Genomic DNA, 41,175 nt, shown 5'->3' with positions numbered 1-41,175 from the left:
CCTCGCAGTAGCGTTTCGGCGCGGGTCCGGTGCCGCGGACCGTTCCAGGGGCGCACTTTGAATCAACTCTCACGCAGCGAGCGCGTCACGCTCGCCATCGTCGCTATCGCCGTACTCGCGGGCGGCATCGCGCCATCGGCGGCGCCGCGCTCGCTCGGCACTGCGCTGATGTACGACGCGGCGGTGCTGGCCTCCGCGACGTTCGCGCTGGCCGGTGCGCTGCGCCTCCCGGCCGAGCGCCGGCGCGACTGGTGGTTCATGCCGGTGGCCGTGACGCTGCTCTTCGGGGGCGACGTGATCCGCGACATCTACATCCACGCGCTGCACCGCTCGGCGCCGCTGCCCTCGGTCGCCGACGCCTTCTCCCTCGCCGCCTATCCCCTGCTGCTGGTCGGCCTCCTCCACCTCGTGCGGACGCGCACCGCCGCGGACCGGGTCGGTGCCGCCCTCGACGTCGGGACCCTGGCGATGGCCATGGCGCTGCTGGTGTGGGAACCGCTGCTCGTGGGGTCGGGCCGCAGCCTCGCCGGGTCGCTCGTGGCAGGCGCCTACCCGGTCTTCGACGTCGTGCTCGTCGGCTTCGCCGCCATCCTGGTCGGGGCGCGGCGCACGGCGCAGTCGACGATGCTGCTGCTCGGCGGCGGCGGCGCGCTGTTCATCGCCGACCTGACGCACCTCGTGTTGTCGAGCACCGGCGACCTCGCCACCGACGGCTTCAGCCGTGCCCTGCTCGTCGCCGGCGTCTTCCTGCTCGCCGCCAGTCCGTGGCTCGACACCGCGGCCGACGCCCAGCCCGCGCCGCGCCGGCGACCGCGCGCTATCGCCGCGACCGTCCTCGTGATGGCCGCTCTCGTCGCGCTGCCGATCGACTTCGGTCTCGACGACCCGTCGGCGTCGGGGTCGTACGAACCCGTGGTGCGGCTGTTGCTGCGCATCCTCCTGCTGGCGTTCGTGGCGGCCCGCCTGTTGCGCCAGGCACTGCGCAACGAGCAGCTCGTCACCGAACTCGAGAACACGAGCACGCGTCTGCAGGAACTCGACGACGTGCGCGACGGCTTCTTCGCCCAAGTGGGCCACGAGGTGCGCTCGCCCCTCGGCGCGATCGGCACCGCGGCCGCGGTGCTGCGCGACCACGGCACCACCATGGACCCCGACGAGGCGCGCGAGCTGGCGGCGGGAATCGCCCAGGACGCGCGCCGCCTCGGGCGCCTCACCAGCGACCTCGTCGACGCCAGCCGCGGCGGTCACGGCACGTTCCCGTGCGAGATGCGTCGGATCAGCGACGTGGGTGCCGTCGTCGCGTCGGCGGCCGGTGCCGCCGCCGGCGCGCAGTGCGAGCGGGTGTGCATCGCGGTGGAGCCGGGCGTCGACCTGCGCGGCGACGCCGACCGTATCGGGCAGGTCGTCACCAACCTTGTGACCAACGCGTTGAAGTACTCGGCCGGTCCCGTGGAGGTGTGTCTCACTCGTGAGGGCACGAACGCACTCCTGAAGGTGAGCGATCACGGCCCCGGCATCCCCGCCGACCAGACGCACCGGCTCTTCGAGCGCTTCGTCCGCATCGCGCCGACGGGCGACGGGCCGCGCCCGCAGGGCACCGGCCTCGGCCTGTTCATCACGCGGCAAGTCGTGCACGCCCACGACGGCACCGTCGATCACCTCCCGACGCCCGGCGGGGGCGCCACGTTCGTAGTGCGGTTGCCGTGCTGCGCGTAATCGTCGCCGACGACCATCCGCTGATGCTGACGGGCGTCGTGGCGCGCCTGTCGGTCGAAGGCGACATCGAAGTGGTCGGACGCGCCGCGTCCTGCCAAGAGTTGCTCGCCGTCGCCGCCACACTCGCGCCCGACGTCATCGTCGCCGACGTGACCATGGGTGACGGCTCGGTCCTCGACGCGCTGACCGAACTCCGCGCCGTCGCGCCGGCGGCGCACGTGCTGTTGCTGTCCGCCACGGACGACCCCGCGGCGGTGACGACGGCGCTCGAACGCGGCGCGGCGGGGTTCCTGTCGAAAGAGACCGACGCCGACGACCTCGCCACGCACGTGCGGGACGCGGCCGCCGGCAAGGTGGTACTCGACGCGCGGTCGGCGGCGGCGGTGGCGGCACGTTTGCGCGACCCGTCTCCGGTCGACGCGCTCTCGGCGCGCGAGCTGGAGGTGCTGCGCCTGGTCGCGCAGGGCAAGTCCAACCCCGACATCGGCGCGGCGCTGTTCGTGGCGACGAGCACGGTCAAGACCCACCTCGACCGCGTGTACGCCAAACTCGGCGTCAGCGATCGCGCCGCCGCGGTCGCCCGCGCCAAGGACTTGCGGCTCCTCTAGCTGTCCCCCATTCGGGGGACAGGCGAAACCCCCGATCGAGGGATAGTGCCGTGCGCGCGGGTCGCGCAGACTGGCGGGTAGCACCTCGTCGACGGCATTCGGCGAGGCAACCCCAAGCAAGTACTTCAAGAAGGGACGCTTACCTCTGGGCGTCCCTTCTTGCTTTTCACCGGCGGGCCGGCTCCGTGCCTAACGGCGAACTTGGCCGAAGTCTTCGGGGACGTATGACTGGCCGTCGCGCTGGTCGACCCAGATCTTCCACGGGTAGTGGTCGCCCTCGCCGCCGGCGTCGGGCGTCTGCATGTGCTGGGTGAGCGCCTTGCGGTAGCTCGTACCGGTGTTGGCCGTCGTCATGTGCGGTGTGGCGCTGTGATGGAACGTGACGTCGCCGCGACGGATCGGGCACGCCACCGCCCGCGCCGCGTCGACCTGGTGCTGGCACGTGAGCAGGTCGCTCTGCACCCCTTCGACGAGCGTGTGCTCGAGCACGCCGTCGCGGTGGCCGCCGTCGACGAAGTGCATGCAGCCGTTGCGCTCGTCGACGTCCTGGAGCGGGAACCAGCAGGTGATCCCCTTGTCGTCGAGGTTGCGGCCCCAGTAGCCCTCGTCCTGATGCCAGTACGTCGGCACGCTGCGCCCCGGCGGCTTGGCGAGGAACTGGCCGTACCAGAACTCAACACGCTTGCCGAGCAATGCGGAGCCGAACTCGACGGCCCAGGCGCGAAATCGCGCCCGGTCGATCTCGGGCCACGCGCGTTCGGGGATGGCCTGGATGATCTTGAACGATCGGTCCTCCCGTGACTCGTCCGCGCTCCACGCCCAGTCGAATGCCTTCATCTTCGTCGGATCCTCGACGATGGTGTCCATGCGGGCTTCGAGTTCGTCGAGGTCGGCCTGCGGGACGGCGTCGCGCACGACGAGATAGCCGTGCTGCTGAAAGAACGCGATGGCGTCGGCGTCGGGCTCGGGGTACGACATCGATACCGACGGTATCTAACATTGCCGGATGGCGCGCAAGCGGCTGACCCGCGAAGAGAGCAAGGCCAAGACGCGCCAGGAGTTGCTGCGCGCCGCCAATCGGCTGTTCCTGCGCAACGGCTACACGCAGACGTCGCTGGCCAACATCGCCGAAGAGGCCGCCCTCACCAAGGGCGCGGTGTATTCGAACTTCGAGAGCAAGGAAGAGCTGTTTCTGGCGCTGCTCCAGGAGCCCGACCCCGAGTGGACCGGCCCCCACGAGGTCGAGGGCCTCGAGGGCGACACGCGCGCTGAGCGGGCGCGGGCCTTTGGTCGCTACGCCGTGTCGCAGATCCCGAGCCGGCGCCACTTGGCGCTCTTCCTCGAGATGAACGCCGTCGCCCTGCGCAGCGACCGCACCCGCAAGTGGGTGGCGAACCACAACGACGAGTTCTTCGAGCAACTCGGCGAGCGCCTGCGCCGCGAGCTCGACCTGCCCGACGTCGACGCTCGTGAACTCGGCTTCATCGCCCAGTCGCTCTACGTCGGGCTGCTGATGCACAGCGGCTTCAACGAGGCGACGGACGCCGACCTTTTCGAACGCGCCTACGAACTGCTCGCCGCGCTCAAGGTGTAGAGCCTCACCGGCTCGGCTTTCCCCTTCAACTCGAACAGACCGCGCTGCAACAAGCCCTCAGCGCGCGTCAAGCGCGCACGTGTGGCGTCGGACAGCAGGACGGCGTCACCGGTTTCGCGGGTGACGGCTTCCACGCGCGACGCCGTATTCACCGCGTCACCGATCACCGTGAAGTCGAGGCGTCCGCCACCGCCGACGGCGCCGACAATCACGAGACCGGTGTTGAGCCCGATGCCGAAGGACAACGAGCTCTCGCCTGTCGCCAGCAGCTGCACCAACTCCCGCGCCGCGGCGACTCCGTCATCGGCGTGGTTGCGTGCCGGGTCGTCGAGACCGAACACCGCGAGCAGTCCGTCGCCCACGAACTTGTTCGCCCTTCCGTGGTGGTTGGTGATCACTGGGACGACGCGGTCCCATAGCGCGTTCAGGCGCGCCACCACCTCACCGGGGTCGCGCCCGTCCGAATACGCGGTGAAGCCGCGCACGTCGAGGAACAGCAGCGTCACGTCGGCCTCGGCGCTGTCGGCCGCGTGGCGCCCTTCCGCGATCTCGTCGGCCAGCGACGGATCGACATACGACGCGAACGCGTGGCGCAGCTCGCGCACCTGGCGCGCCAACTCGGCGTCTCCCGTGCGCAGGCGTTCGCCGAACAACGCGGCAAGGGCATTCCGCGCCGCATCGAGCAACGCCCGCTGGTCGAGCAGCGCCGCGTCGTGATTCATCCGGGCGACCACTCGTCCGTCGACCTCGACGTTGGTCACGGCCCGCCCGCTCGTCGCCGGCAGTGACTGCGCCGGGTCGAGGTCGAGCGTCAGTGTCGGATCGCCGATGGCGTCGCCGACGAGACCGCCAAGATCCGACTCGGCCGCGAGGAACAGGTCCGGCATAATCGCGCCCACCCGGCGCGCCCCGCGGTTGGCTCGTTGCATACCGACGAGAAAGCTCAACGCCGCCAGCGTCATCGCCGTCATGAATACAACCGTCATGAGGTCTTCGATCCAGTGCCGTGGCGTGAACCGAAGCGTTGGAACGTAGTTGTCGTACACGAACAACCCGCTCAACCCGAAGACCAACGCTGCCAGACCAGAGGCGATGGCCACCGGACCGAGCAGTCGACGTCCAGCCGTCGTAGCGCGACGAAATCGGGCGAACTGGTAGACGGCGATACCCGTGCCGTACGTGAGTGGAAGGACGAAAGCGCTCGGGTACACGAGACCGCGCAGCAGGGGCGAGTCGACGTGCAGCACGAACTGCACAGTGCAGTCGGCGCACGGCGGAGCAAGCAGGATCTGCAGCGGCGCGATCACGAACGAACCGGCGTACGCTGCCCTGACCAGCCACTTGGCGTTGCGCGTGCGCAACCGGCCACCGGGCACCGCGACGACGAGGTGCGCGAGAAAGGCGTAGGGCACGTCCTGGGCCATGAGCAGGATGTCGCGCAGCAGCGGATGACGGTTCTGGAGGCCAAGCGCACCCATGAGCCAGCTGAAGCTCGCGGCAGCGAAGAGCGCCGCGACGTTGCGATCGCGGTAGCGGTCGTAGAACACCACGGCCACGAACCCCATGACGACACCCGGGATTTGGAGGACCGCCGCGGCGCGCCAGCCGTACTGGGTTGCCTGCATCGCTGCGAGCACGACCGCGACGACGGCGATACCAGTGAACATCACCGCCCGGCGCCACAGCACACGGGCATCATCGTCCAGATTCCGTTAGTATCTGGATACCGATGGACACCATTACCACCCGCGTCGTCTCCGACGAGCAGCTGGCGCAGTATCGCCGCGACGGCTTCATCGTCATCCCCGACCTCCTGACGCCCGACGAGGTCGAGCGCTTCGGCGCGGCGGTGACCGCCGGCGTGAAATGGCGCACGAAGGACCACACCGTCCCGCTCGAGGAGCGCAGCAACTACCAGCAGTCGTTCTTGCAGTGCATGAACCTGTGGGAGGACCGCCCCGACGTCGCGCCGCTCACGTTCCACCCGCGGGTGTGCCAGACCGCCGCGGAGCTGATGGAGGTCGACGCCTGCCGCGTGTGGCACGACCAGGCGCTGTTCAAGGAGGCGCACGGCCGCGAGACCGACGCCCACCAGGACCATCCGTACTGGCCGATCAAGGAGACGAACTCGATCACGGCGTGGATCCCGTTCGTGCAGTCGACCCTCGCCAACGGCGCCCTCGGCTATCTCCCGGGCAGCCACGCCATCGGCAAGCGCAAGTTCGTCAACATCTTCTTCGGCGAGCCGGAAAAGATCCTCGAGGAACCCGAGTTCCGCGCCATCGAGCCCGTGTTCGTCGAAGTGGCGCCGGGATCAGTTGCGTTTCACCATGGCCTGACGGTCCACCTCGCCGGCGCCAACACGACCGACGTCGACCGCGCCGTGCACACGATCATCTTCTTCCCCGACGGCTCGACGCGCGGCTACCCGTTCCCGCACTTCTCCGTCGACCGCGGCGGCATCGAAGTCGGCCACAAGATCGACAGCGACGCCACGCCGATCGCCTGGCCCCGTCCCGCCGACGCGCCAATCCCGCCGCGGCCGGCGGTCGGCTTCGAAGTCACGTCGGTGGTCGCCAACTCCGGGGCGGTGCCGCTTGCATCTGACTGACGACGAGCGCGCCGGCTGGGAGCGCGACGGCTTCATCGTGCGCGAGCAGCTGTTCCCGCCCGACGTGATCGAAGAGCTGCGCGTCGCGACCGAAGAGCTGTGCGCCTCGGTGTCGGCCAATGCGCAGGGCCACAAGTTCGTCGTGTCGACCGACTACGTGTTCCAACCCGACGCGCTCACCGGCATCTTCGTCAAGTGGGAGCCGGGGGACGAGCCCGTCGTGCAGGGGCTCGAACCCTTCGCCGATCTGCACCCGACGTTCATGAAGTACGAGCTCGACGACCGCTTCACCATCCCCTGCGCCGAGTTGCTCGGCCACGCGCCCGACGACGTCAACCTGTTCACCGAGAAGCTCAACTACAAGCGGGCACGCAGGGGCGGCAAGTACGCGCTGCACCAGGACTACCCGTACTGGCTCGACCAGCCGAACCCGGACGACAAGGTCACGGTGTGGCTCGCCCTCGACGACGCCGACCGCGAGAACGCCTGCCTCGAAGTCATCCCAGGCTCGCACAAGCTCGGCCACGTGCCCGGCAAGGTCGGTGGCACCGACTTCGAACGCAACGAGATCGACCCGGAAACCTTCGACACCAGCGGCATGATCCACGTGGAGGTGCGGGCCGGCGACGCCATCTTCTTCGGCCCATATCTCGTGCACCGCTCGGCGGCCAACACGTCGGACCGCGACCGGCGCGCCCTGCTCTACACCTACCAGCAGGCGGGCCAACCGCAGTCACGCACGACGACGCGGGCGTTCGTCGAGAAGCTCTCGAACCGCTAGAGCAGCTTCGCCGCCACCGTCGTGATGGCGGCGGCGACGTACTCGCAGTCTTCGGCGTCGAACGCCGGCCCGATGCCCACGGTGATCGAACGCGCCGCCAGGTCTTCGGTCTGCGGACACAGGCCGAGGGCGTAGGTGACGTCGGTCGGGTGCTCGGTGCAGTTCCACGGCCCGCCCTTGCCGCTGGCGGTTCGGCGCTCGAGGATCGCCGGCGCGGTGTACACCGGCTGGCCGTCGTACATCTGGGCGCTCGGCACACCTTCGGACTGCAGGGCACGCACGAACTCGCGCGCCAGGTCGCACGTCGGCGCGAACCACGACAGGCTCGAGCCGACCGCGCCGGCCGGATCGGGACGGCGCCGCGGCGCCAACCCGTCGATCGTGCCGACGGCGTTCTCGATGGCGGCGGCGTTGGCCCGCAGGCGTGTGACGATCCCGTCGAGCTTGGCCAGCTGCACCCCGGCGACGGCGCCAGCGATCTCGGTCATGCGCAGGTTCTCGCCGACGAACGCGGCGCCGAGTTCGCCGCCGCGCGTGTTGCCGTACTGCGTGACGAACTGGCCGCCCTGGTCCTGGTAGCGGGCGGCGCGCACACCGATGGTGGCGTCGTCCGTGACGACGGCGCCGCCCTCGCCCGAGGTGATGTTCTTCTGCACCTGGAGCGAGAACGCGCCGACCGTGCCGAGCGAGCCGACCGGTCGGCCGTGATAGGTGGCACCGAGGGCCTGCGCGGCATCTTCGAGCACCGGGATGCCGCCGGTGACCGCCAGGATCGCGTCCATGTCCGCCGCGACGTTCTCGAGGTGCACGGGCACGATCGCGGTGGTGCGCGGCGTGATCTTGGTCGCCAGGTCGCGCGCGTCCATGGTGAGCGTGTCGTCGATCTCGCAGAACACGGGCACCGCCCCCATCGTCACCACCGCGTTCACCGTCGCGATGAACGTGAAGGCGGGCACGATCACTTCGTCGCCGCAGCCGACACCGAGCGCCGCCAGGGCGGTGCGCAGCGCGGCGGTGCCGCTCGACACCGCGACGGCGTGGCGCACGCCGAGACGCGCCGCCAGCGCGTCCTCGAAGGCGGCGACGGTACTGGCGTCGCGGCCGACGTCGTAGCGGAACAGCTTGCGGCCCGTGAGGACGGCGGTGACCGCCGCCAGCTCAGCGTCGTCGAGGACGCCGACGCCGCGGCCGAGCCGTAAGCGCTTCACGCGCGCATCGCAGCACGCCGCAGAGCGGCGCGCAAGCCCCACGCCGCCGCCGACTTGAAGCCGGCCGGCGCGGCGCTGGGTTCGACGAGGCGCCAGGGATCGACGGCCGCGGCGACGGCGTCGATCACCGCGGGGTAGCGGCGCGCCAAGCCGCCCCCGACCACGACGAGGTCGGGCGTCGCCAGCGGCTCGCGCTCGACCGCGTCGGCCACCGCGCGGCCGATGATCGCCACTTCGTGATCGCCGAGCCTCTCGGGCAGCGCCCACCCGCCGGCGATCGTTTCGAGGCATCCGACGCGGCCGCACACGCACGCCATGTCGCTGTAGCCCGTCGCGTGACCGAACAGGTTCGAGGCCACGACGGCGCCGTCGACGACGACGGCACCGCCCACGCCGGTACCGAGGCACACGAACACGGCGTCGTCGGTGTCGTCGCGCAGGGCGACTTCGCCGAGCGCGGCGGCCTCGGCGTCGTTGAGCACGATGTCGGCGTTGACGCCGACGCCGAGTTCCACCGCCGGATCGACGTCGTACCACCCGATGTTCGACGCCGCGATGACGCGGCTGGCGCCGACGATTCCCGGCGTCGCGATGGCGAGCGTCGCCCCGAGGTGGTGACGCGCCCCCGGCGCGCGCACGGTCGTGCCGTCGAGCGCGAACGTCACCGTCTCGACGCTGCTGCCGCCGACCTCGATGCAGTCGAGCAGGGTCATGCGACCACGCGGAACGTCTCGGCGAGCACCAGCGCTCCGGCACCCAGCAACGACACTTCGTCGCCCAGCGTCGAGTTCGCGATCGACAGCCGGGACAGTGAGCGCCGGCGGGCGTAGCGCTCGAGGCGCGCCCGGAAGGCTTCGCCGCCGCCGAGGGCGTCACCGTGGACGACGAACACTTCCAGGCTCAGCGTCTGGTTGAGGTTGGCGATGCCGATGGCGAGGTTGGCGGCGTAGGTGTCGAGCAACGCCGCGGCGTCGTCGTCGGTTTCCGCCAGTGCCGCTAGCCGCGCGCAGGTCACGTGGTTGGCGCCGCGCAGGCCACGCGCGCGGGCCTCGCGCCGCAGCCACCGCAGCGCCGCGATCGTCTCCCAGCACCCGCGCAGGCCACACGTGCAGCGTTCGCCGTCGGGCACGACGGCGGTGTGACCGATCTCGCCGGCGATGCCCATGCGCCCGCGCACGATCTCGCCGTTGAGCACGATGCCGGCACCCAAGCCCTCACCGGTTTGCAGCGCGGCGTAGGTGTCAAGGCCCCGACCGGCGCCGAACCACTTTTCGGCAAGGGCGTGCGCTCGCGAGTCGTTGTCGATGTGCACCGGCAGCGACGTGCGCGCCGCGACGCGCTCGGCGATGGTGCGGCCGCGGGCGCCGGGGATCTGGCCGGAGCCGAGGACCTCGCCGTGCTCGGTGTCACACGTGGCGGGCACGGCCACGCCCACGCCAACGACTTCGTTGGTGCGCATGCGCACGCGCGACACCGCGTCGGCCACCGCTCGGGCGACGGTCGTGGTGCTGTCGCGGTCTTTCAACGCCTCCGTGTGGCGCTCGCGCACGGTGCCGCTGAAGTCGACGAGGCAGGCATCGACGCCGTGCATCGTGATCGACGCCGCCACCGCCGTGGCCGCGCCCCGGGCAAACCACACCGGACGCGCCGGCTTGCCGATGGCGCCGAGGGCCAGCGGAGCACGCTCCTCGAGGATGCCGCCGTCGATCAAGGTCTGGACGATCGTGCCCATGGTCGCTCGCGTCACGCCCGCTTCCTTGGCCAGGTCGGCGCGCGACAGCGGGCCGTGGGCGCTGAGGGCGCGCAGCACGCGCGAGCGGTTCAGGTCGCCAATGCGCCGCGGCGATAGCAGCCCTGAGTTCGGTCCCATCGTTTGAGACCGCGGCATAGGTCGAATGTAGCGACTTCGTGCAAATACCGATAGTGGCAATTGTCACAGTCGGGCGGCGCAAATCAGCGCCGGGTGAGCAACTCCATCATCGCCGTGAGCTGTTTGTGCGGGTCACGCTGGTTGCCGAGCCCCGGACCGACGTCGCCGAAGCCGACACCGGCGTAGAAGAGCGTTTTGGCTCGGATGTCGGCCTCTTCGGGGGTGAAGCCGAGCAGCTCGAAGCTCTCGGCGATGGCGGCGAACCCCAGGCGATCACTTGCCTCGATGGCGGCGCGGGCGCGCTCGTCGCTGCGGGCCCAGTCGCGCATGGCGCGCTCGATGCGACCGAGATGATTGTCATATGAAGCGCGCACCGCTTCCGACAGCGTCTTGTCCGGGTCCTGGCGCGCCATGGCGGTGAACTGGTCGCGGAAGATGCGGGCACCGTCCTCGTAGTGCTTCGCCATAGCCCCGAGGAAGGCGTCAAGGTCGGTGAAATGCCAGTAGAAGCTGCCCTTGGTCACGCCGAGGCGGTCGCACAGCTTCTGGATCTTCACGCCGCCGATGCCGTCTTCACCCAGCAGTTCCAGCCCGGCGCTGATCCAGTCCGTCACCGACAGACGCGTTGAGGTTGATTCAGTCACGCTTCGGCCACCCTGGCGGGGCGATGCCCTCGTCGAAGATGTGCAGCACGTTGGATGACTGACCGCCTATTGCCACCAGCACTCCGTCTTCGGACCACACGTGGATCGTGCAATGACCGTACCCACCGATGGCGAGGTGGCCGTGGACCTCGAGCAGCACCCACTCGCTGTCGGCGGGCGGGCCGAAGCGCACCGAGTTGTCGAGGCTGATGCCGCCGCCGCGCTTGCCGAGTCCCGACGCGATCGAAATCGGCGCCATGTCGGCCATGAACGCGACGCCGGCGGGCGTCGGCGGTTGATGGGTCGACAAGCGGGCCCACATCGCCATCGCGCCCTTGGCGCGTTCCTCGTCGGGCGCCAGCGACACATGGCGGTGCTCGACGAGCGACGCGAAGAAGTCGACCTGCACTTCCTTGAGCTGCGGCGGGCCGAAGAAGAACTCCGCGGCGTCGTCGGGACCCGGCACGTTGGGCATCTGCTGGAACTGGCCTTCGATGCCGTTCTCGCGCGGGTTCGCCGTCGAGCCCATCGTGGAGAACATGACCGCGCCCGACTCGTCGACGCCGTTGACGTGCACCTGCTTGATGCGCTTGCCCGCAGCGTGGATGGTGGTGTCGAGCGAGATGCGCGTGCCTTCGCGCGGTGAGGCCACGAACTGCGTCGTCGCCCACAGGATCGGCGATTGCGTCGCCACCTCCATGGCGGTAACCGCGGCGGCGATGGCGCAACCGCCGTAGAGCGCGCCGTCGGGCCGGCAGTTACGCCGTTCGATCACGAACGTGCCGTGCCCGGACTCGTCGAACTGAATCGGGACGAGGTCGAGATCGCCGGGGCGCGGATAACTCATAGGCACAGGGAATTGGCGCCGGCGCGAGAGGAACCCCCCCAGATACCTCCCACGCCGGCTGCCAAGAGTTAGATGCGCTCGATGACGGTGCCTGAACCCAGGCCGCCACCACAGCACATCGTGATCATCGCCCGGGTGCCGTCACGCCGCTCGAGCTCGTGGAGCGCGGTCGTGATGAGGCGGGCGCCCGTCGCACCGACGGGGTGACCGATCGCGATGGCGCCGCCGTTGACGTTGACGCGGTCGTGATCGGGCTTGCATTCCTTCTCCCACGCCAGCACAACCGAGGCGAACGCCTCGTTGACTTCGAACAGGTCGAAGTCACTCATCGTCATGCCGGTCTTGGCGAGCAGCTTCTCGGTGGCGTCGATCGGGCCCGTCAGCATGAGGACGGGGTCGACGCCCACGAGGCACTGGGCGACGATGCGGGCACGGGGCGTCAGGCCGAGTTGCTTGGCCTTGGCCTCGGTCATCATCAGGATGGCCGCGGCGCCGTCGGAGATCTGCGAACTCGTGCCGGCGGTGTGCACGCCGTTCTCACGGGCGACGGGCTTGAGCGTGGCGAGCTTTTCGAGGCTCGTCTCGCGCAGGCCTTCGTCCTTGGCGACCACCTGCGTCTCGCCGGTGTCGTTGCCCTCGGCGTCGAAGATCGGCGCCGTGATCGGCAGGACCTCGCGCTCGAAGCGACCTTCGTTCCACGCCTGGATCGCCTTCTGCTGCGATTCGAGGCCGAACTGGTCGGTGTCCTGGCGGGAGATACCCCACTTCTCGGCGATGCGCTCGGCGCCCTCGAACTGCGAGGTGCCCTCGTAGGGGTACTTCGCCGAGAAGGGCATGCCGGGGCCGCTGCGGGCCGCTGCGCCGAGACCGACGCGACTCATCGACTCGACGCCGCACGACATCACGACGTCGACGGCGCCGCTGGCGACGAGGCCCGCCGCCAGGTTCGTCGCCTGCTGGCTCGAACCGCACTGGGCGTCGACGGTGGTGGCCGCCGTGGTGAGCGGCAGGCCGGCGGTCAACCAGGCGCCGCGGGCGATGTTGAAGGTCTGTTCGCCGACCTGGCTCACGCAGCCACCGACCACCTGGTCGATCGCGGCGGGATCGATGCCGGCCCGCTTGATGGCCTCGGCCTGCACGGCGCCGAGGAGGTCGATGGGATGCACCGTCGACAGACCGCCCGCCCGCCGACCCAGCGGCGAGCGAACGGCCTCGACGATGACAACGTCGTTGTCAGACACGAAGCGAACTCAGTCCGACGTGATTTCCTTGATCCGCTTCTGCAGCGCCTCGGCCGCAGCGGGATCGGGGCTGGCGCCGCCCTGCATGGCCATGAGCTTGGTCATGTCGCCTTCGACCTTGATCTTGCCGCTCATGAACGCCTGCATGGCTGCCTGCTGGTTGCCGTTGATGAACATGTCCTTGGCCACGTCGAACGGCACGGTCAGCTTGGTCGGGGCGCTGTCGAGCAGGCCGCTGTTGAACACGCCGCCGGCGACGTGCAGTTCCTTGTCACCCTCCGGGCCGCCGGTGATGACCATGTTGATCTCGGCCGAGGGGGGCATCATGCCGCCGCCGCCGGCCTCTTCAGCGATGGCCTTGACTTCCTCGAGCCAAGCATCGGACAGGAATGGGTTGGGCATTTCGTATCCCCCTAAGAGACGGTTGGAGACCGGGACCATACCCTACGGAATGGTGTGGTGCTACCCGCCCGCACCCGTTCACTTCTGTGAAGGAAATTCCGTGTTGAGCACGGGGGATCCTTCACAGAAGGCCAGTTCGAGCTTGGCGACGAGCAGCTCGGGGTGGTTGACGACCTCGTCCCAGTTGGTTCGCACGACCGCGAAGCCGATCGACTCGAGTGCCTTGGCTTTCTCACGGTCGTTCGCGCTCGCCGTCGCCGTCCCATGCCAGGCCTTGCTGTCAGCCTCCAAAGCGACCATCTCGCGCACCCACGCCCGGTCGATCTCGTAGTTCTTGCCGTCGACGGTGACGGGGTGGTTGCGCACGCTGGGCGGAAGACCCGCTCGATCGAGGACCGGCCCCAGGAGTATTTCGAGGATGCTCTTGGCGGGGCGGCCCGACGGTCGCCGCATGAGGACGCGACGCAGCCGCTTCGTGCCGGTGACGCCACGGCCGCCATATCGGATCAATCCCTCCCACACCCGGGTCTCGGTCGAAAGGCCCCGGTTGAGCACGTCCTCGACCGCCCGCTCGACGAGCAGCGGACTCGCGATCGCGGCGTAGTCGACGAGTGTCCGCTCGACGCAGGTGGCCGGCAGCCCGTCGGCGAAGGACTTCGGGCCCGTCCCGCGACGCGACCGAAACACCTTGATCGCGGGCAACTCGACAAGCTCGCGTCCGACGATCTTGAGCTCGACGTCGCGGTCGTCGGGGATCGTGATGTGGATCGTTCCCGGTTCCGCCCCTTGCACACTGCGCGCCGCGAGGTTGGCGCCGTGGGAGATCACCGCTCCGTCCCCCGCGGCCATGAGCGCGCCCCATATCCACTGCCGCCGCGTCGGCGCCGCCGCACCGTGCAGATATACGCCGTCGAACAAGGTTTGGAAAACGCGCCGAGTTCGCTTGGCTTCGATCCACTCGTCCGTAACACGAAGCGCAAGCAAATTCCGCCGCGCGATCACGTTGTCCGTCAACGCTGCGAGTTCAGCCACCAAATCGTCGAGGTTCGCCACGCCACTCGATGATGCCGCGGGGGTGTAACGCGCAACCGGGCCCTCCACTTCTGTGAAGGATCGTCCGTGTTGGACACGGAAATTCCTTCACAGAAGTGCGCTAGAGGACTTTGGAGAGGAAGGTCTTGGTGCGGTCGTGCTGGGGGTTCGCCAGGACCTCTTTGGGGGCGCCGCGCTCGACGACGACGCCGCCGTCGATGAACACGAGCTGATCGCCCACTTCGCGGGCAAAGCCCATCTCGTGGGTGACGCACAGCATCGTCATGCCGTCGCGGGCCAGCTGCTTCATGACGTCGAGGACCTCGCCCACGAGTTCGGGGTCGAGCGCGGAGGTCGGCTCGTCGAAGAGCATGAGCTTGGGGTCCATCGCGAGGGCCCGGGCGATGGCGACGCGCTGCTGCTGGCCGCCGCTGAGCTGCGCGGGATAGGCGTCGGCCTTGTCGGCCAGGCCGACCTGCGCCAGCAGTTGCTGAGCCCGGGTCGCCGCCGCGTGGCGGTCGAGGTGGCGGACGTGGATCGGCGCACACGTCACGTTGTCGAGGACGGTCAGGTGGGGAAACAAGTTGAAGCGCTGGAACACCATCCCGATGCGGGAGCGTTGTTGCGCCACCTCCTTCTCGGGCAGCTCCACGAGCCGGTCGCCCTGCTGCCGATAGCCGATGATCTCCCCGTCGACGGTGAGCACGCCGCGGTTGATGCGCTCGAGGTGGTTCACGCAGCGGAGGAAGGTCGACTTGCCCGAGCCGGAAGGTCCGATGATGACGGCGACTTCGCCCGCGGCCACGTCGAGGTCGATGCCGTTGAGGACCTCGTTGCGGCCGAAGCGCTTGCACACGCCGGCGGCGTGAACCATCGGCTCGCCCTCACGCATAGATCACCGCCTGACCGCGCGAGTAGCGCTTCTCGATGTAGTGCTGACCGACCGACGCCACACTCGTCATCGCCAGGTACCAGATCGACGCCACGACGAGGAGCGGCATCACCTTCAGGTTGGTCGAGTAGATGCTGCTGGCGCGCCGCAGCAACTCTTCGTAGATGACCACGCTCGCGAGCGATGTCGTCTTGAGCATCCCGATGAACTCGTTGCCCGTCGGCGGGATGATCACGCGCATCGCCTGGGGCAACACGATGCGCCGCAGCGTCATCCCACCCGTCATGCCGAGCGCGCTGGCGGCTTCGACCTGTCCGTGGTCGACCGACAGGATGCCGGCGCGCACGATCTCGGCCATGTACGCGCCCTCGTTGAGCCCAAGGCCCAGCAGCGCGGCGTTGAACGGCGTCATGAAGTCGACCATCCGCTCGCTGAAGAGCACCACGTGCGTGAAGGGAATGGCGATCGTCAGATGCTTGAACACCGACGGCACGCCGTTGTACCAGAGCACGAGTTGCACCAGTACCGGCGTGCCGCGGAAGAACCAGATGTAGAAGGTCGACACCGCCTTCGCCGGCGGGTTGTGCGACATGCGCCCGACGGCGAACACCAAGCCGAGCACGAGACCGACCGCTTGGGCGACGACGGCAAGCACGATGGTGTTGCGCACGCCCTGGAGGATCAGGCGGCTGAACAGGTAGTGGCGGACGTCGGCTGCCTTGATGAAGTGCGACTGCACCGCGGCCGACGCGACCCACAGCGCGATGAGCGCGATGACGACCGACGAGGCCCACCGGCCGTACCGCCGACGCGGCGCGACGACGAGGTCGCCCTCCTCGTAGCGCGTGTTAGGACCCGCCGTTCAGCTCGGCGCTGGTAACAGCACCGGCCGATACGTTCCACTTCGCAAGGATCCGGCCGTAGTCGCCGTTGTCGATCAGCTGTTGCAGCGCCGCCTTGAGCTGGTCGCGCAGCTTCGTGTCCGTCTTGGGCACCGCGATGCCGTAGGGCCCCGCGCCGACCTGCTGGCCGACGACCTCGAAGTCGTTGCCGTCACCCGAGGTCTGCGCGTTGTAGGCCGCCACCGGGAAGTCCTCCATGTTCGCCACGGCGCGACCGAGCTTGACCTGCTGAAGCGCATCTGTGTCCTTCTCGAAGCGCAACACGTTCAGGGTCTTGCTCCCACACTTCGCGATCTGCGGCGTGAGGATGTCGGTGTCCTGGATCGTGCCCTTCTGCACGGCGACCGACTGCCCGCACAGGTCGTCGATCGACTTGATCGCCTTCGGGTTGCCTTTCTGCACGAGGATCGACGAGCCCGCTTGGAAGTAGTCGACGAAGTCGACCTTCTTCTGGCGCTCGGCCGTATCGCTCATTGCCGACATCACGATGTCGAACCGGCCGTTGTCGAGCGCGCTGATGATCCCGGCGAAGTCGGTGTCGTTGACGAACTTCACCTTCTTGCCGAGCTGTTTGGCCAAGGCCGTGCCGAGGTCGATGTCGACGCCCTGCGCGACCTCCGTGCCCTCTTTGTAGAACTCGATCGGGGCGTATTCGATGTCCGACCCGATCACGAGTTCGTTGTCATGCGACTTCGACTTGCCGCACGCGGCGAAAGCCACCGAAAGCGTGGCGACCGCTACCAGGACTGCCCGCATCTTCCGCATAGGCAAAGTGAACCACTTAGCGGCGCTGATAGTTGGCAGGCCGCTTCTGCAAGAAGGCGCCGATGGCCTCGCGCTGGTCCTCGCTGAACGACGACAGGATCTGCGTGCGGTTCTCCAGGTCGATGGCGGCCTGGAGCGACGGGATCTCGCGGCTGGCCCACGACGCCTCTTTCGTCATCCACACGCCGAAGGGCGAGTTGGCGACGATCTGGGTGGCGACGTTGAGGGCGGCGTTCACCGTCTCGCCGTCCGGGACGACTTCGCTCACGAGTCCGTACTTGTCGGCTTCGGCCGCGGTGATCAGCCGGCCGGTCAGCATCATCTCGGTCGCCCGCGAGGCGCCGATGAGCCGCGGCAGCAACCACGACACGCCGACGTCGCAACCCGACAGGCCGATGCGGACGAACGCCACGTTGAAGCGGGCGCTCTCCGAACACACGCGCACATCCGACGCCAGCGCCAGCGCCAAGCCGCCGCCGGCGCACGGACCGTTGACCGCGGCGATTACGGGCTGGCGCAGGGCCCGCAGCCGCGGGATGAGCCCCGCGATGTGCTGCTGCACCGCCAGTCCCGCGCCCGGACCGCCCCACCCCTTTTGCCGCGGCGCGGCGCCGAAGCCGGTGAGGTCGAGCCCGGCGCAGAAGCCGCGGCCCTGGCCGGTGAGGATGACGACGCGGCACTCCGGGTCGTCTTCGATCTCGTCGCAGCGCTCGTAGAGGCGGTTGACGAGCGCGTCGTTCATGGCGTTGAGCTTGTCGGGGCGGTTCAGCGTGAGCTGCGTGATCTCCGGGGTCAGCTTGTCGAGCAGAACTACGTCAGACGGATTGTCGCTGGGCATGGCTACGCACGTTGCCATAGCGGTGCATCGTCTGCGTGACGGACTGCTCGCGCACCCACCGCAGCATCTCGATACGGCCGACGGCGGAGACCGGCGCGTCGTCGATCGGGATGCCGGCGTCGTCGCACGCGGCGTAGATCGCGTCGGCGACGCGCCCGAGGACGCGCACCTTGCCGGCGCGCAGCTTGCGCACGCGAGCGATGAACTCGTCGTCACTGTCGCGGGCGATGACAAGGGTGACACCGGCGACGCGCGCCGCGAGCTGACAGCGTTGGACGTCGCGCTCGCTCGCACCGTCGCCGACGCGCACCACGACGGGGCGGTGGTACGGCACGTAGCGGAAGACGTTCGACTCCGCCGCGAGACCTGACGGGTCGTGCTCCACCGCGAAGTGCAGCGCCCACGCCGACGCGTAATCCGGCGTGCGGTCGGCGTCGTCGTCGCGCCAGTGGCCCATCGACGCTACGTAGTTGGGTCCACCGGCCTTGGCTCCCGGACCCATCGCCGAGCGCTTCCACCCACCGAAGGGCTGGCGGCGCACGATGGCCCCGGTGATGGCGCGGTTGACATACAGGTTGCCGGCGTCGACGCGGTCGATCCAGCGCTCGATCTCGGCGGGGTCGAGCGACTGCAACCCGGCGGTCAGCCCGAAAGGCGTGTGGTTCTGCAACCGGATCGCCGAGTCGAGGTCGCGCGCCCGCATGAGGCCGAGCACGGGGCCGAAGCATTCGGCCGTGTGGAACCAGGAGCGGTCGGTGACGCCCAGCTTCACGCCCGGCGTCCACGTGCGGTCGTCGATCTGGCGCGGCTCGACGAGCCAGGACTCGCCGTCGTCGAGTTGGGTGAACGCGCGTAGCAGCGGACCACTCGCGGGTTCGATGAGCGGGCCGATCGTCGAGTCGACGTCGGTCGCCGGGCCGACGCGCAACGACCGCACCGCATCGGCAAGGCGATCGAGGAAGCGCCCGTCGTCGTACACCGAAGACTCGAGAATGCCGAGGCTGGCGGCCGAGCACTTCTGACCGGCGTGACCGAAAGCGCTGCGCACGAGGTCGCGGATGGCGCCGTCGAGGTCGGCCGCCGCCGTCACAACGATGGCGTTCTTGCCGCTCGTCTCCGCGTGCAGCGCCAGGCGCGGCTTCCACGACCGGAACAGGCGCGCCGTCTCCCACGATCCCGTGAGCACCACCGCGTCGACGTCGTCGTGGGTGATGAGACGCTTCCCGGCGTCGTCGTCGTCGCAGGGCACGAACTGCACGACATCGGCAGGCACGCCGGCGCGATGGCAGTGCTCGACGACGAGGGCGGCGATCGCCCGCGTTTGCGGTGCCGGCTTCAGGATCACCGCCGCGCCCGCCGCCAAGGCCGCCAGCACGCCGCCGGCCGGGATGGCGTAGGGGAAGTTCCACGGCGAGGCCACCGCCACCACGCCGTAGGGCTCGAACGTCGCACCCGGGACGACTGGGATCGTCGCCGCGTAGTAGCGGGCGAAGTCAACGGCCTCGGACACTTCCGTGTCGCCCTCGGCGACGGTCTTGCCGGCGGTGTGGGCCATCGCCGCGATCGTCTCGCCGCGATGCACGGCCATCTCGTCGGCGACGCGGCGCAGGATGTCGGCGCGATCGCCACGGGCGCGCCAGGCGGCGGAGGCGGCACGGGCGCGCGCCACCGCGGCATCGACGTCGGCGACGGCGACGTGCACCGGCTTGTAGGTGTCGCTCCAGTGCATCAATTGATCGTTGATCCAGCGGCGGTTGACCGCGGAGGTGAAGTCAGTGTCGGGTTCGTTGGCGAAGGACGTGGGAGCGGCGTTGCGCTCGTGGGGCACCAACCGGTCCTGACGGCGGCGCGGTCGGGGCGGCGCCAGATGGCGGGCGCGCACGGCCTCGCGAAAGCGCGCCTCTTCGGTCTGCCACGACTCGGATCCCGGCGTCATCGAGAACAACGCGTGGAGGAAGTTCTCGGGGGCGGCGTTCTCGTCGAGACGGCGCGCCAGGTAGGCGACGGCCGGTTCGAGGTCGCCGGCGCGCGTGGCCGGCCCGTAGAGCAGCAGGCCGCCGGCTGCGTCGGCGACCGCCTCCGACTGCGGCGGCGCCATGCCTTCGAGCATCTCGATTTCGAGACGGTCCTCGGCGCCGTAGTGCTTGCGCAGCGTGAGGGCCCACGCCACGTCGAAGAGGTTGTGCGACGCCACCCCGACGCGCACGGCCTCCGCATATTGCGGGCGCAGCACGACGTCGAGCATGCGCTTGTAGTTGGCGTCGACGTCGGCCTTGTTGTCGAAGGGCGCCGCCACCCAGCCGTGCATCTCGGCGTCGACGTGCTCCATCGCCAGGTTGGCCCCCTTGACGATCCGGATCTTGATGCGACCGCCGCCGCGGGCGTGGCGCTGCGCCGCCCACTCGCACAACTCGACGAGCACCGCGTACGAATCGGGGAGGTAGGCCTGGAGCACGATGCCGGCGTCGAGCGACGCGAACTCGTCTTCGTCGAGCACCGTACGGAACGCCGCGACCGTGAGGTGCAGGTCGCGGTACTCCTCCATGTCGAGGTTCACGAACTTGTCGGGGACCCCCGTCGGCGTGCGCGCCGCGCGGTACAGCACGCGCAACCGCTCCGTGATGCGGCGCACGCTGGCGTCGAAAGCCAGCACGTCGAGCTGCGAGCAGATCGCCGAGATCTTCACCGACACGTAGTCCACGTGGTCGCGGTCGAGCAAGGCTCTAACGTCGTCGACGCGCTGGCGCGCCTCGTCCTCCCCGAGGATCGCCTCGCCCAACAGGTTGACGTTCATGTGAATGTGCTGCGCCGCGTGCCCACGCACCCGCGCCGCCAGCTTCGGTTCCTCGGCGGGCAACAGCACCGAGTCGGTCTCGCGCCGCACGCGATCCGCGACCATCGGCATCACGACGCGCGGTAGCACCCGCGCCGCCGTCGCCCCCGTCCGTAGCAGCAGCCGGTCGACCGGACCGAGGAAGGGCGGCGCGCCTTCGGCGAGGACTTCGCGCAGCCGTTGCGCGGCGCGCTTGGCATCGTGAATCCGCAGCACCTCGTCGGCCAGCTCCAGCGTGAAGCGACGGGATTCCTCGTCGGCAAGCATGCGCGCCATGCGCTTGCGGTGACGGCGCTGGGCCCGGCTCTCGTTGCGCTGCGCCGCTGCCAACAACGTGGCGGCGAGCGCGACGGCTTCCTCGACGAGGACCGGATCGCGGTTCATGCTCTTCGCAGATGCGCTAACGATTCGCCGATTCTCTCAAGCCCCCACGCCAACTCGTCGGCACTGATGGTGAGGGGCGGCGACAACCGCAGCGTCTGGCCGTGCGTGTCCTTGGACAGCACCCCGCGGGCGAGGAGTTGTTCGGCCATCGCGCGACCAGTACCCATCTCGGCGGACAGATCGACGCCGGCCCACAAGCCGCGCACGCGCACGGCGTCGATGCCGAAGCCGAGCAGGTTGCGCAGCCCGTCGCGCAGGACGGGTTCGAGCGCCGCCGCGTGGGCAAACAGCGTTCCGTCGCGCACGAGGTCGATCACCGCCAATCCGACCGCACACGCCAGCGGATTGCCGCCGAAGGTCGAGCCGTGTGAACCGGGCGTGAGCACGCTGAGGATGTCCCAGTCGGCGACGACGGCCGACAGCGGGACGATGCCGCCACCGAGCGCCTTGCCGAGGATGTACATGTCGGGCACGACGTCTTCGTGATCGCAGGCGAACATCCGACCGGTACGCCCGAAGCCCGACTGCACCTCGTCGGCGATCATCAAGATGTTGTACGTGCGGCACAGGTCGCGCAGTGCTGGCAGGAACCCGTCGGGCGGGATGACGACGCCCGCCTCGCCCTGAATCGGCTCGACCAGCACGGCGGCGACGGTGTCGTCGATGGCGGCGGCGACGGCGCCGATGTCGCCGTAGCGCACCCGCCGGAAGCCAGGCGTGAACGGACCGAAGCCGTCCTTGGTGTCGTCGTCGGAGGAGAACCCGATGATCGTCGTGGTGCGACCGTGGAAGTTGTGGTCGAACACGATGATCGTCGCCGCGTTCGGGGCGATGCCCTTGCGTTCGTAGCCCCACCGGCGCGCCACCTTGATCGCCGTCTCGACCGCTTCGGCGCCGGTGTTCATCGGCACGACGGCGTCCTTGCGACACAGCGCCGCCAGCTGGGCGGCGAAGGGGCCGAGGGTTTCGTTGGAAAAGGCGCGCGCCGTGAGCGTCAGCTTGTCGAGCTGCGCGTGCGCGGCGGCGACGAGGGCCGGGTGACGATGGCCGAAGTTGAGCGCCGAGTAACCGGCGAGCATGTCGAGGTACCGGCGGCCGTCGGTGTCCCACACCCACGCGCCTTCGGCGCGGCTGAGCGTGACGGGCAGCGGCTTGTAGTTGTGCGCCGCGTGCTGCCACTCGAGATCGGTCGCCAGCACGTTGCCTCCGGCGGTGGCCGGGGCCAGCACATCACTCATGGTCGTTCTCCCGAAGCTCCAGGGTGCAGCACTTCACGCTGCCGCCCGCCTTGCGCAACTCGCTGGTGTCGAGCGGCACCGGGTCGTAGCCCGCGGCCCGCAGTGACTCGACGAAACCCGTCGCCTGTGCGGACACGACGACGTGGTGGCCGTCGCTCATCGCGTTGCACCCGAACGCCTCGGCGTCGTGTTCGTCGACAAGCACGGCGTCAGGAAAGCGTTCCGCCAGCACGGCGCGCGACGCGGCGTCGAACGCCCCGGGGAAGTAGGCGACGTGGTCGTCGCGCAGGACGGCCAGCGCGGTGTCGAGGTGGTAGAAGCGCGGGTCGACCAGGCGCAGGCTGACGACGGGCACGTGCAGTTGCGCGCGCAGCTCGTCATGGGCCGCGAGGTCGGTGCGGAAGCCGTACCCGGCGAACACGGTGTCGCCCACGACGGCGAAATCGCCCTCGCCCTCGTTGACCTCCGTCGCCCGGACCACGTGGTCGAAGTGGCGCCGGAACCACACGGTGTAGGGCGCCTCTTCCCCCTGCCGCTGCCGGTAGCGAAACCTGGCGCGGTAGACGCAGCCGCCGACCACGAGTCCGGCGTTGGCGACGAAGACCATGTCGGGCAGGCCGAGCACCGGCTCGACGAACTCCACGGTGTGGCCGAGCGCCTCGTAGGTGCGCACGATCGACTCCCACTGGCGGATGGCGAGACGGCGATCGACGGGCACGCCGGTGTGCATCCACGGGTTGATCTCGTAGGACACGGCGAAATAGTCGGGGCGGCACATCAGCACGCGCCGCGGGCGGTACGCGTCGCCCGGCTGCGGGTGGCGAGCAGCCGTGGAAGTCATTGCCATGCAATGAACGTACGGCCGCGGGGCGACACACTCAACGGGTACGCGCTGCGTTCTACGCAATATCGTTGCGTCGTGGCCCTACGAGACGAAATCGATCGCCAGATCGTGGCGTTGCTGGTGCAAGACGCCCGGCGGAGCTTCGCCGACATCGGCGAGCACGTGGGGTTGTCGGCACCCGCGGTCAAGCGCCGGGTCGACCGGCTCGAGGATGCAGGCGTGATCCTCGGCTACGCCGCCCGCGTCGACCGCAACGCCGAGGGCAAGGTCACCGAGACCTTCGTCGAGCTGTTCTGCTCAGGCCGCACGACCCCCGCCGACATCAAGGCCCTGGTCGAGCCGTTCGGTCAGGTGATCGAGGCGTTCACCGTCAGCGGCGAGGCCGACGCCCTGTTGATGCTGCGCACCCGCGACATGGCCGAGTTCGAGGAGACGCTCGAGGCGATCCGGGCGAACTCCCACGTCGACCGGACCAAGACCGTCATCGTCTTGTCACGGTTGATCGACCGGGCGTAGCCGCAACCGGTATGCGGATCGTGCCCTGACGGGGCACGATCCGCATACGGGTTCGCTAGCGCCGGCGCTCCTCCTCGACGCGCTTCACCGTTTCGAGGTCTCGCCGGCGCTCCTCGGCGAGGGGCATCATCGGGCGCAGGATCTGCCCGGCAGGCGAGTTCTCCGTGTCGACGTCGTCCGGGACGTTGATCGGCTCGTCCCGCTTCGGGGCGCTCGGCGGTGCCACCGGCGGCCGCTCCCGCGCGTCGTCGTCACCTTCGACCATCGGCGCCAAGATCTCGCCGGCCGGCGTGTTTTCGGGTTCTTCGACGTTGCGCTCGGTCATCGGGTCGCCTTCTTTGCGGTCGCCTTCTTTGCGGTCGCCTTCTTGGCCGGGGCTTTCTTCGCCGCCGTCGTCTTCTTGGCCGGGGCTTTCTTCGCCGCCGTCGTCTTCTTCGCCGGTGTCGCCTTCTTCGCCGCCGCCTTCTTCGTCGCCGCCGGTCGCTTGGCGCTCGCCGCCGGCTTCGCCGACACCTTGGTGCTCGTGGCACGCGGCCGCGACTCGGGCTGCGACGGTGCGGTCACGCCTTCGGCCGGTGCGGCGGCGGCGCGCAGCGCTTCGATCGGCGGCGCGGTCGCTTCGCCGGGCGACTCCGTCGATTCGGGCTTGGTGCCGAACAACCGCCGCAGCGGGCCCGGCTTCTTCTCACGGGTTTTCATTGTGGACACGGGCATGCCATACCCACTCGTGGAGGCGCTAGTGCGGAGACGTGTTCAGCAGGTTGCTCGTGACGTCGCCCGACACCTGTCCGCTGACGACTTCGTGGCTGTAGGTCGGCACGCGCAGCGACGGCGCCCAGTGCTGGGTGTCGGTCACCGTCACCTCGACGGGCTGGCCGAGGACCTGGCCGCTGGCGTGCAGCGTCGAGGAGATGACGACGGCGTCGACCGAAGTGCCACCGACGTGATCGGTCACGTGGCCGCCGACGGAGCCGGAAAAGTCGGCGGTGAACCCGTTGTCGCACGTGGCGTGGCCGCTGAAGTGGCTGCCCGCGGTCGGCGGCCACGGGGGCGCCGGAACGGGCGACGCGAACGAGCAGCTGATGGCGATACCGCTCTGCTTCAGCACCACCTTGGTGATGACGGGCCCGTGCGCGGTGAAGGTGAAGTAGAGATCGCCCTCGTTGCTGCCGTCGACGTGGCGGGCGAACACCTGCGACGGGCCGCCACCCGACACGACGAGTGTGCCCGTGGCCGGCGGGTTGCCCTGCGAGGTCGAGCCCGATTGGGCGTAGGTGTAGGTGCCGGGCGCCGCCGGGCCCGGCACGGCGTTGGGATCGGCGGTGGTCGCCGTGGGCGCGCCCGCGGCGGCCGGCGCGGCCTTGGCGGTGGTTGCCGTGGCCCCCGCCACGGTGGTCTTCGACGCGCCGCCGGCGGCGGTGGTGGTGGACGTCGGGGCGTCGGTGGACGGCGTGGTCGACGACGTCGTCGTCGTGCGGCGTGCGTGCGCGATCGTGCCCGCCTTGTCGTCGGCCGCGCCCTTGCCGCACGCGCCGGCCACGAGAACCAGGGCGGCCGCGACCATGACAACTCTCCGGTGCATGTGGCAATGTTACAGATAGATGCTCACTGTTACATCGTCAGACGCGTCGGCACCGGCCGACATCACCACCGATCGCATCCTCGACGCCGCCTACGACGAGCTGCTCCACTTCGGGGTCAAGGGCGTCAGCGTCGAGGACATCGCCAAGCGCGTCGGCGTCGCCCGGGTGACGATCTACCGCCGCTTCGCCAACAAGGACGCGCTGCTCGCGGCCGTCGCCCTGCGCGAAGGCCAGCGGTTGTTGGCCCGCGTCGACGCCGCCCTCGACGAGCACGCCAGCGTGGAAGAGCAAGTGGTCGAAGGCTTCACGGTGGCGTTCCAGGCGATCCGCAACCACCCGATCGTCAAGCGGATGCTGACGCGCGAGCCCGAACTCGTGACGGGGTTCCTCTCCACCGAGACGGCCGCCATCGTGGCGCTCCCGCGTGACTACATCGCGGCGCATCTGGCGCAGCGCCGACCCGAACTCGACGCCCGGCCCGTCGCCGAGCTGATAGTCCGCCTCGGCGCGTCCTTCGTGTTGCTGCCCGACAGCGTGATCAAGCTCAAGACCGCCGCCGACATTCGCACGTTCGCCCGCACCTACCTCGTGCCGTTGGTGACGCCATGACGAAGACGATCGTCCAGCGCCGCGCCACCGACGTGCGCATCTATGGCGCCGCCGGCTACGCGCTGTGCTTGCAGGTGGCGCATCCCACGATCGCCGCCGGGGTGCGCGACCACTCGAACTACGTGACGGATCCGTGGGGCCGCTTCGTCGGCACCGCCGACTTCGTCAACCTGCTGGTGTACGGGCGGTCGGAGCAGGTGACCGCCGCGACCCGCGGCTTGCGCGAGATGCACAAGCGCATCCGCGGTACCGACCTCGACGGCACGAAGTACTCGGCGCTCGAGCCGTCCGCCTACGCGTGGGTGCACGCCACGCTCGCCGAAGCAATCGTGCGGGGCCACGACGTGTTCGGCAGCCGGCTGCGGCCCGGCGAGAAGCAGGACTTCTGGACGGAGTGGCTGCGCCTCGGCGCGCTCATGGGCGTGCGCGAGGGCGACCTGCCCGACACGTGGGACGGCTTCCAGGGCTACCTGCGCACCATGATCGACGACGTGCTCGTGCACACCGACGTGATCGACGCCGTGCAGTCGAAGGCGGCCGACGCCGTCGGTGGTTCGCCCATGCCGTGGATCCCCCCGCGGGTGTGGGGCTATGCCGGGCGCCCGCTCGGCAAGCTGGGCGCGTTCCTCGCCCGCGGCACGATGGGACCCGAGTTGCGCGCCAAGTTCGACATCCCGTGGAGCCGCGCCCAACAGCAGCGCTTCGAGAGCATCGCCGCGCTCTCGCGCCGGGCGCGCCCGGTGATGCTGCCGCCGTTGCGCCACGCCGGCCCGCTGGCGCTCAAACTGCGCCGGCGCGAGATCACCAAAGGACCCTTCGCATGATCGACGACTTCCGCGGCCCGTTCGCCGACGGCCCGCCGCCCGCCGCGCTCGAGATCGACGCGCCCGACGTCACCCACATCGGCGCCCGTGACCTGCTGCGCGCCGTCGTGGTCCAGTTCACCATCGTGTGGTGCGTCACCCGGGCCGTGGTGGTGTGGGTATTCGCCCGTCGCGGCCGCACCGTCGTGCGCGCCGCGTGCGACGGCCTCGTCGACGCCTTCGAGCGGCTCGGGCCGACGTTCGTCAAAGCGGGCCAACTCATCACCTCGTCGCCCGGGGTGTTCCCGGCGCCGCTGGCGGACGCGTGCAAGCGCTGCCTCGACGAGGTGCCGCCCTTCCCGTCCGAGGAAGTGCGCAAGGTCATCAGCGAGGACCTCGGTCACGAACCGCACGCCCTGTTCCTCAAGTTCGACGAGTCGCCGTTGGCGAGCGCGTCGATCGCCCAGGTGCACGCCGTCGTGCTGCCCGACGGCCGGGAGGCGGTACTCAAGATCCAGCGCCCGGGCGTGCGCCACACCATGAACAGCGACCTGCGCAACCTCTACTTCCTGGCGCGCCTGGCGGAGCACACCAAGCTCGGCAAGCGGCTGCAGCCGACGAAGTTCGTCGCCGACATGCACCTGGTTTCGAACCAGGAGGTGAACTGCGCACTCGAAGCACACCGCCAGGCGCGCTACCGCGCTCACATCGACGACTACGGCGACAACCCCGACATCACCGCGCCCGAGGTGTACTGGGACTACTGCGGCCCGCGGGTCATCTGCATGGAGCGCATGTACGGCGTCCCGATCGACTCGTTCGACGTGTTCGAACAGCGCGGCATCGACGGCGAGTTGCTGTTGCGCAAGGGACTGAAGGTCGCGTTCGAAGCCATGCTCGTGCACGGTCCGTTCCACGGCGACGTGCACGCCGGCAACATCTGGGTGCTCGACGACGGGCGCGCCGCGTTCCTCGACTTCGGCCTCATGGGCGAGTTGCCCGACCGCTGGAAGTCGCTGATGACCGACCTCCTCAAGACGATCCAGATCGACGATGACTGGGCGCGCGTCGTGCGGAACTACAAGGACGTCGGCGTCCTCTCCGAAGACGTCGGCTCCGACGAAGAAGTCGGCGCCCGCCTGCAGATGGTGATGGGCCCGATGCTCACGCTCGGCGCCGCGGAGGTCGACCTCGGCACGGTGATGAAGCAGCAGATCGAACTCGCCGAGTCGATGGGCGCCACTGCGCCGCAGGAACTGATGCTGGTGTCGAAGCAGGTCTTCTACTTCGAGCGCTACGTCAAGGGCCTTGCCCCCGAGTACCAGATGATGACGGACCTCTATCTCACGAAGAACGTCATCCCGGAGGCCAAGGCCGTCGCCGAAGCCCGCGGCGTCACCTTCCCGACCTAACCGTCCGCCGCCCCCGCCCCACCGCTTCTGGTGTCGCCACAGAAGGGTCTTTCTTTCCTGGAGACACCAGAAGCAGAATGTGAACGTCCGCTTCCCCTTCGGATGTCTACAGAAGGGGAACGTCGTGTCCACATTGGACGAAGACCTCGCCGCGGTCGCGCTCGACCATCACTCCGTCATCACGTTGCAGGACGTGAACGCCGCCGGCGGCAAGCGTCACCATGCCGACGCGCGCGTTGCCGCGGGACGGTGGATCTTGGTGCACCGCGACGTCTACCGACTCGCCGGAGCGCCGTGGACGTGGGAAGGCCGCGTGTACGCCGCCGTCAAGGCGGGTGGGAAAGGCGCCGCCGCGTCACACCAATGTGCGGCCCGCCTGCACGGAATCGGTTTTGCGAACGCTCCGGTGGAGATCACGGTGCCGCGCGGCCGCCGCGTTGAGCTCGCCGGCGTCACGGTTCACTCCAGCCGCGACCTCGACAAGTGCGAGACCGTCGAAGTCAACGGCATTGCGACGACAGACGCGAGGCGCACCGTCCTCGACCTCGCCCGCTACCTCCGAGGCACCAACCTCCGGAGCGCAATCGAAGAGGGCCGCCGCCTCGGTCTGTTCGACTGGCACGCGCTGATCGTGTGTCTCGCCCAGCACGCGCGCAAGGGACGGGCCGGCGTCACCCGGCTGCGCGAAGCGATCGCCGCCGGTTCCGTCAACGACGGCATCACCGACACCGACAGCGAGTTGCTCGGTCTCGTGCTCATTCGCGAACACGGCCTGCCGGAGCCGACGTTGCAACATCGCATCTGGTCCGACGACGGCCGGTACGTCGCGAAGATGGACTACGCGTACGTCGACAAGAAGGTCAACTTCGAGATCGACGGACCGGTGCACCTCCGTCCCGAAGTGAAGGTGAAGGACGAAGCCCGCGATCACGAATTGCGCGTCGTCTACGGCTGGACGGTTCGCCGAATCTGGTGGCGCATCCCGATCGACGAGCCGCGCACGTTCCTCCGCATCGTCCGCGACACGCTCGGATTACCGACGTAGCCCCGCCCCGCCGCTTCTGGTGTCGCCACAGACGGGTCTTTCTTTCCTGGCGACACCAGAAGCGGACGTAGCCTCGGGGCATGCCCCTCGCAGTGCACAACCCGGCCACCGGCGAGCAGTTGACGGAGGTCGCCACCTTCGACGTCGACGACGTGCCGGCGATCGTCGCCCGCGCCGACGCGGCGCAAAAGGACTGGGCCAAGGTGGCGCCGCGCGAGCGCGCCGAGATCCTCCGGGCGTGCTGGCAGGCGATGCTCGACAACGAGGACTACCTGGCGCGCCTGATCACGTCGGAGAACGGCAAGCCGATCGCCGATGGCCACGCCGAGGTCAAGTACGCGGCCGAGTTCTTCCGCTGGAACTCCGAAGAGGCGGTGCGCATCGACGGCGAGGTCGGTTCGCTGCCCAACGGCACCGGGCGCAAGATCGTGCTGCGCCAACCGATCGGCGTCGTGCTGGCGGTCACGCCGTGGAACTTCCCTGCCGCCATGCTGACCCGCAAGCTCGCACCTGCGCTCGCCGCCGGTTGTTCCGTCATCGCCAAGCCGGCGTCGCTGACGCCGATCACCGCGGTGCGCCTCGCCGACATCTTCAAGGACACCGGCCTGCCCGCCGACGTCTTCCAGGTCGTGCCCACGACCAACACCGGCGGCATCGTCAAGGCGTTTCTCGACCAGGACCCGGTGCGCAAGCTGTCCTTCACCGGCTCCACACCCGTCGGCGCCACGCTGCTCGAACTCGCGGCGCCCCGCGTCGTGAGCTGTGCCATGGAACTGGGCGGCAACGCGCCGTTCCTCGTGCTGGGCGACGCCGACGTCGACGCCGCCATCGAAGCCGCACTGGTGGCCAAGCTGCGCCACAACAGCCAGACGTGCACCGCCGCCAACCGCTTCTACGTCGCCGAACCCGTGCTCGACGCCTTCACCGACGCGCTCGTCGCCCGCTTCGAGAAGCTCGTGGTCGGCAACGGCATCGACCCCGACACCGAGGTCGGCCCGCTCATCGACCAGAAGTCGTTCGAAAAAGTCGACGAGTTGGTGCGCAGCGCGGTCGACGCCGGCGCGATCGCAGCGACGGGCGGCAAACGCCTGGACGGCACCTTCTACGCACCGACGGTGCTGACGGGGGTGGCGCCCGACAACCCGATCCTGCGCGAGGAGATCTTCGGGCCGGTCGCCCCGATCGTCGCCGTGCCCGACGACGACGCCCGCATGCTCGCCCTCGCCAACGACTCCGACGTCGGCCTCGCCGGCTACGTCGCCGGTGGCGACTTCGCCCGCTGCCTCTCCGTGGCCGAGCGCCTCGAGGTCGGCATGGTCGGAGTCAACCGCGGCATCGTGTCGGACCCCTCGACGCCCTTCGGCGGCGTGAAGGGATCGGGCATCGGCCGCGAGGGCGCCCACGAAGGCGTGCTGACGTTCACCGAAGCGAAACTCATCGCCACCGAGTGGACGCGGTAGTCCTCACTTCCGCCGACGCGGAACGACTCCAAGCCGGCCTCGCCGGCGCCCTGGTGCGCGACGGCGTGCGCCCCGGCGACCGCGTGGCGTTCGTGCCCGGTGACCCCGGCCTCACCGCCGAGCGCCTCTGTTTCGTGCTCGGCGCGCTGCGCGCCGGGATCATCCCCGTCGTCCTCAACGCGTTGCTCACCGAACGCGAGCGCGCCGAACTGCTCGCCGATGCCGACGCGGCGCGCGTGCTCACCGACGCCGACCTCGTCGCCGGGCCTCCTGTCGACCTGGCCGACGTGCCGCTCGGGCGCCCGATGCTCTACACGTCGGGCACGACCGGCGTGCCCAAGGGCGTGTGGAGCGGCGTGCTGTCGGAGTCCGACGCCCGGGCGCTGCAGGGCGAAGAGAACGCGCAGTGGGGCTTCGTCGCCGACGACGTGCACCTCGTGTGCGGCAACGTCCACCACTCGGCGCCGCTGCGCTACGCCAGCGGCACGCTGCTCGCCGGGGGCACCGTGGTGTTGCCCGGCAAGTTCGACGCCGCCACGCAGCTGCGTGCCATCGAGCAGTTCGCGCCCACGTCGAGCTTCATGGCGCCCGTCCACCTCCATCGCCTCATCGACTTGGCGGGCGACGATCCGACGCCGTTCAAGCGCTTCCGCCTCCTCGCCCACGCCGGCGCGCCCACGAGCGACGCCGTCAAGCGCCGCGCCATCGCCACGCTGCCCTCCGGCAGCGTGTGGGAGTTCTACGGCGCCACCGAGTGCCAGTTCACCGCCTGCTCGACCGACGACTGGTTGGCGCACCCCGGCACCGTCGGTCGTGCCCGTCCCGGCCGCACCCTGCGCATCGCCGAGGACGGTGTCATCTGGTGCACGCCGCCCGCCTACGCCCGCTTCACCTACTGGAACGACCCGGTGAAGACGGCGGCGGCCTGGGACGGCGACGCCTTCACCGTCGGCGACCTCGGCCGCTTGAGCGACGACGGCTACCTCTTCCTCGAAGGCCGCCGCGACGACCTCATCCTGTCGGGTGGCGTGAACGTCTACCCCGCCGAGATCGAGCGCGTGCTGCTGGCCATCGACGGCGTCGACGACGCGGCCGTGTTCCCCCGCGAGGACGACGACTGGGGCCAGCGGGTGTGCGCGGCCTACGCCGGTGCCGCGCCCGTCGACCTCGTCGTCAGCGAACTGCGCGCCAACCTCGCGGGCTACAAGAACCCGAAAGAGATCCACCGGGTCGCGGACATTCCGCGCTCGCCCAACGGCAAGATCCGCCGGTCGCTCCTGGCCTCTGACCTGGGGCTCGACTGACCCGGCGCCGCCCCGCGCCGCGAGCGCCGTAGACTCCCCCCGGCTCGCATGGTGAAACGATCGGTGGACATCGTTGGAGGCGCCCTCCTCAGTCTCGCCGCCGTCCCGCTGATCGCAGTGGGAACGGTGGTCGTGATGGTGACCCTGCGCACCACCTCGCCGTTCTTCACCCAGACGCGCATCGGCCGCAACGGGCGCGAGCTGCGCTTCCCCAAGCTGCGCACGATGCCGCGCTCCATGCCGGCGTACGCGCTCAAGACCGAAGTGTCCTTCGATCATCTCCCGCGGCCGATGAAGTTCCTGCGCCGCATGCATATCGACGAACTGCCCCAGCTGTTCCTCGTCGTGACCGGGGCGCTGTCGCTCGTGGGACCGCGCCCGAAGATGCCCGACGCCGTCGAACCCGTCGACGCGGCGTACGGCGCCGCTCGCGTCCGCGTTCGCCAGGGATGCACCGGCCTGTGGCAAATAAGCACGGCCAAGTCGCTGCTACCCAAGGACCATCCGGAGTACGACCTGTTCTACGTCGAGCACCAGTCGCTGCGTCTCGACCTGTGGATCCTCTGGCGCACTCTCATGCACGGGCTGCGCCTCACGAACCTCATCACGCTCGACGACGTGCCGGCGTGGACGCTGCGCCAAGGGGCGACACGCCGGAACGCACCGGTGCTCGACCTCACGCCGGGTAAGGAGTCGCACCAGCGCGCCAACGCGTAGCCGCCGTACCTCATGTCCGACAACACGGAAACCTTCTTCGAGGACTGGGAGCCGCAGGATCCCGCGCCCACGTCGTTCGAAACGGCGCCGGCGCCCGACGAGCTTCCGCCGGTACTCACCACGTCGCTCCCCGCCGCCGCCCAGGAGTTCCGGCCGAACTGGCGTCGCCGCATCCTTCTCGGTGCGCTGGGCGCGTACCTCCTGGCCCTCGCCTTCGTGCTCGTCAGCGGATTCGAGGCGCTGAGCAACGCCCAAGCGCACATCTCGGCCACCAAGACCGAGTTGAGCATCGCCAATCTGGGCGCCGACGACCTCCCCGGCGCTGAAGCCGCCGCCGACTCGATGCACCGGGCGCACACGATGTTCGCCTCGCCGGTCGTGTGGCCGCTCCGGTTGCTTCCGGTGGTCGGACGGCAGCTGCGGGTCGTGGACAAGCTGTCGCGCGCCGGCGAGCTCGTCGTGCGCGTGGGCATCGACGCCCGCAACGCCGCCAAACCGGTGGCCGCCGAGAGCACGCAAGACGGCGCCTCGCGGCTGCGCGTGCTGGCGGCCACCCAGCGCATCGCCCACGACAGCGTGCAGCGCCTGTCGAAGGTCGACCTGGGTCCGTCGGATCACCTCATCAGGCCGCTGGCCGACACGCGGGCCAAGTTCGCCGCCGAACTCAACCGCATCGGCGACTTGCTCGAACGCACCGATACGGGCACGTCCGGTCTGGCGGCGTTCCTCAAGGGCCCGGCGCATTACGCCGTCTTCGCCGCCAACAACTCCGAAATGCGGGCCGGATCGGGCATGTATCTCCAGGCCGCCACCCTCGACGTGGCCAACGGCGAGTTCCACCTCGGGCCGATGAAGTCGATCTACGACCTGCCGCCGGCGCCGAACGACGTGCCGCTCGAATACGACTTCCTGCGGCTGTGGGGAACGCAGGCGCCGGGGTCGGACTACCGCTTCGTCAACATGACGCCGCGCTTCCCGACGTCGGCCGCGCTGCTCCAGCGCATGTGGGCCGCTTCGGGCGCAGGGCCCGTCGACGGCGTGCTCGTGCTCGACCCGGTCGCCGTCGTCGATCTCATGAAGGTGACGGGCGACGTGAGCACCGGCGGCCACACCGTCAGTGCCGGCAATGCGTTGGGCCTGTTCCTGCACGACCAGTACCTGACGTTTCCGACCGAGACGAAGCAGAACAACGCGGTGCGCCGCGACTTCCTGGACGACGTGGTGCAGCAGGTCTTCGAACAGGTCAACTCGGCCAAGACGAGCCAGCAGGACCTCGGCCAGGCGCTCGGCGCAGCCGCCAGTGGGCGCCACGTGCTGGCGTGGGCGGCAGACAACAAGGTCGAACGCGGCTGGGACGCGCTCGGCGTGTCGGGCACGCTGCCCGATCAGTCGGTCGCGTTTGCGCTCCAGAACCGCGGCGGCAACAAACTCGACTACTTCCAGTCGATCGCGGCGACGGCGCGCGCCACCATCAGCCGCGCCGGCAGCGACGTCACGATGGAGTTCGCCATTCGAAACGCCGCGCCGACCAACGAGCCGGCGTACATCGTGGGACCCCAGCCGGGCTCCATCGTCGACCAGCCGGGCGTGTACGTCGGCATCGCATCGGTCAACCTGCCCAAAGCGGCGACCCACGTGCGCTTCAGCGGCGGCGACTACGCACTGGTGAACGGGCCCGACGGCAACACGCAGGTGGTGTCGCAATGGGTGCGCATCGATCCCGGAAAGACGCGGCGGCTTCGTCTCTCGTTCCGCCTGCCACCGGGTACGCGTTCGCTGTTCGTTGCGCCGTCGGCGCGACAACCGTCTATTCTCTGGCACATCGGACAAATCTCGTGGTACGACACAAATGGCCGCGTAATACATTGGTAGGTGTGAAAAACCCATGAAAAACCGCGTAATGCTGCTTCTCGGTGTCACCGCTCTGACGATTGCGAGTGTCGTGGGCACCGGTCTCGCCACGGCAACTCCGGCGGCGGCCGCCCCGGCGCCGCCGACCGCCAGTGTCGGCTACATCGTCACGTGCCTGTCCGCACCGCAGGCAAACCTCCTCACGTGTCTGCAAAACGCCATCCAGCAGATCCTGCGCAGCCTCAACCTGCCGCGGATCTTCCCGTTCCCCACGGGCGTCACCACCCAGCCCAGCACCGGCCCTACGGCGCCGACCCTGCCGAACCTGCCCAATCTGCCGGCCAACGTCTCGACGATCCTGCACAACCTGCCGCTTCCGCTCCAGACCACGCCGCTGGCCAACACGGCCTCGGTGACCGCGCCGCTGCACCAGCTCGTGCCGACCCACCTGTCGCACGTGCCCGCGTCGAAGGTGGCGACGGCGTCGCTGCCCAAGAAGCCGAAGCTGGCCCCGATCTCGCTTGACCTCTCCGGCAGCCAGCAGGCGGCGGCAACCTCCGCCAATCCGGTCAGCTCGACTGACCTGCTCGAGCTGCTCGGCATCGCGGTGATCGCCGGCGGTGGGATCACCTACTCGCGTCGTCGCCTGGCGCGCCGCTAAGGCGCTCGGTTACCGCCGCGGCGGTAACCGTTGTATGACGCACTAGACCAACGAGCATGCGCACCGCGGCCCGTCTCGCAGCGCTGGGCTGGCTCGCCATCGTGTTCGCCATCACGCTGTCGCCGCACAACACGAACACGCAAGCCCGCGGGGACCGCGCCGTGGCCGCCGCCAAGAGCGTGCGCCACCAGGTCGACCTCCCGACGCCGAAGCTGCCATCGCGCATCCAGGCACGCGAAACCGACCTGATCGGCAACGTCTTGCTGTTCGTCCCGCTGGGCTTCCTGGCCGTCGTGGCCTTCCCCCAGCACCGGAAGGCGATCGCCGTCGCCGGGCCGCTGCTGTCGGGCGCGATCGAGACGTTCCAGATGGGCTACCTGCCGCATCGTCACGCCACGCTCGGCGACGTCTTCACCAACTCGACGGGTCACTACGCCGGGATGGCGGCCGCGATCGTGGTGCTAGCTGCCGCACGCCGGCGCACGGCGGCGGTGCGGACTTAGGCGGCGGCGGGAGCGGTGCGGCGACGCACGACCAGCACCATCGCACCACCGAGGGCGACCAGACCGGCACCCACGGCCGTGAGCTGGATCGTGTGGGCGAGACCGGTGCGCGCCGGCGTGGTGACGGTGCCCTGAGTCGCACTGGCGGGCACGGTGATCGTGCCGACCGTGACTTCACGGGCGTGACCGGCCGGATCGGTACCGCTGGCGGTCACCGTGTGGACGCCCGACGCGAAGTTGGCCGGCAGCGTGCCCGAACCGTGCACGTGACCCTGCGCGTTCGCCGTGAACGTGCCGAGCACGAACGGCTCGGAGTGCACCGTGCAGGTGACGGGCGAGTTCGCCGCGAACCCGTCGGCGTCGCAGGTGACGGTGACGCCGGCCGCGTTGACGGTCAGCGTGGCGTAGTCGGCCGCCGCCGTTCCGGCGAGCGCGAAAACGGTCGCGCCCAGCACGGCAACAAAGAGAGCAAGTCGACGAAACATGGAAACCCCACTATCCCAAGGAGAACGAGTCCTCTAAGGATACCAAAGCGTGTGGCCCTGGAATGGCCCCTTGAGGTGGAGCCGGCCGCGGCCGGACGGATCGAAGACGGTCACCGCGTCGCCGTGGATGAGCACCTGCTGGCGCACGACGAGCGAATAGGGCTGGTGACCTGGCCATTTACCCGTCAGCGTGAACCGCACGGTGCGGCTCTGGCCCGGCCCGACGGAGACGAGGAGCGAATGAACGTTCACACCCAGTTCACGGTCGCTCGTGGCCTGCGCGGCCGTGCCGTCCACCGAAACGGCCTGCACGGCCCAGGGCGTGTACACGCCGAGGTGGACGATCTCCTTGCCCGGTGACCGCTCGCCGTCGGCCAATCCGAGCACGTAGTCCGACACCCCGCTGGCGGGCGCGTCGTTGCGCAACCGGATCGTGACCGTCGCCCGCAAGCCGCCCGCGGCGTCGATCGTCGGGCGGTAGGTGACGCTGCGGTGCAGGTACCAGTCGATCTTGCTGGCCGACGCGTTCTGCGTCACCACCGCCACGAGGTCGCCGCGGGCGGCCGGGAAATTACCGGCGAGGCCGCTGCGCACGAACAGCGACTGTTCGGCGTCGGTGGCGCTGAACATCTGTAGATGACCGTGGCGCCCCGCGTCGCCGAGCACGCGCAACAGCTTCGTCACGTCGAGGTTCGGGTTGTCGAGCAGGTGGGTCCAGATGGTCGACACCGCGCCGGCGAGAAACGCGTCACGGCGGGCGTGCATCGCGCTCGTCGCGGCGTCGCCCTGGTTCTCGGGGAAGCGCACGTACTGGTCGTGCTCGAGGACCGCCGTGATGTTGTCCGTGGTGAGTGGTTCGGGCCAGTCGTTCACGCTCACGGGTCCGGTCACGTCCAGGATGGCGGCGAGGGCGTCGGGGTCGACGCTGATCACCCCGTCGGCGTGGTGACCGGTGTTCGTGTAGTCGCTCAGCACCTGCGACGCCACCGACGGAAAGTCGGGCGACAGCGTTTCGTTCTGCCAGAAGCGGCCGGGGTTGATGGCGAGCTCGTGGGCGAACCCGGGGCCGGTGGCGCGCGGCTTGCCTTCGGACATGGCGTTGAGGTCGCTGTCGCGCCCGACGGTGCCCAACGTGAGCTTCCCGCCTTGGGCGTGCACCTCGGCGTAGGAGCCGAGGATGCCGCCCGACGCCCGCGCCTCGGCCGGGTTCTGCACCATCAAGAAGTAGGTGCGGGGCGCGGTGCCGCCGAGAATCGCCGGCAGGTGGCCGGTGGCGTCGGCGGCGAGCGACGCCGTGTTTGCCGCGTCGCGGGCGCGGCGCGCCACATCGTCGACGGCGTGCTGGAGCGGTGGCACCAACCACGAGCCCCGGGCGCCGTCGGCGGCGTCCGCCGCCACCCGCGCCGCGCGGGCCACCTCGACGGCGGCGGGCCGCGCCGAGGCGATGGCGTCGACGGGGATGCGCCGGTCGCGGATGGCGAAGCGCGCCGGGTCGAGGTCGTCGACGCGGCGCGCCGCCACCGCCATCAGGCGGTTGACCCCGGTCGCCACGTTGTTCGCCACCCGCAGCTGGTTGCCGACGACAGGCACGACCCGGCTCGGCATTGCCCACGGCGCCACCAGCGCCGCCCGCGCCCGCGCCGTGTCGTGGTGGATGGCGCCGACGGTGCGCGCCGCGTCGGCCTGCGACAGACCGAGAGCGCCGACGGCGTCGAAACGCGCCTGGGCGGCGTTGGCGGCGGCGCGCGCCTTGAGCACGGCGACACCCCCGGGCAAGGACACCACGACGCACGCCGCGGCGGCGACGGCGGCGATGCGCCGGCCGCGAGGCGTCGAGAGCACCATGAAGGCCAGGACCATCCAGCCGGCGCCGATGAGCGGCGCCGTGGTGTTCGTAAAGGGCAGCAACACCACGGCCAACGCCGCGGCGCACCCGGCGGCGACGCGCCACAGCTCACGCGGCGGCGTCGCCACCTGCGACGCACCGGCGATCGCCACCAGCGCAGCGCGCTCGAGGGCGTCGACGACGAACACACCCGTGGGAGCCAGGCGCCCGACCAACGCGACGGCCGCGCACGCCGCGACGACGGTTACATCCGGCGCAACCCGCCCGCGGCGCAGCATGTGGGACGCGGGCGACGGCATACGGAGGCATCAGGCTAAGCGCCGCCGCGCCGAGCGAACGCTTCGCGGCGGATGGCTCTAAGTACGCTGCCGGTCGTGGATCCCGAACAGCCCGCGGACGACCAACTCGACGTCCGCCATTACGTCCACGTCCTGAGCCGTCACCGGTGGACGATCGTGATCGCCGTCGCGGCGACGGCCGCGGTGGCGCTGGGCCTGTCGTTGGTGCAGACGAAGGTGTACACCGCCGAGGCGCGCGTCGTGCTGCAACAGGACCCGGCCGACACCGTGTTCAACCCGAACACCGGGCAGCGCAACGACCCCGAACGGGTCGTCGACACCGAGATCCAGATCATCGAGAGCCGACCGGTCCAGGACATGGTCGAAAAGAAGCTGGGCGACGTGCCCAAGGTGTCAGCGTCGTCGGTCGGCCAGACCGACGTCATCAGCGTCCAGGTGACCGACAAGGACCCGAAGCGCGCCGCCGACGTCGCCAACCAGTACGCCCAGCAGTACGTCACCTACAAGCAGCAGCGCGCCGTCAACTCCTTGCTCGAAGCGGCCAAGGAGATCACCTCGCAGATCGACCAGCTGCAGGCGCAGGTCAACGACCTCGACAGTCACATCGCCAACACCCCGAGTGCCAGCGACCTCAAAGCGCAGCGCGACTCGCTGATCCAGCAGATCGGCACGTTCCGCCAGCAGCTCGACGAGGTGCAGGTGCAGTCGCGGCTCAAGGAAGGCGGCGCCCAGGTCGTCACCTCGGCCGAGCCGCCGACGTCGCCGTCCTCACCCCGGCCGAAGCGCAACACGCTGCTCGGCATCTTCCTCGGCCTCATGCTCGGCGTGGCGCTGGCGTTCCTGCGTGAACAGTTCGACGACTCCATCCGTTCGAAGGAGGACATCGAGTTCGTCAGCAAGCTGCCGGTGCTGGCGTTGATCCCGCGGTCGGAGAAGACGCAGCAGGGCGGGGTCGTGGCGCTCGAAGAACCGAGCTCGCAGGTGGCCGAGGCCTACCGCGGCCTGCGCACGTCGGTGCAGTTCGCCAACCTCGCCGGCGCGTCGAAGCTCCTGCAGATGACGAGCCCGTCGCAGAGCGAGGGCAAGACGACCACGCTGGCGAACTTGGCCGTCGCCATGGCGTCGGCGGGCTCGAGCGTGATCCTGGTGTGTTGCGACCTGCGCCGCCCGCGCATCCACGAACTCTTCGGCAAGAGCAACAAGGTCGGCTTCACGTCGGTGCTGCTGGGCGACGTGCCCATGGCCCAGGCGCTGCAGAGCGTGCCCAACTTGCCGTCGCTGCGCCTCTTGGCCTCGGGCCCGCCGCCGCCGAACCCTTCCGAGCTGCTGTCGGTGTCGCGCACCGGTGACCTCATGAGGGCGCTGGCCGCCAGCGCCGACATCGTCCTGATCGACTCGCCGCCGGTCCTGCCCGTCACCGATTCCCTGGTGCTGTCGCGCTGGGTCGACAGCGTCGTGGTGGTCGCATCGGCCAACGAAACGTCACGCCGCGCCCTCGGTCGCTCGCTCGAGTTGCTCGAACAGGTGCACGCGCCCGTCATCGGCACCGTGCTCAACGGCGTCACGCACGGCACCGGTGGTTACGGAAACGGCTACGGATACGGCTACGGCTACGGCTACGGCAGCGACGAGAACGGCCAAGGCGGCCGGCACCGGCGCCGCCAACCGACGAACCGCTAAGCGGCGCTTCGCGCGGCGGCGATCAGCGTTTCCTCGTACGCCGCGCAGACCGCTGGCCACTGGTAGCGAGCGGCGACGATCTTGCGGCCGCGCGCGGCGAACTCGTGGCGGCGCGCCTCGTCGCCGAGCAACGATTCGATCCGGGCGCTGACGACACCACGATCGACGGGCACGAGTTGGTCGCGGTGGCCGAGCACTTCTTCGTTGAACGGCGTGTCGACCGCGATTGTTGGAGCGCCCGCGCCGAGTGCCTGCAAGAGCGCGGGGTTCGTCCCGCCGACCGAGTGGCCGTGGAAGTACATGCCACAGTGCGCCCAGAGCTGTTCGAGCAGCTGAGGATCCGAGACGTGACCGAGCCACGTGATCTTTCCGTCCGCGTGCAGCCGGTGCAGGCGTTGCACGAGCGGGTTCTTGTAGTTGGCGTCGCCGACGACGACCGCTCGAATGGCAGGCCGCGCCAGACAGGCGTCGACGAACAACTCAACGTTGTTCTCGGGTGCCAACCGCGCCACGGCGAGGGCGTAGCCGCCGGGCGTGAGGCCCAGGGCTTCGATGCGATCCGTCGGCGCGTCGTCGATGACATCGGCGCCGTAGGCGATGAACGTGCTGTCGCGGCTGAACCTGTCACGCCAGATGCGCTGGATCTCGACCGAGTCCGACACAAGGGTGTTCGCGAAGCGCGCCGTCGCAGCGGCGCCGGTACGAAATGCCGTGCGGGCAGCAAAGCCCCACTTGCCGCGTTCCCACTCGACACCGTCGACGTTCACGACCACGGGTACGCCGCGAGCGCGCAGGAACGGCAACGCGATCCCGTTGGCCACGTTCAACGTGAGCACGGCATCGAGCCGCTTGCGGCCCGCATGCATCGCGCCGGTAAACCCGTGGGTGAACGTCGACGCTGACTTCAGCCCGAGCCCCGGCGTGTTGACCACCCGCACGCCCTCCACGAAGATCTCGCCCTCGCCAAGGTGCCAATCACGCCCGTACACCGTGACGTCGTGGCCCTTCTCTACGAGATAGGGCGCGAGGTGTCGAACGAGCGTCTCGAAACCCCCGTACGTGCTCGGAAAACCTCGGCTTCCCAGAATGCCGAACCGACACGACACTCCCCCAGTCTGGCCTGTCAGCGCGGCTTTGGGAAATAGATCTCG

At 69.4% G+C, this 41,175-nt stretch carries 40 protein-coding genes; 17 read left to right on the top strand and 23 right to left on the bottom strand.

Annotated elements, in window-relative coordinates:
* Positions 1 to 57: 57 nt before the first annotated feature.
* Positions 58 to 1,716 (top strand): HAMP domain-containing sensor histidine kinase, encoded by a 1,659-nt coding sequence (locus VHC63_09160; protein ID HVV36755.1) that lies wholly within the window; start codon positions 58 to 60, stop codon positions 1,714 to 1,716.
* The gene (locus tag VHC63_09155) at positions 1,704 to 2,324 is read left to right on the top strand and encodes a response regulator transcription factor (protein HVV36754.1); all 621 of its coding nucleotides are present in this window, start codon (positions 1,704 to 1,706) and stop codon (positions 2,322 to 2,324) included. Before VHC63_09160 ends, VHC63_09155 begins: the two co-directional genes overlap by 13 nt.
* Positions 2,325 to 2,513: 189 nt before the next feature.
* Here VHC63_09155 and VHC63_09150 read toward each other — a convergent pair whose 3' ends face one another.
* Positions 2,514 to 3,302 (bottom strand): phytanoyl-CoA dioxygenase family protein, encoded by a 789-nt coding sequence (locus VHC63_09150; protein HVV36753.1) that lies wholly within the window; start codon positions 3,300 to 3,302, stop codon positions 2,514 to 2,516.
* Positions 3,303 to 3,330: 28 nt separating this feature from the next.
* On the opposite strand from VHC63_09150, the gene VHC63_09145 reads away from it, so the two are divergent.
* The gene (locus tag VHC63_09145; protein HVV36752.1) at positions 3,331 to 3,918 is read left to right on the top strand and encodes a TetR family transcriptional regulator; all 588 of its coding nucleotides are present in this window, start codon (positions 3,331 to 3,333) and stop codon (positions 3,916 to 3,918) included.
* On the opposite strand, the gene VHC63_09140 is transcribed toward VHC63_09145, so the two are convergent.
* Positions 3,888 to 5,606 carry an adenylate/guanylate cyclase domain-containing protein gene (locus tag VHC63_09140; protein HVV36751.1) on the bottom strand — a complete coding sequence of 573 codons (1,719 nt, stop codon included), beginning with the start codon at positions 5,604 to 5,606 and terminating at the stop codon, positions 3,888 to 3,890. The genes VHC63_09145 and VHC63_09140 overlap by 31 nt on opposite strands.
* A 41-nt stretch (positions 5,607 to 5,647) precedes the next feature.
* Here VHC63_09140 and VHC63_09135 point away from each other — a divergent pair, with 41 nt between their 5' ends.
* Entirely contained in the window at positions 5,648 to 6,529 is an 882-nt protein-coding gene (locus VHC63_09135) for a phytanoyl-CoA dioxygenase family protein (GenBank protein HVV36750.1), read from the top strand.
* Complete coding sequence (locus VHC63_09130) at positions 6,516 to 7,310, top strand: phytanoyl-CoA dioxygenase family protein (GenBank protein HVV36749.1); 795 nt, start codon at positions 6,516 to 6,518, stop codon at positions 7,308 to 7,310. Before VHC63_09135 ends, VHC63_09130 begins: the two co-directional genes overlap by 14 nt.
* Here the strand turns inward: VHC63_09130 and VHC63_09125 are convergent.
* The 15 genes from VHC63_09125 to VHC63_09055 form a co-directional block, all read right to left on the bottom strand.
* Positions 7,307 to 8,518 (bottom strand): aminotransferase class I/II-fold pyridoxal phosphate-dependent enzyme, encoded by a 1,212-nt coding sequence (locus VHC63_09125; GenBank protein ID HVV36748.1) that lies wholly within the window; start codon positions 8,516 to 8,518, stop codon positions 7,307 to 7,309. The genes VHC63_09130 and VHC63_09125 overlap by 4 nt on opposite strands.
* Complete coding sequence (locus tag VHC63_09120; GenBank protein HVV36747.1) at positions 8,515 to 9,231, bottom strand: ROK family protein; 717 nt, start codon at positions 9,229 to 9,231, stop codon at positions 8,515 to 8,517. Before VHC63_09120 ends, VHC63_09125 begins: the two co-directional genes overlap by 4 nt.
* Positions 9,228 to 10,406 carry an ROK family transcriptional regulator gene (locus VHC63_09115; GenBank protein ID HVV36746.1) on the bottom strand — a complete coding sequence of 393 codons (1,179 nt, stop codon included), beginning with the start codon at positions 10,404 to 10,406 and terminating at the stop codon, positions 9,228 to 9,230. The genes VHC63_09120 and VHC63_09115 overlap by 4 nt, the downstream gene beginning before the upstream one ends.
* 65 nt (positions 10,407 to 10,471) lie before the next feature.
* The gene (locus tag VHC63_09110) at positions 10,472 to 11,032 is read right to left on the bottom strand and encodes a TetR/AcrR family transcriptional regulator (GenBank protein HVV36745.1); all 561 of its coding nucleotides are present in this window, start codon (positions 11,030 to 11,032) and stop codon (positions 10,472 to 10,474) included.
* The gene (locus VHC63_09105) at positions 11,025 to 11,879 is read right to left on the bottom strand and encodes a thioesterase family protein (protein ID HVV36744.1); all 855 of its coding nucleotides are present in this window, start codon (positions 11,877 to 11,879) and stop codon (positions 11,025 to 11,027) included. The genes VHC63_09110 and VHC63_09105 overlap by 8 nt, the downstream gene beginning before the upstream one ends.
* 68 nt (positions 11,880 to 11,947) lie before the next feature.
* Positions 11,948 to 13,120: a steroid 3-ketoacyl-CoA thiolase gene (locus tag VHC63_09100; protein HVV36743.1), complete on the bottom strand. Its 1,173-nt coding sequence runs from the start codon at positions 13,118 to 13,120 to the stop codon at positions 11,948 to 11,950.
* Positions 13,121 to 13,129: 9 nt separating this feature from the next.
* The gene (locus tag VHC63_09095; protein HVV36742.1) at positions 13,130 to 13,522 is read right to left on the bottom strand and encodes an SCP2 sterol-binding domain-containing protein; all 393 of its coding nucleotides are present in this window, start codon (positions 13,520 to 13,522) and stop codon (positions 13,130 to 13,132) included.
* Positions 13,523 to 13,600: 78 nt separating this feature from the next.
* Positions 13,601 to 14,440: a DUF559 domain-containing protein gene (locus VHC63_09090; protein HVV36741.1), complete on the bottom strand. Its 840-nt coding sequence runs from the start codon at positions 14,438 to 14,440 to the stop codon at positions 13,601 to 13,603.
* Between the two features lie 235 nt (positions 14,441 to 14,675).
* Entirely contained in the window at positions 14,676 to 15,446 is a 771-nt protein-coding gene (locus VHC63_09085) for an amino acid ABC transporter ATP-binding protein (protein ID HVV36740.1), read from the bottom strand.
* On the bottom strand, positions 15,439 to 16,185 hold the full coding sequence (locus tag VHC63_09080) for an amino acid ABC transporter permease (protein ID HVV36739.1): 747 nt from the start codon (positions 16,183 to 16,185) through the stop codon (positions 15,439 to 15,441). Before VHC63_09080 ends, VHC63_09085 begins: the two co-directional genes overlap by 8 nt.
* Before the next feature lie 109 nt (positions 16,186 to 16,294).
* Positions 16,295 to 17,113: an ABC transporter substrate-binding protein gene (locus tag VHC63_09075; protein ID HVV36738.1), complete on the bottom strand. Its 819-nt coding sequence runs from the start codon at positions 17,111 to 17,113 to the stop codon at positions 16,295 to 16,297.
* Positions 17,114 to 17,129: 16 nt separating this feature from the next.
* Positions 17,130 to 17,951, bottom strand: coding sequence for an enoyl-CoA hydratase/isomerase family protein (locus tag VHC63_09070; GenBank protein HVV36737.1), 822 nt, complete (start codon positions 17,949 to 17,951; stop codon positions 17,130 to 17,132).
* Positions 17,929 to 21,168, bottom strand: coding sequence for a bifunctional proline dehydrogenase/L-glutamate gamma-semialdehyde dehydrogenase (locus tag VHC63_09065; protein ID HVV36736.1), 3,240 nt, complete (start codon positions 21,166 to 21,168; stop codon positions 17,929 to 17,931). The genes VHC63_09070 and VHC63_09065 overlap by 23 nt, the downstream gene beginning before the upstream one ends.
* Positions 21,165 to 22,406, bottom strand: coding sequence for an ornithine--oxo-acid transaminase (rocD, locus tag VHC63_09060; protein HVV36735.1), 1,242 nt, complete (start codon positions 22,404 to 22,406; stop codon positions 21,165 to 21,167). Before rocD ends, VHC63_09065 begins: the two co-directional genes overlap by 4 nt.
* A complete protein-coding gene (locus VHC63_09055) occupies positions 22,399 to 23,253 on the bottom strand; it encodes an arginine deiminase-related protein (protein ID HVV36734.1) in 855 nt (284 codons plus the stop codon). Before VHC63_09055 ends, rocD begins: the two co-directional genes overlap by 8 nt.
* A 72-nt stretch (positions 23,254 to 23,325) precedes the next feature.
* On the opposite strand from VHC63_09055, the gene VHC63_09050 reads away from it, so the two are divergent.
* Complete coding sequence (locus VHC63_09050; GenBank protein HVV36733.1) at positions 23,326 to 23,766, top strand: Lrp/AsnC family transcriptional regulator; 441 nt, start codon at positions 23,326 to 23,328, stop codon at positions 23,764 to 23,766.
* Positions 23,767 to 23,821: 55 nt separating this feature from the next.
* On the opposite strand, the gene VHC63_09045 is transcribed toward VHC63_09050, so the two are convergent.
* From VHC63_09045 to VHC63_09035, 3 genes are read right to left on the bottom strand one after another with little or no spacing between them, the layout of a single operon-like run.
* On the bottom strand, positions 23,822 to 24,091 hold the full coding sequence (locus VHC63_09045; protein ID HVV36732.1) for a hypothetical protein: 270 nt from the start codon (positions 24,089 to 24,091) through the stop codon (positions 23,822 to 23,824).
* On the bottom strand, positions 24,088 to 24,480 hold the full coding sequence (locus tag VHC63_09040; GenBank protein HVV36731.1) for a hypothetical protein: 393 nt from the start codon (positions 24,478 to 24,480) through the stop codon (positions 24,088 to 24,090). Before VHC63_09040 ends, VHC63_09045 begins: the two co-directional genes overlap by 4 nt.
* 22 nt (positions 24,481 to 24,502) lie before the next feature.
* On the bottom strand, positions 24,503 to 25,348 hold the full coding sequence (locus VHC63_09035) for a hypothetical protein (protein HVV36730.1): 846 nt from the start codon (positions 25,346 to 25,348) through the stop codon (positions 24,503 to 24,505).
* Between the two features lie 19 nt (positions 25,349 to 25,367).
* On the opposite strand from VHC63_09035, the gene VHC63_09030 reads away from it, so the two are divergent.
* The 10 genes from VHC63_09030 (at position 25,368) to VHC63_08985 (ending at position 35,714) form a co-directional block, all read left to right on the top strand.
* Entirely contained in the window at positions 25,368 to 25,958 is a 591-nt protein-coding gene (locus tag VHC63_09030; GenBank protein HVV36729.1) for a TetR/AcrR family transcriptional regulator, read from the top strand.
* A complete protein-coding gene (locus VHC63_09025; protein HVV36728.1) occupies positions 25,955 to 26,782 on the top strand; it encodes an oxygenase MpaB family protein in 828 nt (275 codons plus the stop codon). Before VHC63_09030 ends, VHC63_09025 begins: the two co-directional genes overlap by 4 nt.
* Positions 26,779 to 28,173, top strand: coding sequence for an AarF/UbiB family protein (locus tag VHC63_09020; GenBank protein HVV36727.1), 1,395 nt, complete (start codon positions 26,779 to 26,781; stop codon positions 28,171 to 28,173). Before VHC63_09025 ends, VHC63_09020 begins: the two co-directional genes overlap by 4 nt.
* Positions 28,174 to 28,297: 124 nt before the next feature.
* On the top strand, positions 28,298 to 29,218 hold the full coding sequence (locus tag VHC63_09015) for a hypothetical protein (GenBank protein ID HVV36726.1): 921 nt from the start codon (positions 28,298 to 28,300) through the stop codon (positions 29,216 to 29,218).
* Positions 29,219 to 29,298: 80 nt separating this feature from the next.
* Positions 29,299 to 30,678, top strand: a complete 1,380-nt coding sequence (locus VHC63_09010; GenBank protein ID HVV36725.1) for an NAD-dependent succinate-semialdehyde dehydrogenase — start codon at positions 29,299 to 29,301, stop codon at positions 30,676 to 30,678.
* Positions 30,666 to 31,982 (top strand): AMP-binding protein, encoded by a 1,317-nt coding sequence (locus VHC63_09005; protein HVV36724.1) that lies wholly within the window; start codon positions 30,666 to 30,668, stop codon positions 31,980 to 31,982. Before VHC63_09010 ends, VHC63_09005 begins: the two co-directional genes overlap by 13 nt.
* 63 nt (positions 31,983 to 32,045) lie before the next feature.
* On the top strand, positions 32,046 to 32,699 hold the full coding sequence (locus VHC63_09000) for a sugar transferase (GenBank protein ID HVV36723.1): 654 nt from the start codon (positions 32,046 to 32,048) through the stop codon (positions 32,697 to 32,699).
* A 12-nt stretch (positions 32,700 to 32,711) separates the two neighbouring features.
* Positions 32,712 to 34,571, top strand: a complete 1,860-nt coding sequence (locus tag VHC63_08995; GenBank protein ID HVV36722.1) for a DUF4012 domain-containing protein — start codon at positions 32,712 to 32,714, stop codon at positions 34,569 to 34,571.
* Positions 34,572 to 34,584: 13 nt separating this feature from the next.
* The gene (locus VHC63_08990; GenBank protein ID HVV36721.1) at positions 34,585 to 35,211 is read left to right on the top strand and encodes a hypothetical protein; all 627 of its coding nucleotides are present in this window, start codon (positions 34,585 to 34,587) and stop codon (positions 35,209 to 35,211) included.
* A gap of 56 nt (positions 35,212 to 35,267) precedes the next feature.
* Positions 35,268 to 35,714 (top strand): VanZ family protein, encoded by a 447-nt coding sequence (locus VHC63_08985; protein HVV36720.1) that lies wholly within the window; start codon positions 35,268 to 35,270, stop codon positions 35,712 to 35,714.
* Here the strand turns inward: VHC63_08985 and VHC63_08980 are convergent.
* Both VHC63_08980 and VHC63_08975 read right to left on the bottom strand, forming a co-directional pair.
* The gene (locus VHC63_08980; protein ID HVV36719.1) at positions 35,711 to 36,199 is read right to left on the bottom strand and encodes a hypothetical protein; all 489 of its coding nucleotides are present in this window, start codon (positions 36,197 to 36,199) and stop codon (positions 35,711 to 35,713) included. The genes VHC63_08985 and VHC63_08980 overlap by 4 nt on opposite strands.
* Positions 36,200 to 36,232: 33 nt before the next feature.
* On the bottom strand, positions 36,233 to 38,344 hold the full coding sequence (locus VHC63_08975) for a DUF4012 domain-containing protein (protein HVV36718.1): 2,112 nt from the start codon (positions 38,342 to 38,344) through the stop codon (positions 36,233 to 36,235).
* Positions 38,345 to 38,419: 75 nt separating this feature from the next.
* Between VHC63_08975 and VHC63_08970 the strand changes: the two genes are divergently transcribed.
* Complete coding sequence (locus VHC63_08970; GenBank protein ID HVV36717.1) at positions 38,420 to 40,024, top strand: polysaccharide biosynthesis tyrosine autokinase; 1,605 nt, start codon at positions 38,420 to 38,422, stop codon at positions 40,022 to 40,024.
* Here the strand turns inward: VHC63_08970 and VHC63_08965 are convergent.
* A complete protein-coding gene (locus VHC63_08965) occupies positions 40,021 to 41,130 on the bottom strand; it encodes a DUF1972 domain-containing protein (GenBank protein ID HVV36716.1) in 1,110 nt (369 codons plus the stop codon). The genes VHC63_08970 and VHC63_08965 overlap by 4 nt on opposite strands.
* Between the last annotated feature and the right edge of the window lie 45 nt (positions 41,131 to 41,175).

This window comes from Acidimicrobiales bacterium, assembly GCA_035546775.1.
Classification (GTDB): Bacteria; Actinomycetota; Acidimicrobiia; order Acidimicrobiales; family JACCXE01; genus JACCXE01.
Note: the sequence above shows the minus strand (reverse complement) of the source record. Positions and strands in the feature narration are given on the sequence as shown.

Coding starts and splice junctions, on each gene's coding strand:
- VHC63_09150 (HVV36753.1), bottom strand. CDS start 3,302: ATGTCGTACCCCGAGCCCGACGCCGACGCCATCGCGTTCTTTCAGCAG.
- VHC63_09145 (HVV36752.1), top strand. CDS start 3,331: ATGGCGCGCAAGCGGCTGACCCGCGAAGAGAGCAAGGCCAAGACGCGC.
- VHC63_09135 (HVV36750.1), top strand. CDS start 5,648: ATGGACACCATTACCACCCGCGTCGTCTCCGACGAGCAGCTGGCGCAG.
- VHC63_09120 (HVV36747.1), bottom strand. CDS start 9,231: ATGACCCTGCTCGACTGCATCGAGGTCGGCGGCAGCAGCGTCGAGACG.
- VHC63_09115 (HVV36746.1), bottom strand. CDS start 10,406: ATGCCGCGGTCTCAAACGATGGGACCGAACTCAGGGCTGCTATCGCCG.
- VHC63_09105 (HVV36744.1), bottom strand. CDS start 11,879: ATGAGTTATCCGCGCCCCGGCGATCTCGACCTCGTCCCGATTCAGTTC.
- VHC63_09095 (HVV36742.1), bottom strand. CDS start 13,522: ATGCCCAACCCATTCCTGTCCGATGCTTGGCTCGAGGAAGTCAAGGCC.
- VHC63_09085 (HVV36740.1), bottom strand. CDS start 15,446: ATGCGTGAGGGCGAGCCGATGGTTCACGCCGCCGGCGTGTGCAAGCGC.
- VHC63_09075 (HVV36738.1), bottom strand. CDS start 17,113: ATGCGGAAGATGCGGGCAGTCCTGGTAGCGGTCGCCACGCTTTCGGTG.
- VHC63_09070 (HVV36737.1), bottom strand. CDS start 17,951: ATGCCCAGCGACAATCCGTCTGACGTAGTTCTGCTCGACAAGCTGACC.
- VHC63_09065 (HVV36736.1), bottom strand. CDS start 21,168: ATGAACCGCGATCCGGTCCTCGTCGAGGAAGCCGTCGCGCTCGCCGCC.
- rocD (HVV36735.1), bottom strand. CDS start 22,406: ATGAGTGATGTGCTGGCCCCGGCCACCGCCGGAGGCAACGTGCTGGCG.
- VHC63_09055 (HVV36734.1), bottom strand. CDS start 23,253: ATGGCAATGACTTCCACGGCTGCTCGCCACCCGCAGCCGGGCGACGCG.
- VHC63_09045 (HVV36732.1), bottom strand. CDS start 24,091: ATGACCGAGCGCAACGTCGAAGAACCCGAAAACACGCCGGCCGGCGAG.
- VHC63_09040 (HVV36731.1), bottom strand. CDS start 24,480: ATGCCCGTGTCCACAATGAAAACCCGTGAGAAGAAGCCGGGCCCGCTG.
- VHC63_09035 (HVV36730.1), bottom strand. CDS start 25,348: ATGCACCGGAGAGTTGTCATGGTCGCGGCCGCCCTGGTTCTCGTGGCC.
- VHC63_09030 (HVV36729.1), top strand. CDS start 25,368: ATGCTCACTGTTACATCGTCAGACGCGTCGGCACCGGCCGACATCACC.
- VHC63_09025 (HVV36728.1), top strand. CDS start 25,955: ATGACGAAGACGATCGTCCAGCGCCGCGCCACCGACGTGCGCATCTAT.
- VHC63_09020 (HVV36727.1), top strand. CDS start 26,779: ATGATCGACGACTTCCGCGGCCCGTTCGCCGACGGCCCGCCGCCCGCC.
- VHC63_09010 (HVV36725.1), top strand. CDS start 29,299: ATGCCCCTCGCAGTGCACAACCCGGCCACCGGCGAGCAGTTGACGGAG.
- VHC63_08995 (HVV36722.1), top strand. CDS start 32,712: ATGTCCGACAACACGGAAACCTTCTTCGAGGACTGGGAGCCGCAGGAT.
- VHC63_08990 (HVV36721.1), top strand. CDS start 34,585: ATGAAAAACCGCGTAATGCTGCTTCTCGGTGTCACCGCTCTGACGATT.
- VHC63_08985 (HVV36720.1), top strand. CDS start 35,268: ATGCGCACCGCGGCCCGTCTCGCAGCGCTGGGCTGGCTCGCCATCGTG.
- VHC63_08980 (HVV36719.1), bottom strand. CDS start 36,199: ATGTTTCGTCGACTTGCTCTCTTTGTTGCCGTGCTGGGCGCGACCGTT.
- VHC63_08975 (HVV36718.1), bottom strand. CDS start 38,344: ATGCCGTCGCCCGCGTCCCACATGCTGCGCCGCGGGCGGGTTGCGCCG.